Here is a 56862-nt window from a genome sequence, read left to right on the forward strand (position 1 = left end):
CCACTCAGGCGGCCTGAGAATGGTTGGTGAAAACGGCCCAGAGATTGAAGCAACAGGGCCAAGTCGGATATTTAATCAAGATCAACTTATCGATATGCGCCCAATGGCTCAGGAGATAGCAGCATTGCGCAGTGAAGTTGCAGCGCTGAGATACGGCAATAACGAAATAGCCCGAAACACCAAAACCACCGCAGACGTTTTGGAGCGTGTCACCCGTGACGGAAATTCATTAATAACGGAGTCAGCAGCATGATTGTAATCCCTCCTGTTGCTGTAACCAATGCACGACTAACAGGCTCAAACGTGACAGAGGATGATTATCCAGAGTGGGATATCGCAACCTCATACAGCGCTGATGAATATGTAATCGTTATATCTGGTGACGGCACTTTTTATAACAACATTTATCGCTCTGTTAATGATGGCAATACCGGCAATAAGCCGTGGGAGGACAACGTTGACTCTCCTGTGAACTGGAACTATATCGGCAAGATAAACCGCTGGAAAATGTTCGAGCTTATCCGAAACACGCAAACGATCAACGATTCATTAATTGATGTTCAAATCACCCCCATGACTCGTATCAGTTCGGTTGCGCTATTTAACCTGCAAGCAGAGCAGGTTAGGTGTTGGATGGAGGTTGATAGTGAAATAGTTTACGACAAAACAATAAACCTTCTCGTTAGAACTGTGGTCACCTGGAGTGATTATTTCTTTAAACCATTTGTATTTCAAAAGGCCTGCTTTTTTGAAGATTTACCCCCATTCAGCCAGGCCATTATTCACGTTGAAATAAGCCGTAACTCTGGCGATGTGAAGTGCGGCGGATTGGTTATTGGCAATCGAGTTTATTTGGGATCAACCGAAGCAAGGGCTGAATCTGATGCGTTGAACTTCTCAACCGTCGAGCGCAATGAGTTTGGTGACACTACTTTAGTGCCTCGCCGCACAATACCAAAAACATCACAGCGCGTTTTTACAGATAAAAACCTCATTAATAGACTCATTGATGTACGCAGTGATTTAAACGCCGTGCCTGCCGTATGGAGCGCTCTTGATGATCCGACAGACGGATATTTCAACGCTCTGTTTATCCTTGGCTTTTATCGCAAATTCAGAATATCTGCAGGCCATCCAGAGCACGCACTTATTGACTTAGAGTTAGAGGAAATATAAGCATGGAAATAACAGCCTTACCCACACCACCAAGCACAGCTAGCCCCGATAACTTTGATTCAAGAGCTGACGACTTTTTGGGTGCGCTCCCACAGTTTCAGCAAGAATTAAATACCTATGCTGCCGCATTAAATAGCCTTTCAACTAATAGTGTATCAACAACCTCGCTTGCAATATCTGTAGCTGAAAAAACATTAACGGTTGAAACCGGAAAATCCTATTTCACCGGCATGTCGGTAAAGATTGCCAGCACCACAAATGGCAGTCTCTGGATGATTGGCGATGTACTTTCATACAGTACATCAACGGGTGCTCTGGTAGTTAATGTTCAGGTAGTTCAGGGTAGTGGCACCTTCAGTAGCTGGTCCGTATCGCTGAGTTTTAACGGAATTGTCACCCCGGAGCAAGCGCCAGATTTAGCAACTTTAGAGCAGGTTAATCAGCAGGCTTTTTTGTTGAGGGCCATAGGCGAGCCTTTTGCTTTATGGACTCACTTAACTGGAGTGGACGAGCCATCAAACTCAGGAACTGCAAAATTTATAAAATTAACAGCTGGCGAGGATGGATCTGGCGAATATAACGAAGGATTGCTCACCAGCGAGAGCGTGTCAGGCACTGCTCCTGATGTGGTAGCTACGGCAGTAATAGATTATGTACCAAGCCCAATGAATGGGCAAACGGTCAAGCTACTTAATACGTCTCGTCAATTTATTCGGCCAGGATCATCCGGCACGGAGGAGGACGATCAGTTTGCCTCGCATACCCACCCTATCGGGGGGATTCTTGATTATGTTGGCGCTGGAAATGGTCGTGTAGTTGGTTCTACAGCAACCCTTAATTCTGGCGCAACTGGCGGTGATGAAACAAGGCCACGAAACATCGGTGCAACCTATTACATGAGGATCGCATAATGCCGTATATGAAAAACGACACTATAAGCCAGTCAGTGATTAGTGGTGGCATTGAAATAAGCGATGCACAGTATCAGTCGCTGCTTGCGGCTAAATTGGACGGTAAGCCCGTTACAGTGCGCGAAGGCGCTCCATTCATCTATAGCGGAGAAAAGCGAACAGTTTACCGACTGGTTGATAAAGCTGTCGAATCACAAGAAATATTGACCGAGGATGAGACGCCTTCTGGGTGGCAGGATGAAATTCCTACGCCCGATCCTGAGCCGATAACTCAAGTGAGTCGTGCGCAGGGAACGGCGCAGCTAAAAATATCAGGCTATTGGCCCACTGTGATTGCTCTTGTTGATGCTATTCCAGATCCCACAACAAAAATAATTGCTGAACAGGCTTTATATGCAGCAAATACATGGCAAAAAAACAGCCCGACAATGCAGCTACTTGCTGGTGAAGGCGGATTAAATCTGACTCAACAGCAGTTTGACGATTTATTTATAAACGCAAATCAGATACAGCTGTAACCGCCAACAAACCTCACCAAACAAACCCGCCTAGTGCGGGTTTTTTATTGCCCGGAGTTTTCATGCAGACACAAATAGGAGAAATCACATGGGCGTTTTAACCAGTACCGGGACTGTTTTTTCCGTAGCTGTTGGTGAGCCTTTAGTGCTTGATGGTGCTGGTTTTTTGGCGCTGGACTACACCGAGGTAGCAGAGGTAACCGACATCCCCGAATACGGGCCAAGCGCACAGGTAGTTGAGCACAATCCATTAAAGACGGGTGTAACCCAGAAGTACAAAGGATTTATCAATTATGGGCAAACAGCACTGCAGCTTGGGCGGGACATATTAGATGCCGGACAAGCCATTTTAGCTGCTGCTGTAGATGGTGCCACTAAGAATACAGAACATTCATTCCGGATTGATTATCAGGACGGCACAAGCGATTTCTTTACCGGAAAAGTCTTCAGCTCAACCACAAATCCATCATCTGCCAATTCAATCGTCGGTCGCACCGCAGTTGTAGAAATCAACTCGCCGATAGTGCGCGTCACCGGCAACGAAACGATTGAGGTCATTTGGTTATCAGTCACAGCTAACGGCGGGGAAGAATAATGGCTACAACATCAGAATTGGTATTTGAATATAACAAAGATCCCGGACCATTAACTGCTGATAATTTTGGCGTTCCTTTTGCCGTAAAAGGCACATTGACTGGAACCGGAACAACTCGCGTTTTACCAATATCTAGCGTTAGCCTGCCTGCAGGAAATAACGAAGCAACAATCACCATGACAAGTCCGAGTGGCTACAGCTTCTCGCCGCTTTCACGCACCACAATGGTTTTTGTCGAACCAACAGCCGTAGCCTTCCAATCCCTAACCGCAAACGGCACAAGTGGCTCAGTTTCAACCACGCAATTAACGGCAACGTTTGATATTGACCCAGGCTTGACCACTGGCAACTTTGTGGTAACAGGCGCAAGCAAGGGTGTTGTGTCGAAAGTTGGGGCTGTTTATACCGTCAATATTCACACCATTACGGTTGAAGACGGTCAGAGCGTTACGCTGGATATTATTGGTGTGCCTTCTGGCTTTACGATTACGCCTACTACTAGAACGGTCACAGTATATAAAGCGGCTGCACTAGAAGCGCCTACAGTTATTGCAACTCTTGATTTTCCACAGGCCACAATTGGTGTTCCTTTCAGTTTCAGCATTGCGTATGTGTTTGCAGGCGAGATAGATACGTTTGAGACTGCTACAGGAACGTTGCCCTCATGGGCAACGCTTAACGCATCAACAGGATCAATAACCGGCACACCTGACGCAGAAAGTACTGCTGCTGGATTATCATTTACCGCAACCAATGCAGCCGGAACGTCTTCAGCATCAAATACAGATGATTTAGTTACGGTTGAGAGCGTTGTTGGGCAGGGAACTGTAGAGCCTGATCTAGGTTTAAATTACGTTGGTTATAAACACATTGATATAACCGGTCTTGTTGTCAATGATTTTGAAATTGTTGAAACGCCAGATGCCGTTCCAAAGCAGTTGATATGCAAAATACGTCCTGGTGATATTTCTATATCAGGCGGCAGGACTTTAACTGCTAACGAAATTAATGAGTTTAACGATCTCGATATCAGGTTCATCATTACAGATGCGGAAGATAACCCTGTACCCGATTATTTTGGCTTGCTACATCCTATAACGGATGCGGCATTTGATCTGTTTTCAGATACTAAGGAGGGTAACTATCACGCGATTGTTCCCGCTATTGATAATTATAAAGTTACCTGTTTAGTAAAAGGTCAAAATGGTGAGGGATTTGTCCGGGTAAACAGTCTCAGTAAAACATTTAATGTTACTGAAAACGCTTTCCCGGTTAAGTATGCGGATTCCGTTAATGGAAATTCAGCCTATGATGGCTTAAGCGCCTTTGTTGTATCAGGAACCGCTGCTTATACAAATGCAACTAAACGTGTCACCGGTACAGGTTTATTCGCTGATTACGACCACACTGCTGCATCCGCAAACATTAACCCAGTTTACAACTACAACTATATGTATTTTACAGGGGCGAATGAGGGCGGCTTCCCTGCCGGTCGTTACGAAGTTGCAGCTAAAATAAGTGATGACGAGATTGAGTTGGCCGAAGCATTAGGAGCGGACTACACGGGCGTTACTTTCTCAACTGGACCGAAGGCAGCACCACCTACCGATAATACGTTAACCGGCAACTTCTGGTATGTGACTGGCGAATGGACCCGTGGAGAGCTTCAATCAACCAGAATGTCAACTTATATCGTTGGCTACAAAGGTGGGTTCAGATTAACAAATCCCGGAACAGATCAGATTGTTTTAGCGGCTGGTATTGGTAGCTCAATTAACGCGCCTGCTGACCATAGATTCTTTATGGCAAACGGGGTTGTCGATGGCGAGTTTAAAAACACGGTTGTTGGTAGGTCGTTAAGCTCTACTGGATCGGGTACGTTTAGAGACTGCTATCACAACGTAGAATTTAAAGGAGCCGTCTCTGGTACAACCTTCTCGGCAGTTTGCTCGGCAGATGGATTTATCCGCCATTGGACATTCTTGGGTTGTAAATTTGATGGGCTACTGAATAATCGGAATGACTTTACCAGTGCCGGAAACCCATCTGGAACAACTGTATTTTTGCCTATTGAAACCATTCCTCCCGAAACACCTCAGACAGGGTACATCTGGTACTTAAATGATGCCGGGAGGCTTCAACCGAGGATAGCTTATACATCTTGGGATGTGGATGGTTTTGTATTGGCGTCAGCAACGGTTTCTGATTGCGGTTCTGAAAACTATTGTATATCAAGCGGATCGGTAGAGCACAGTTACAACGTATACCTCTCCATGAAAAACGTGAACTGGAGTGTTGGAATAATCTTTTGTGAGTTTGAAACCGATTCAAAAGACGATGTTAAAGACCATGATGCATACATCAGTGGTGCAATTGATAATGCTCACGTTTGTTATAACACCTTCGGCAAGGGCATAGGATCGTCTTTTGCAGTTAATAGTAACTTGGCAAAGAATATTGAAGGATATACTTCGCACAACGTATCTGTTTGCGACAACTTTATGTCGCAATATAGACGTTTTGGTGTGGACTGCTCTATAACAAACAACACCAATCCGAGAGAATTTATTGACGGACTCCTTGTAAGGGGTAACTATTCTAACGTACTTCATTGCTTGGTTTATTACGGCGCTCCGGGAACTGTTAGGTTTGCCAAAAACGTTACAGAGGATGTGGCGAATTTAGGGAATGATAGCGGTTCATGGGCGGCGTTTGTTGGGGCGAATCCAGAAGACCAAGGCTATAAAGCGGTTATTGATGACAATAGCGTTATCGGGCATAGATTGGCAGATTATAGCCAAGCACAAGTGCAACGTGGACTAGAGATTGTTGACAACGTTAATAATATTGACTTTAACAGTGAGTGCTTAAAACTTAGCTCTGCTACATTTGATGGCGGCGTGATAACGGGTAACAATCTTTATAACCCTTCTCAAGTTAATAATTATGTAGCATTAGTTATTGATGCTGGTGTAACCACTGGCTATACCTTAGAAGCGTTTAACACGCTAGTTGATGGCGTGAATATATCAACTAATGCTGTAACACAATTCCTTTACAATGTGGATGATTACGAAGTGGGTGGAACAGTTCCATTTTTAAGACCTGCTGCTAATAATCCGAACAGTGTCACCAACTCAATATTTGAATCAACCCTTCCGTCTGGAGTAACTGGAAATATCGCGCTCATAGGGGGCAACCTTAACTCTGTTAATTTGGCGTTAATAATTGACGAGATAGGCGCTCAAACTGGAACTGTAACTATTGCTGCACTCATGAAAGGGACCGGAAGTACAACATCAAGAACATACCAACCTAAACCATGCCCCAGAATACAAGAGGATGGCGCTGAACCTGAGTGGGTTGCCGGTGGATTAGTAACAACGTTTGATAATGTTGAAATACAATATGTGGTAGATGATGTATTCACAAGGAGTGGGGTCGCGGGTGGCATCAGTACCACCAACTTTAATGCTAACTGGTATTGGGTGGAAACTACTGTAACAGGTGCAGGAATTATATCAACAAGATATTGGGCTTATGACGGGTCACGGCCAGAAACACCTGTGTACTCCGTGACACTTCCGAGTAATGAGTTAGCAAACGCTTTTGTTGGTTTTGGCATGGATAATACGCCAGGAGTCCATATAGCTGCCGTGGCCGTTGGCATAAATGGATCGCCAGCACCTTGGGATTCATATGGCTTATAGGTATAAAAGATATTAAATTAAACTTCAATCAAGCCGCCTTCGGGCGGCTTTTTTACGCCTGGAGTAAAGCATGAATAGAATGAAGGTTGGCGGATTAACGCTAGGCTCGTCTGTGCTTGTTGCCTTTCTCGCATTATGGGAGGGAGGTGGACAGGATGGGATGACGGTGTATGCCGATAAGTTAGCAGAAGGATTACCAACTGCTTGCTATGGCATAACAAAGCACGTAACCGATGAGCCCGTGATTGTGGGTGAATATTGGCCCAAAGAAAAGTGTGATCGCGTTATGAGTGTAGCGGTGACAAAGGTTCAGCTTAAATTGCTTTCTTGTCTGACGCATCAGCCGCCACAGCCTGTATTCGATGCCATATCAAGCCATGCGTGGAATTTTGGCTATCCAAAAACATGCTCAAGTAATTCTGTTAGTCATATAAATGATGGTGATTACGCGATCGGCTGCAATCTGTTGGCAACGACCTATGGTGGCAAACCAAACTGGTCTTACGTAACAACCGTTAATGGCAAGGTATTTGTTCAAGGATTGTATAACCGAAGACAAGCTGAGCGTGACAATCTTTGTTTGGCTGGACTTTATGAATAAATACCTTTTAATCGCCGTCTTACTTGTGTCTTTTAGTGCGGGGTTTGGAGTGCAGGGTTGGCGTATGGGTGAAAAGCTTGCAAAAGCTAATTTGGAAACGTCAAAAACACTTCAAAAAATATCTGTAACCGCAGCAACCAAACAACGGGAATTGCAAAATGAACTCGACAAAGAGCAGGCCAGGCTTTCAGTTGTTGAAACTGAACAATACGCTATCATGCGCAATGCAGAAGACAAAACTAGGCGGCTTGATGCTGCTGTTAATGCTCTCAATAAGCGCCTGCTCGTCAACGCCAGTTGTCCAGCCCATAGCGATAGACTGCCCAAAACCCGCACCGATTCCAGCATGGGTGAAAGAACCCGTCCCGAGCTTAATCCCTCTGCTCGACCAACTTATAACGCCCTCAGGGATGGAATAGTGAAATTAGAGGCTCAGGTAGCCTACTATCGAGAGGCATGCAGGCGTCCAGATTAAGATAATTTTCGCCTTAACCCCATAAAGCCAAATAATGCTGGAGCGAGCAAAAACAAAGTTGCAGGCAAAGGCACTTCACTAACCTCATAAAACCTTAGCTCAACAAAAGATTCTAGAGATAAAGCTTTTCCACCAATAGCGAAACTGGATGTGAAGGGTGTGTATACTTGGTTAAATAAATAATAGCTAAACAATCCGGAGCCAGTGCCGGGGAGTGCCAGAGACTTGCCATCGTAATATAAACTTGCATCAGTTATATTAAAGGTTGTCCACTCAATAACAATATTAACTGGTCGCTCAATTAAAATATTTGCGCCGTTTGTCATTTGCCGATCTACTAAATCCGTTCCAACTGAAAAATAATTTTCATTGTTGATTGGATTGTCCAAATCAACCGCATCAGGGAAGACGGCTGGATCTTTGTAGCCAATTACACATTCTGATGAGCAGCCATCATAGTGTCCACCAAAAGGGCTGGCTGCACCGCCAGTAAGTATTGTAAATAGCGCAGAATTAGCAGAGGCGGAAAAAAATAAAACAGAAAAAAACAGGATAGCTTTCACGGGACTCCCTCCATAGAAGTGTGAACGAGATCACAAAATATGATCTCTAGCTATCCATTGTCAAAATATTTAATCTTCCTCTACATCCTGCACGTCTTTCTTCATGATCCAAAACCAAGAAGCCCCAACCAAACCAAAAACTGCGGCTATTCCTAAAACAGCTAAAATCAAATCAAATGTATCCATCGTTTTCACCTTTAATAAATTAATTTAATTGGCGAAAGCGAAAAGCTGATTGAGTCCGAAACCAACACATAACCCATTGTTTTTATTATGCCGAAAATGCCATTTTTGACAGTAGCTAAAAACAGTGTAAAATGCCGCCCCTAGTAGGTTTGCGCGAGTTACCGTACCACCTTGACATGGTGGGGGTCGTTGGTTCGAATCCAATCGTGCCTACCAGATATATACATCAAGCACCTCTTGCAGGTGCTTTTTGGTTTTTAAGGCCTCTCGTATTGGCCACAACCAAGGATACAGTATGATTTCAATTACCCTTCCTGATGGCAGTCAACGCCAGTTCGATCACCCCGTTTCAATTCATGATGTTGCTGCCGATATTGGTGCTGGTTTAGCCCGTGCTGCTCTGGCCGGTAAAGTGAATGGCAAACTGGTCGATACCAATTACGTTATAGAGGATGATGCTGAACTTGCCATCATCACCGAACGTGATGAAGAAGGGCTCGATATCATCCGACATTCGACCTCACATCTGTTAGCTCAAGCCGTAAAACAACTTTATCCCGATGCACAGGTCACTATTGGCCCGGTTATCGAAGATGGCTTTTACTACGATTTTTCCTATCCAAAAGGTTTTACACCGGAAGATTTGCAGAAAATCGAAAAACGTATGGAAGAGCTGGTCAAGCAAGATCTGCAAGTGGTCCGTGAAGAAGTCACCCGTGATGCAGCAGTTCAGATCTTTCGTGAAATGGGTGAAGAATATAAAGCTCAAATCATCGAAGATATTCCTAAGGATGAAATCCTGTCAGTGTATCGACAGGGTGAATTCATGGATTTATGCCGTGGTCCGCACGTACCAAATACCGGAAAACTCAAAGCATTCAAACTGATGAAACTGGCCGGTGCTTACTGGCGTGGTAAATCTGAAAACGAAATGCTGCAACGGGTTTATGGTACAGCCTGGTCAGATAAAAAAGACCTGAAAGCCTATCTGCATCGTCTGGAAGAAGCCGAAAAGCGTGATCATCGTAAGTTGGCGAAAAGTCTGGATCTTTTCCATTTGCAGGATGAAGCGGCTGGCATGATCTTCTGGCATGACAATGGCTGGCGGATTTATCGCGAAGTGGAAAAATATATTCGCGATGTACTGGCTCAAAATGACTATCAGGAAGTGCGCACCCCTCAGGTTGTGGACCGCAGTCTGTGGGAAAAATCAGGACATTGGGACAAATTCGGTGACATGATTTTCAGTACCCATTCTGAAAATCGTGATTACGCGGTTAAACCAATGAATTGTCCTTGTCATATTCAGATATTTAATCAGGGGCTGAAAAGCTACCGTGATTTACCTTTGCGTATGGCGGAATTTGGTTCATGCCATCGTAATGAACCGTCCGGTACCTTGCATGGTTTGATGCGTCTGCGTGGCTTCACTCAGGATGATGCGCATATCTTCTGTACTGAAGATCAAATTCAGACTGAGGTTTCTACTTTTATAGATCTGTTGTTTAACGTTTATGCCGATTTTGGTTTTAACGACATTATTATTAAGTTATCGACTCGTCCGGAAAATCGTGTCGGTAGTGATGCCGTTTGGGATAAAGCGGAACATGCACTTGAACAGGCATTAAATGCCAAAGATCTGGACTGGGAACTGCAGCCGGGCGAGGGTGCGTTTTACGGACCGAAGATCGAATTCTCCTTAAAAGATTGTCTGGGGCGGGTCTGGCAATGCGGCACCATTCAGGTGGATTTCTCAATGCCAGGCCGATTGGATGCAACTTATGTGGCCGATGATGGTTCGAAACAGGTACCGGTGATGCTGCATCGTGCGATTCTTGGATCACTCGAGCGATTTATCGGTATACTCATTGAAGAATATGCTGGCGCGTTTCCGGCATGGCTTGCACCTCGTCAGGTTATGGTCATGGGAATTACCGATAAACAGTCAGATTATGTTCAACAAATTGCCCAACAATTGAAAAATCAGGGATTTAGAGCTGATGCGGACTTGAGAAATGAGAAGATTGGCTTTAAAATACGCGAGCACACATTGCGTCGCGTACCTTATCTAATCGTTGTTGGGGATCGCGAAGCACAAGAAAATGCCGTGGCAGTACGTACTCGCAAAGGCGAAGATTTAGGCGCTATGTCGCTAGAGAGCTTCGTTTCATTGCTTCAAGAAGACGTCGCTCGCCGCGGTCGAATTATTTTAGAGGATTAAAAACATCGCTACAGATCAAAAAAGGCTGAATTCTGAAATCACAGCCAGAGAAATTCGTGTAACCGATGCAAACGGTGAACAATTAGGTATTATTTCATTGGCGAAAGCCTTGGAATTAGCTGAAGAAGCCGAGTTGGATTTGGTGGAGATTGCCCCACAGGCAGAACCACCTGTCTGCCGTATTATGGATTACGGCAAGTATGTGTTTGAGGCTAATAAACAAAAGGCCATTGCTAAGAAAAAGCAAAAACAGATACAGGTAAAGGAAATAAAATTCCGACCAGGGACGGAAGAGGGTGACTATCAGGTAAAACTACGCAACCTGACACGTTTCCTCGAAGAAGGTAATAAAACCAAAGTCAGCCTCCGCTTTCGTGGACGTGAAATGGCCCATCAGGAATTAGGTCTGAAATTGCTCGAAAGAGTAGCCGATGATTTGAAAGACCTGTCGGTTATTGAGCAACATCCGAAGAAAGAAGGTCGGCAAATGATTATGGTTTTGGCGCCAAGTAATAAAAAATAACTATTAATTAAATTAACAATGCGGAGTTCCAAATGCCAAAATTGAAAAATCATAGCGGTGCAGCGAAGCGTTTCAAACGCACCGGTAGCGGAAAGTTCAAACGCGCTCAAGCGTTTACTAGCCATATCCTGACCAAGAAAAGCACTAAGCGGAAACGCCAACTGCGTTCCACGTTGACAATCTGTAAAGCAGATCATTTGTCAGTCCGCAAATTATTGCCTCTTCTATAATTAAGGAGTATTCCAATGGCTAGAGTAAAACGTGGCGTAACAGCCAGAGCCCGTCATAAAAAAGTTATCGCGCAGGCCAAAGGCTATTATGGTCGTCGCAAGAATGTCTATCGTGTAGCTGTCCAGGCAGTTACCAAAGCCGGTCAATATGCATACCGTGATCGTCGTCAGAAAAAACGTGTATTCCGTACATTGTGGATTGCGCGTATTAACGCTGCTGCCCGTGAATGTGGAATTTCGTACAGTCGTTTAATCGATGGTCTGAAAAAATCATCTATTGAAATCGATCGTAAAGTATTGGCAGATATTGCTTATCACGATTCTGCTGCATTTGCTGCTATTGCTGCAAAAGCAAAGGCGGCTTTGGCTAACTAATCAGTCGGTTCGCTTTAGCGCGGATCTTATTATTAGTTACACAGGAAAGGGCCGTTGATGACGGCCCTTTTTTATTTCTGATTGATCCTCAGGTGGAGGAAATATGGCTGAACTGTCATCGCAGTTACTGGCATTAAAAGATATTGTTGAGGCAGCGAAGTCCGCGATTCAAAACGCGACCGATGCCAAGACGCTGGATAATGTCCGGGTTGAATATCTGGGCAAAAAAGGCCTTATCACAGGGTATGTCAAAGAGTTGGGTAATCTCAGCGCGGAAGAACGACCGTTAATTGGTAAGGAAGTGAATCTGGCCAAACAGGAAGTTGCAGGTCTGACTGAAGCCAGGTCCAAGTTGCTTGCTGAGCAGGCCATGAATGCCGCTTTGGCTGCCGAAACGGTTGATGTAACTTTACCCGGTCGTAATGCTGAAGTTGGCGGTCTGCATCCGGTGACTCGCACCTTGCAACGCATTGAACAGTATTTCCGTCAAATCGGTTTTCAAATTGCCGAAGGTCCGGAAATTGAAGATGGTGATCATAACTTCACCGCATTGAATATTCCTGAAAGTCATCCAGCGCGTGCGATGCATGACACGTTTTATTTCAACGCCGAAATGCTGTTGCGCACCCATACTTCACCGGTACAGATCCGGGTCATGGAAAATGAACAGCCACCTTTACGGGTCATTGCACCGGGCCGGGTATATCGCTGTGATTCAGATTTAACCCATACGCCGATGTTCCATCAGGTAGAAGGTTTAATGGTGGATGAAAACATCAGCTTTACCGATTTGAAAGGTATTCTTGCCGATTTCCTACAGGCATTTTTTGAAAAACCACTCAATGTGCGGTTTCGACCTTCGTACTTTCCATTTACCGAGCCTTCTGCAGAAGCGGATATTGAATGTGTGATCTGTGGTGGTGAAGGTTGTCGTGTCTGTAGTCATACCGGCTGGCTGGAAGTGCTGGGTTGCGGCATGGTGCATCCTAAAGTATTCGAGCACGTCAATATTGATAGTGAAAAATATCTGGGTCTGGCATTTGGCATGGGCGTTGAGCGCCTGGCGATGTTGCGATATGGCGTGAATGATCTGCGATTATTTTTTGAGAACGATCTGCGCTTCCTGCGTCAGTTCAAATAGGATAGGAAGTTCGCCATGAAATTAAGCGAAAATTGGCTACGTGAATGGGTAAATCCTGATTTTGATGTGCAGGTTATTGCCGAGAAATTGACTCAGGCGGGTCTGGAAGTTGATTCGGTTTCGCCTGTTGCCGGGAATTTTTCAGGTGTATTAGTTGGACAGGTGAAATCAGTTGTTTCACACCCGAATGCTGACAAATTGCGTGTCTGTGAAGTGGATGTTGCTAGTGATGAGTTATTGCATATTGTGTGTGGTGCCAGCAACGTTCGGGAAGGTTTGAAAATTCCAGTTGCTATTGTTGGTGCAGTCTTGCCAGGTGATTTTAAAATTAAAAAAGCCAAACTGCGTGGTGAACCATCTTTTGGTATGTTGTGTTCTGCTAAAGAACTTGGTTTAACTGAATCCTCTGACGGCCTGATGGAATTACCGGCTGATGCACCTGTTGGTAGCGATATTCGCGATTATCTGGCATTAAATGATTTCACTATTGAAGTCGATTTAACACCAAACCGGAGTGATTGTCTGGGAGTTGCCGGTATTGCACGCGAATTGGGTGTGATTAGCCGTACCAATCTTACCCCCGTCATTATTAATGACATTGCGGCAACTGTTCAGACAACATTTCCAGTTTCAGTAGAAGCCATACAAGCCTGCCCAAATTATATTGGTCGGGTGATTGAAAATATTAATCCTGACGCCAAAACGCCGTTATGGATGCTGGAAAAACTGCGTCGCAGTGGATTACGGAGTCTGAGCGCCGTGGTGGACATCACTAATTATGTGATGTTGGAGCTGGGGCAGCCAATGCATGCATTTGATCTGCAGAAGTTACAGCAGAACATTATTGTAAGGTTTGCCAAGACAGACGAAAAACTGACTTTATTGGATGGTCAGCAAGTTGAGATTGCTGAACAGACATTAGTTATTGCCGATGCATCTGGTCCGCTGGCTCTTGCTGGTGTAATGGGTGGAGAAGCTTCCGCCGTTGATGATAAAACAACATCGCTGTTTCTCGAAGCGGCCTTTTTCACGCCTGATGCGATTGCAGGGCAGGCTAGAAGTTATGGATTGCATACTGATTCATCACATCGCTTTGAACGGGGTGTTGATCCTCAATTGGCACAACAGGCAATGCAACGGGCCACGCAGTTGATTCTGGAAATTGCCGGTGGTCAGCCAGGCCCGCTAACGATTATCAGTGAGGAAAGTGCGTTACCTGAAACGCCGCAAATTCTGCTACGTGCAAACCGTATTAAACGGGTGTTGGGAATTGAGCTGGAAGCTGCTGAAGTAGAAGAACAGCTGACTCGGTTGGGGCTGGAAGTTACAGCAGTCAGAGATGGCTGGCTGGTGATTGTGCCAAGTTTCCGTTTTGATATTAATATCGAAGTGGATTTGATTGAAGAATTAGGTCGTCTCTACGGCTATGATCGGTTGCCGCAAACCCGGCCTGAAATTAGTGTATTACCCGGTGCAATTTCAGAAAAACAGCTTGCCACAGAACGTCTGCAAAGTCTGTTGGTGGATCGAGGTTATTTTGAAGCAATCACCTACAGTTTTGTTGACCCAACATTGCAAAAACACTTTGCCGACGGTGATATCGAACCAATCAAATTAGCCAATCCGATTTCAGCGGATCTGTCTGTGATGCGTCATTCATTGTGGCCTGGTCTGGTGCAGGCGATGGTTTATAACCTGAATCGTCAGCATGACCGAATTAGGTTGTTTGAAGTTGGGCGTGTGTTCCGGGGTGAATTGGCTGATATCGATCAGTATCTTTGTATTGGCGGACTGGTCTATGGCGATATTCATCCCGAACAATGGTCAGAAAAAAACCGTAAAGTTGATTTTTATGATGTGAAAGCTGATGTCGAGGCGATATTGGCGCTGGGAAATGGCAAAGTCGAATTCCGCGCTGAACCACATCCTGCATTGCATCCTGGACAATCTGCACGTATCTATCAAAATGATAAACCAGTGGGATGGTTGGGAGCACTGCATCCCAAACTGAATAAGCCATTAGGCTTTACTGGTAAAGCGTATGTTTTCGAATTGGCATTAACGGTTTGTCTGCAATCTGCCATTCCAAAATTTACTACGCTATCGCGTTATCCTGCTATTCGCAGAGATCTCGCTTTAGTTGTCGACAATTCCATTGTAGCCGTTGAAATTGAGCATTGCCTGAAAGGTATCGAGTCTGATATTCTTAAGTCAATTCAATTGTTTGACGTTTATTCTGGAGATGGTGTCGAGCTTGGCAAGAAGAGCATTGCGGTCGCTTTCCATCTTCAACATGGTGAGCGAACCATGACCGACGATGAAGTCGATGCATTAATGCTGCAAATTACCAACAAGCTGCAAAGTGAGTTGGGTGCGGTTGTTAGAACCTAACGTCGGTTCAATAATAAGAATAGAGGTAAAGAATGGCACTCACAAAAGCCGATATGACTGAACAACTTTATGAAGAGTTGGGATTTAATAAACGTGAAGCAAAAGAACTGGTCGAAATGTTCTTTGAAGAAATCCGTGGTGCACTTGAGGAAGGTGATCAAGTGAAGCTCTCAGGATTTGGTAATTTTGAACTGCGCGACAAAAATGAACGGCCTGGCCGTAACCCTAAAACGGGTGAAGAAATTCCAATCACCGCCCGTCGTGTTGTTACCTTTCGTCCTGGCCAAAAACTGAAAGCAAGGGTGGACAGTTATGCTAGAGGCGAGTAACAACAACGAACTACCTGCAATTCCGGGTAAACGTTACTTTACCATTGGTGAAGTCAGTGAGTTATGTGGGGTGAAGCCACATGTACTACGTTATTGGGAACAGGAGTTTACTCAGCTCAAACCCGTTAAACGTCGTGGTAACCGCCGTTATTACCAACGCCATGATGTTGTGCTGATTCGTGAAATTCGTGGCTTGCTTTATGAACAGGGATTTACCATTGGTGGTGCCCGTCAGCAATTGGAAACCGAACACAAACCGGAAGCTGCACCCAGTAATGAGAATCGCAAACAACTGATTGATGAAATGCTGAAAGAGCTGGAACAAATTCGGACGATACTGGCTTAATACGTTATAATTTCACTGTTTTGTTGCTTGTCGGGGCATGGCGCAGCCTGGTAGCGCACTTGCATGGGGTGCAAGGGGTCGAAGGTTCAAATCCTTCTGTCCCGACCATACGCAACTTTAATATCATCACAACGCTCTTAATGGGCGTTGTTTTGTTTCTACTGCCTGAAAATCACAGGATCGTCTATGCAATTTAATACCCTGGGAAATAGTAATCTTAAAGTCAGCCAGATTTGTCTTGGCACAATGACTTATGGTGAACAGAATACTCAACAGGAAGCATTTGAACAGCTTGATTACGCGGTATCGGAGGGTATTAACTTCATTGATACAGCTGAGCTTTACGCAATTCCTCCCAAGGCTGAAACCTATGGTGCCACTGAAGCGATTATCGGTAATTGGTTAGCGAAACGCGGTCGACGTGATGATTTAGTGCTCGCTAGTAAAATCGCCGGGCCCGGCGCTGATTGGGTAGCGCATATACGTCAGGGTAAATCACGATTTGATGATAAAAATATCAGCGAAGCGTTAGATAATAGTTTGCAACGCCTGCAAACCGATTATCTGGATTTGTATCAATTACATTGGCCTGAACGACAAACCAATTATTTTGGGAAATTAGGGTATCAGCACGATGCCACTGAAGAAACCATGACGCCAGTCATTGAAACCCTGCAGGCACTGGAAAAACAGATAAAAGCCGGAAAAATTCGCTACATCGGTTTATCCAATGAAACTCCCTGGGGTTTGATGCAGTTTATTTCAGTGGCAAAAGCGATGAATCTGCCCGTGATTGCCTCAGTGCAGAATCCTTACAGTTTGTTAAACCGTACCTATGAGATTGGATGTGCCGAAATCAGCTATCGGGAGAATGTTCCATTATTGGCTTACTCACCCTTGGGCTTTGGTGTGCTAACCGGAAAATATTTACAGAACAATGCACCTGCCAATGCGCGAATGAGTTTATGGCCTCACTATGCCCGTTACAGCAACCCACAGGCTGTTCAAGCCACGCAGTCGTATGTTGATTTAGCACAGCGACATCAGTTGGATCCAGCGCAAATGGCATTGGCTTATGTGAATAGTCGACCATTTGTTGCGGCGACTATCATCGGCGCAACCACTATGGAACAACTAAAGACCAATATTGGCAGCGAGCAATTAATGCTTTCCGATGAAGTTGTTGCTTCGATTGAGGATATCCATAAAACCATATCTAACCCAGCCCCCTGAATCTAACTTTTCAGAAATGTGCGCTAGCGCAGGTTAAAGCTGACAACGCTATGGTAGTTTATATTCTTCTTAAATATTGCTGATATAAACTGCCGCTGATCTGTTTGGTCATTCTTATATCAGTGTTTCTTTGCTTAGAAATTCAGGTAGCTGGCAACATGGATAGTCCATCCTTTTATACCGTGCTTATTGTTGATGACGATCCGGTGACTCGCCTGCTGATGAAGCAATCACTTCAGGATCCGAACTTAACGGTTATTGAAGCCCAAAATGGTGAACAGGCAATCGATTTATTTGCCGAGCATTTACCTGATATAACCCTATTGGATGTCTCCATGCCTGGCATGGACGGATTTACCTGCTGTCGAAAGTTACGTTCACTTCCCAAAGGGCAACAGTCAGCGATTGTTATGGTGACCATTCATGACAAAGTTGATGACATTGAAAAAGCATTCGAAGCTGGTGCAACAGATTTTATAACCAAACCTTTCAAGTGGCCGTTATTTGCCCACCGAATCCGTTACATTCTCAAAGCCAACAATACCCTGCGCGAGCTCAGTCAGAGTCGCTCAAAACTGGCCAAGGCACAGGCAATTGCCCATCTGGTTTACTGGGAATGGAATTTTAAGCAGAATGAAATTGAATGCAGTGCTGATCTGCATCGGTTATTGGGTATCGAGGATACCTCCCAAGGAATTTCATTCAAGCAGATTCTTCGTCGTATCTTCCCCGAAGACAGACCTTTATTTAAGCAGGCTCTACGTCGGGCAATACAGAGTAAATATCCCTATGATATTGAATATCGTATTCAGTTAGATAATGGCGAATTATTTTATTTGCATGAACGCACGGAAATTATCGAGGATTATAGTGGGTGGAAGATTGTTGGCACTTTGCAGGACATCACCTCACTTAAACGTTCAGAGCAGGAAATTGCTTACTTTACCTATTACGATACGCTGACCGACTTACCAAATCGCCGCTTGTTTATTGAACAGTTGGAAACCGCAATTGCCCGGGCCCGGCATAAAAAACAATCGCTAACGTTGATGTTTATCGATCTGGATCACTTTAAACATATCAATGACACCTATGGTCATGCAGTTGGTGATGCATTGTTATGTGAAGCCGCAGCAAGAATTAAGGATTGTCTGCGGGATGCAGATTTGATTGCGGTAAGTAAGGATAAGGATGATCGCGTTGCCCGGTTCGCTGGCGATGAGTTTACGGTAATGCTGACCAATATTGATAATGTGGATGTACTGGCAAATATAGCGCAACGCATTGTTGCCAAGTTTGAAAAATCATTTGATATAAAAGGTTACAACGTTTTCAGTACGGTCAGTATTGGTATTGCACTTTTCCCTGAGGATGGCGATAACGTACAAAGTTTGATGCAACATGCTGATGTGGCAATGAATCACGCAAAGGAACTGGGACGTAATAATTACCAGTTCTTTTCAGCAGAAATGAATGATTATTTGTATGAGCGATTGCAAACCGAACAGGATCTCCGCCAGGCATTGGAACGCAATGAATTTCTGTTGTTTTATCAGCCACAAATTGATGTAAAAACACAGCAGATTATTGGTTTTGAAGCTTTGTTGAGGTGGTTGCATCCGATAAAGGGTCTGCTAGGTCCACTCACCTTTATTGATGTGGCCGAAAAGACCGGTTTGATCATTGCCATTGGCGAATGGGTTTTGCAACAGGCATGTTTACAAACTCGCAAATGGCAAAAACGTTTTGATATTCACTGGCGGGTTTCGGTGAACCTGTCTGCAATGCAGTTTAATCAGCAGTTATTGCTGGAGCAGGTTGGACTAAGTCTTAAGAACTCGGGGCTTCCAGCATCTTCTCTAGAATTGGAAATCACGGAAACGGCTATGCTCAAGGATGTAATGGAAACTATTCCATTACTCAGAGCATTAAAAGACATGGGAGTAGGGCTGGCAATTGATGATTTTGGAACCGGTTATTCTTCATTAAGTTATTTGAAAAATTTCCCGATTGATACGTTGAAAATTGATAAAAGTTTTGTTGATGAAATTGTTGAAAACCCTAAAGATGCTGCGATTGCACGGACCATTGTCCAACTTGCAGATAATCTGGGGTTGAGAACCATTGCCGAAGGCGTTGAAACCATTGAGCAGGTAAACATGCTGACGACAATGGGCTGTAAGGAATTACAAGGGTATTACTATAGTAAACCCCTGCCAGTGAGTGAAATTGAACGTCTGCTTGAGAGCGGAAATGGCCTGCAAGATTCCTAACGTTTTTTTGCAGACATTTTAACGACATCCTGTTCATCCTCGTACCGATCCAGCAAACCAATATCAAGAACAGGTGAGGCATCAATATGCTGGGCGTCCATCATTTGAGCAACCCGTTTTATAGCGGACATTATCATTGCCTGTTCCCATTCATCCAGTTTACTGAATTCACGAGTAAAACGATCCTGTAAAGGAATAGGCGCGCTTTTAAGTGTTTCTGTAGCGGTCTCAGTCAGGTATGCATGAACTTTACGTTTATCGGTCTGAGAGCGTTGTCGATAAACCAATCCACGTTTTTCCAGCCGGTCCAGAATAGTGGTCACTGTCGCTTGACTTAAACTCATCTCCTGAGCCAATTCACCTATGGTTACTTGCCCCTTATCCCGCAATGTTTGTAATAAAAGTATCTGGGGTGCGGTCAAGCCGGTGGTTTTAGCCAGGTATTTGGAATGTAGGTCGGTGGCGCGGATAACCCGACGCAATGCAATAAGCACTTCTTCAATATGATTCAACAGGTGTTCCCTTTGCTCTTTATCTAGACCAAGTGCGTCTATAGTTTCAGTATTAATTTGAATTGAATTCAACATATTTTCCCACGTTTCTTTAATGAATATTTCAACTTGGGGTAAACCGCTTTACGAGTCTTATCGGCTAAACAGCCAGACTTTTATACAAACCATTTTAAAGAGCTCGAATTAAATAATAGAGCGCAAAGTGGTCTGGACTTTTAATTTGTTTAGTGTACTATATATTTAGATTCTGTCATCTGCAAGTCATAAATGCATGATTATATTAATTAAACGTAATTATGATGGAATTTACAGATTTTTTTACATCACTAAGTACTTAGTGCCATAAACATTAGAGTTGATTACATATATGAGCCAAGTAAAGACTGCACCTTTACCAATTGAGTTAGTGCAACCAACGGCAGAACTTGGTGCAGCCGTGCATAAACTTATTTCTGAATGCCCACCGTTAGATACCAATTCGATGTATTGCAACTTATTGCAAAGCAGTCACTTTGCCGAGACAGCTGTAGCAGCTGTTCTTGATAATGAATTGGTAGGGTTTATTTCCGGATACCGCATACCACAACGCCCTGAAACATTATTTGTCTGGCAGGTTGCCGTTGGTGAAAAGGCCCGAGGTCAAGGACTTGCCGGAAGAATGCTTAAAGAAATTCTGTCGCGTGAACAAAACCGTGACATTAAGCGAATCGAAACGACGATAACCCCAGACAATAAAGCTTCCTGGGCGTTATTTGAAAGCCTTGCCCGTAAGCTTGATACCGAGATTAGCAGTAGCGTAATGTTTGATCGAAAACAACATTTTGCCGATCAGCATGATACTGAAATGTTAGTCAAAGTCGGTCCGTTTAAACCAATAGCTTAATTAATACTGAATTCAGGTCAGCGATGGCCACAATTTTCACAGGAGAGAAAAGCGAATGAAAATTTTTGAAGAGATCGAATCAGAAGTGCGTTCATATGCCCGCGCGTTCCCTCGTCTATTTGACAAAGCCCAAGGCGAGTTGATTTACGACGATGAGGGTAATGAATATATAGACTTTCTGGCTGGTGCCGGTTCGCTGAATTATGGTCACAATCATCCTTTATTCAAAGAGAAACTGATTGAATATATCCAACGTGATGGCATTACTCAGGGGCTGGACTTACATACTCGTGCCAAGGGTGAGTTCCTGGAAAGCTTTAACGAGAATATTCTGAAGCCACGTGACCTTGATTACATTGTCATGTTTACTGGTCCTACCGGAACCAATGCAGTCGAAGCGGCATTAAAAATTGCCCGTAAAAAAACCGGTCGTGAAAATATTATTTCGTTTACAAATGGCTGGCATGGACAGACCCTTGGTGCCTTATCGGTAACAGGTAATTCAACTCACCGTGGTGGAGCTGGTATTGCTTTACATGGTTCAACCCGAATTCCTTATGATGGTTACTTAGGTGATGATTTCGATACTACTAATCTGCTCGACAAGATGTTGTCGGATTCCAGTAGTGGTGTCGACAAGCCGGCCGCGGTGATTGTTGAAACTGTACAAGGCGAGGGCGGTATCAATGCTGCTTCAATGACCTGGTTACAAAGTCTTTCAGAAATCTGCAAACGCCATGATGTTTTATTGATTGTTGATGATATTCAGGCAGGTTGCGGCCGTACCGGTACTTTCTTCAGTTTTGAAGAAGCCGGCATTTACCCTGATATCGTCACCTTATCCAAATCACTCAGTGGGTATGGTCTGCCATTTGCTGTCGTGCTGATGAAGCCTGAAGTCGATCAGTGGTCACCGGGTGAGCATAACGGTACCTTCCGTGGCAACAATCATGCGTTTGTCACTGCTAAAGCCGCACTCGATTATTTCTGGAAAGACGATAAATTTGCCAAGGAAGTTCAGCGCAAAGGTCAATACATTGCTGATCGCGTTGACACAATTGTTGCGAAATACGGTGAAGGTAACTTTAACTCACATGGTCGTGGCATGTTCCGCGGTATTAATTGTGTCAATGGCGAACTGGCTGGACAAATTACCCGTAAATGTTTCCAGAAAGGTTTAATTATCGAAACCAGTGGTGCAGACGATCATGTTGTGAAATTCCTTTGCCCACTTACTATCAAAGATGAAAATCTGAAAAAAGGTATCGATATTCTGGAGCAGGCTATTAAAGAAGTTTGCGATAAAGCAGACAGCATTCCGGAAGAAAAGGATTTTTTTGAAGGTGATTATTCAGTAAGCGATGAAGCCAGTAAATCTGATGTGGTTGAGCCGGAAAGCAAAAAAGCGGCAAGTTAATAAACCTCTCAACCCACTATTAACAATCCGGTGAGCGGCTTTCCGTTCACCGGATATTGCAAAGCATTTACAGAGGACAAAATCATGATTGTCAGACAACTTCAAGAAGCTCAAAAAACCTCACGTCGTATCGTTTCACCGGACGGTAACTGGGAAAGCACCCGTATGTTATTGAAAGATGACAACATGGGGTATTCATTCCATATCACCACTATCTATGCCGGTGCTGATTTTCGCATGCATTACCAAAATCATCTGGAGTCTGTTTACTGCATTAGCGGTGAAGGTGAAGTGGAAACGCTAGATGATGGCAAGGTCTACAAAATTACCCCGGGTACTTTATACAACCTGGATAAACATGATCGTCATATCCTGCGTGCCTTTAAAGAGCTTCATCTGGCTTGTGTTTTCAATCCACCATTAAATGGCAAAGAAGTACACAACGCTGAAGGTGCTTATGAGTTAGACGCCGAAGCAGTAACTGAATAACAGGCAATGCAGCCTTTCCGGTTTAGCCCGGAGTACAACGAATTAACAGAGAGTAGATATGCAATTTCATACGGTAGAAAAAATAGGCGGCACTTCCATGAGCGACTATGTCGCAGTGCGCGACAATATTATTCTGAAACCGGTTCATAACGAGTCAATTTACAATCGTGTGTTTGTTGTTTCAGCTTATGGTGGTATTACCAACCTTTTGCTTGAGCATAAGAAAAATGGCACTTCTGGTGTTTACGCTGAATTTGCCAACAGTTTGAATGATGATAGCTGGATGGAAGCGATGGAAAAGCTCAAACAAGAGATTTTTTCCATCAACCAGCAATTGTTTAAAGATAAAAAAACACTAAACAAAGCTAATGAGTTTATTGGCGAACGTCTTGATGATGCAGAACGGGTATTGGCAGATCTGCAACGACTTTGCCAGCATGGTCACTTTGCCTTGGATATGCATCTGGCAACAGTACGTGAAATGCTGGCCAGTATTGGCGAGGCTCACAGTGCCTGGAATACGGCAACTTTACTTAAAAAAGACAAGATCAATGCCCGTTATGTTGATTTGACCGGTTGGCAGACCGACAAGCACATGAAACTTGATGAACGAATTGATAAAGCGTTTGCCAAAATTGATTTGAGTAAAGAGTTACCCATCGTGACCGGGTATGCCCATAGTGATGATGGTCTGATGTCGACCTTTGATCGCGGCTACAGCGAAATGACGTTTAGCCGTATTGCTGTATTAACCAATGCCAATGAAGCGATTATTCATAAAGAGTTTCATTTAAGCAGCGCTGATCCGCGTCTGGTAGGTGAAGACAATGCTGTGCCGATTGGCCGGACCAATTATGATGTGGCTGATCAATTAGCCAATCTGGGTATGGAAGCTATTCACCCTAAAGCGGCAAAAGGCTTACGGCAGAATAATATTCCATTAAGGGTGAGAAACACCTTTGAACCTGAACATGCCGGAACATTAATCACCGGTGACTATATCAGTAGCAAACCTTGTGTAGAAATTATCGCCGGCTGCAAACATGTTTATGCATTTGAGCTGTTTGATCAGGATATGGCGGGCAATATTGAAAATTATGATCGTGAAATCCTGGCCCAGATCCGCAAAAACAAGGCCCATATTATTTCCAAAGATATTAATGCCAACACCATTACGCATTATCTTACTGCCAGCCTGAAGAATATTCGGCGGATTAGGGAAGCTTTACAGGAACAATTTCCGGAAGCTGAAATTAATCAGCAGAAAGTGGCCATTGTGTCAGCGATTGGTAGTGATATGAAAATCCCCGGTATTCTGGCACGTACGGTCAGTGCTTTGGCTGAGAAAAATATCAGTGTATTGGCCATGCATCAGTCAATGCGTCAGGTAGATATGCAATTTATTATTGACGAAGATGACTATGCTGATGCCATCAAAAATCTACACAGTTATTTAGTAGAGGTTCATGATCACGGCAGAGCCATATGCCTCGCGTCTTAATAGCTTTATGTTTTTTATGCTTGCCACTATTGGCAATTGCAGAGCCAGAAACTCAGGTGGCCCCATTATCTGATGAGCAAATGCAACAATTTGAAGCTGAAGTTGACGTATTGGAAGAACCGCTCTATTCACCGTTCATAGAACGTTATGTTTTGGATGAATTGAAGCAATTGCGTACTGACATGGCATCACAACGCAATGAAATGATTCAGCAGATTGTAAACCGTGAAATTAACGCGGTGGATAAAGCGGTCACTTATTCAACCAACACGGTTACCTATTTTTTCTATCTGATTGCAGGTGCAACATCGATATTAGTTCTGGTGGGATGGACATCGATTCGGGAAATCAAAGAGCGGGTGCACTCGCTGGCAGATGAAGAGATCTCAAAACTAGTGATGGAATACGAGCAGCGGTTACACGCTATAGAATTGCAACTTAATCAGAAAACACAGCATATTGCAGAGAACCGCGAAGAGATTGAGCGAACTCAGGAACTGCAGTCATTATGGCTACGTGCTGCCCAGGAAAATACGGCATCACATAAAATCGGTATTTATGATCATATCCTGAAGATTAAACGCGATGATTGTGAGGCATTGACCTATAAGGCTGACGCGGTACTTGAATTAGGTGAGCCTCAATGGGCAGCCAATCTTTGCCATCAGGCTTTATTGATTGATCCACTAAACAGCCATGCGTTTTATCAGCTGGCATGTGCTTATACGACAATGGGGCAATTTGAAGAAGCGCTGTATTATCTTAAACAAGCTATTTCGCGCAGTGAAAGTTATCGAGAAGAAATTGCTCTGGAACCGGCATTACAGCCTTTGCAGGATCATCCGGGCTTACAAAAGCTGTTATATCCCAGTGAAGAAAAGAGTTAACATATTTGAACCCGCCAACAGGCGGGTTTAGTTTTTCAGGCCTGCCAATAAGTCTTCTTTGATTCCTTTGCTGAAAGGATCTTTGCCAAACCAGATATCAAAGTAAGCTTTACCAAGTTGAGCATCGTCGCTTTTGCTCAGTTGTTGACCATTTTTGAATAGCAACAAGCCTGATTCAGATGAATAGCGGATATCATAACGATCACCTTCTTCTGCTTTCTGATAGCCAGCATTGAAATCCAATAATGCCATTTCAATTGATTTGAACAAATCCTCATCCAGATTACGCCGTAGCAATTCCACTGAAGATTTTTGAAAATCCTCGGCATCAAAACTTCGCTTATAAATAAATGAAAGTTGAATTGACTGGCTGGTCAATGCACTATCATCACTGCATTGTTCACGATACAAAGCAACATCACCGAGATTGAACAACATCACTTTAATAGGCACGGCTGAACATTGTTGCAGGGTAGAATTATCCAGCTGTATTTCTGATTCAAAGCTGTTCGCACTGGCAAGGTGAAAAGGAAGCAATGAAAAAAACAGAATGCGGTTTATCATAATTTTTCCCGTATTTTCTTCAGGGAGTAACCAATAATCGGCAAGTGTTGATAAAACCCATCCACACCATCCCAGAAATCCTGATGTAAGATAATCTTGCCCTGTTCATTAAAGCGTAATTGGCTGATACCAATCGATTTGCTGTCGACTTGCTTTCCCATTACCTTAAATTGCATTTGCATTATCCAACGCACATAGATGTCGTTACCACTGCGAGCAACATCCTGAACCCGTACATCGAGACGATCAACCTGTTGCCCGGTCTGTTCCATGTATTCTATGAGTTCATTTCTGTCAGTAATGGTTCGAAAGGTGTCGTTAAAATAAAGTTGTTCAGCATAGGTTTGACGAATAATATCTGCCACTTCGCCATGTTGAGCCTGATTAAACACCTCAATAAAGCCATTTACAGCCTCATTGTTTTCAACTGGCTGCGAACCTTTTGATTCAAGAGCTTTCTGGTAGTCATTTACATAAGCACTTTGCATAGAATTTCCACTACAGGCTGCTGTTAAAACGAATATGGGGAAGAACCACGTCAATTTTAGCGTTGGGGGGATCTTTAACATGGTTCTTTTCCGATGAACTTTATTAGTCTGCTCATCAAAGCGTAATGATTGTGAAAATGAAGTGAAGGGGCTGCCAGGCTCTGAAAGAGCAACACGCCCTTAACTCTTCACATGCAATTCACACTTTGCTGACTAAGATTCACATCGTCTAGAAAAGAGATACTTCATGAAATCAATTCGACAATGGTTTGACAATGGTGAAGCCGGTTTATCTGTTGCCGAACTTGGTGACGGAGATACTGGTGTTGATTGGTTAAGGGTTATCCCTTTTCTATTTATGCATCTGGCTTGTGTGTCAGTTATTTTTGTGGGCATTTCTCCAATTGCAGTGATTGTTGCAGTCGCTTTATATTTAATCAGGATGTTTGCCATAACAGCATTTTATCATCGTTATTTTTCACACAAATCCTTTAAAACATCACGGACGGTGCAATTTATTTTTGCATTTATTGGTGCAACTGCAACACAACGCGGACCGTTATGGTGGGCAACACATCATCGTCAGCATCATCGTCATGCAGATCAGCCAGCGGATCCTCATTCTCCCAAACAGGGTTTTTTTTGGAGCCATATGGGCTGGTTTCTTTCAGGAAAACATTATCAAGCTGATTACAGCCTGGTTCCGGATTGGAAAAGGTTTGCTGAACTACGCTGGCTGGATCGATACGATTTGATCGCACCGGTTATACTGGCAGCAAGTTTATTTATTACAGGCGTATTGCTGGAAAAGCTTGCTCCAGGACTGGGTACCGATGGATGGCAAATGTTGGTGTGGGGATATTTTATTTCGACGGTAGTGTTATTACATGCAACTCTGTTGATAAACTCGATGGCGCATCGAATTGGTAAAAAACGCTATTCAACAGGCGATGAAAGCCGTAATAATTTTGTGCTGGCATTATTGACCCTGGGGGAGGGATGGCACAACAATCATCACCATTATCCTGCCTCTGCCAGACAAGGATTTTATTGGTGGGAAATCGATATAAGTTATTACCTGCTAAAACTCATGCAAAAAACTGGACTCATCTGGGATGTCCGCACAGTGCCGCTTCACAAACGCGAAAGCAAGAAAATCCTCTCTGAGGCCGCTGTATGAAAATTGCGGTTGTTGGTGGCGGAATCTCCGGTTTGACTTCAGCTTATTATCTGGCCAAAAAACATGAAGTTACTGTGTTTGAAGCCGGTAATTATCTAGGCGGCCATACCGATACGCATTCTATAGAGATTTCTGGCAAAGCTTTTCATGTTGATACGGGCTTTATTGTTTTTAATCAACAGAATTATCCAAATTTCAGCAAATTATTAACCCAATTAGGAGTGGAAAGTCAGCCCACTGAGATGAGCTTTAGTGTCAGTAATGCCACTTCAGGTCTGGAATATAACGCTACTGATTTAAATAAATTATTCTGTCAGCGTCGTAATCTGGTGAGTTTTCGTTTTTATAGAATGTTGTGGGATTTGGTACGGTTTTATCGTGAAGCCCCGTTATTATTAAATGAAGATGATGACGGTCTGACATTGGGCCAATATCTGGCAATCAATAATTACAGTGATATTTTTATCAATGACCATTTAATCCCTATGGCGTGTGCTTTGTGGTCAGGTCCCAGTCTTTCAGTGGTGGATTTCCCGGCGCAGTATTTTATTCGTTTTATGCATAATCATCACATGCTGTCGCTGACGGACAGACCTCAATGGCGTGTGGTTAAAGGTGGCTCAAAGACTTATGTTGATGCGCTGGTGCAGCAAACAAATGCAGAGTTTATGACAGGCTCACCCATTCAACGGATAGAGCGAAATATCCATGGTGTGAGCTTATCGGTACATGGAGAGAAGCGTCATTTTGATAAAGTAATCATCGCTGCACATGCGGACCAGGCATTACGTATGCTGGATCAGCCCAGTGAAACGGAAGTGGCCGTTCTCGGGGGAATAGGCTTTCAGGAAAACGAGATGCATCTGCACACAGATGCAGATATATTGCCGAAAAATACTCAGGCATGGGCCAGCTGGAATGTTCGCGTAAGCCCTGAATTGAGTCAGCAATGTACCGTGAGTTATCACATGAATACGCTGCAAAGTCTGAATGCTCCAGCAGAGCTGATCGTCTCGTTAAATTCCGGACATTTGATTGACCCGAAAAAAGTCCTGGTGCATCGACGTTATGCCCATCCAATTTATAATCTCTCCACGCTTAATGCTCAGCGTCGCTGGCAGGAAGTTGCTGATACCCAGCATACTTTTTACTGTGGTGCATATTGGGGGTGGGGATTTCATGAGGATGGGGTGAGCAGTGCCCTGCGGGTGATTGATGCTCTGGAAAATTCTCAGCAGGGAGTCGCCGATGTTGCCTGATGGAATTTATCGTGGTTGGGTGCATCATCAGCGTCATCTGCCAAAAATTCATGAGTTTCAGTATCCACTGGCGATGCTGATGCTGGATTTGGATGAGCTGCAATCACATTTTAAACGCTCGCGTTTCTGGTCATTGGAACGCTTCAATCTGATTAGTTTTTATCGTAAGGATTATCTGCAATCCGACGAGGCTGATTTGAAACAGGCGGTGGTGGCGTTGATACAGCAACGGAGTGGTGAGTCGTTCTCAGGTACGGTAAAAATCCTGACTCATCCGCGTTATCTCGGGTTTGTATTCAATCCGGTAACGTTCTATTTCTGTTTCGAACAGCAACAGCTCAAGTTTATTGTCTCCGAAATTAACAATACACCTTGGAATGAACGTTATGCCTATGTATTGAAAGTAAATCAGCAACAAAACCAGCCATGGCGTTTTGATTTTGACAAGCAGTTTCACATTTCACCGTTTATGCCGATGGATATTCAATATCACTGGCGTTTTCAGCTGGAACAAGATGCCATCAATATCAACATGGTGTTAATGCGCGAAGGAGAGCGCCAGTTTGATGCGACATTACAGGCTGATTTCCAGCCAATGACCGCAAGAAGCATGCGTTGGTTACCTATACGCTATCCACTACAGACGCTCAGAGTTGTTATGCGTATTTATTGGCAGGCGTTACGCTTATGGGGAAAGCATACCCCTTCGTTCAGTCATCCTGATCAACAAGCCGATACCGTGACCCAGCCTGTTATACCCAATGGAGAGGATAAATGAGTAAATCGGCCGTCATTGAAACACAAAGTGGCAAACCCAGCCGACTGTCAAAACTGTATGAAAAAGCTGTTATTGGTCAGCTAGGCAGGATCCAGAAAGGCTGTATTCATTTACATACAGCAGGTGAAGTTTATGAATTAGGCGATCCACAGGACGATCTATCGATTAGTCTGACCGTTTATGATCGGCGCTTTTTTGAAGCTGTCGTACAAGGCGGCAGCGTCGGCGCTGCTGAATCGTACATGCAGGGCGACTGGCATTGTAGTGATTTAACTGCATTGGTGAGAATTCTGGTGCGTAACCAGTCATTGACTGATGAACTCGAACAGGGCTTTGCCAGAATTACCGGTGCGTTATTAAAAGGCTTTCACTGGCTTAATCGCAATAGCCGAAAAGGTAGCCGCAAGAATATTGCTGCCCATTACGATTTGGGCAATGAGTTATTTGAGTTGTTTCTGGATAAAGACTGGATGATGTATTCATCCGGCCTGTATTACAGCGGTACTGAATCTCTTGAAACAGCTCAGCGGCAAAAGCTGGCGAGACTGTGTGACAAGCTGGATTTACAGCCGACAGATCATCTGCTGGAGATTGGTACGGGTTGGGGAGGTTGTGCGGTATTTGCAGCTCAGCATTATGGTTGCAGAGTCACAACAACGACTATTTCCCGGCAACAATATGATTATGCTGTTCAGCGTGTAGCAAAAGCGGGTCTCGCTGACAAGATAACAGTATTGCTTGAAGATTACCGTGATCTGCGAGGGCAATATAACAAGCTGATTTCGATTGAAATGGTTGAGGCGGTGGGGCATCACTATATCGATGACTATTTTCAGCGGTGTGCAGACTTATTAACCCCAGATGGCCTGGCCATCATTCAAGCGATTACGCTGGAAGATCACCGTTATGCCCAGGCAGTCAAATCAGTGGATTTTATCAAGCGGTATATTTTCCCGGGCAGCTTTATCCCCAGTGTCACTGTGCTGAGTAATGCTGCTGCCAAAGCCAAGCTAAAACTCACCAGCCTTGAAGACATTGGCCCAAGTTACGCGATTACTCTGGCCACCTGGCGTGAACGTTTTAACGCTTCTCTGGATAAAGTTCGCGCCATGGGGTATCCGGATTCATTTATTCGGATGTGGGAGTTTTATCTTTGCTACTGCGAAGGTGGTTTTGCCGAACGCAGTATCAGTGACGTGCACTTACTATTCAGTAAAGTCAAAAACCGGCGTGCCCAGTGGTGTCCAGAATATGCCTGATCGTCTGACGATAGTTAATTTTTTACTGTTTCAAATCGGTTGGTTTGTCTGTGTATTAAGCGGGGCCGCGGAGTTGAATTCACCGGCCGTTATTTTTACCGTCGCCCTTTTGATCTTTCATTTTCGTTTTTATCGCTGGAAACAGATTGATTACAAACTGGTGCTGGCGGCAATTTTAATCGGTGTCGTGCTGGATTCGAGCTGGTCAGCCTGGAATTTAATGGCTTATCAAGCTCAAACTATTGAACCGATTGCACCCTGGTGGATATGGTGTTTATGGATTAATTTTGCGTTAACGCTTAATCACTCGCTGTCATGGTTATTAAGACGACGTGTGATGGCGGGGATATTTTCTGCGGTTGCAAGTCCTGTTTCCTATTATGCAGGCAGTCATTTAGGTGCACTAGACTGGCTGCAACCAGAAATATTAATCGTAGTACTAGCCATTAGCTGGGGATTGGCAATTCCATTATTACTGACATTGGCCAATTATTGGCGCAATCAAGAATCAGGAAAACAACATGCTGTGGTTTAGTCTTTTCATTGTATCTTTAATAATGCTGGGCGGTTGGTTTTGGCAAATTCGCAGTAAAAATGCCGGAATTGTCGACGTATTGTGGGCTTTTTCATTAAGTTTTCTGGCTTTCTTTCATTTGCTGACCAGTGAAGGCTATTTGCCGCTGAGCATTATGGCATCGGGAATCATGCTGCTTTGGTATTTGCGTTTGGGAACACACCTCGCCCAAAGAGTATTAGGTGAAGATGAAGATGGACGTTATAAATATCTGAGACAGTACTGGGGCGGAAAAACGAATTTTTACCACTTTTTCTTTTTCCAGTTTCAGGCTTTATTGGCGTGGGGATTTGCCATTCCAGTCTGGTTTATCACTCAGGGACAGATTGAATCTTTAGGGCTCGCTCAATATGCCGGCCTTGCTGTCGCGATTATTGCTATTGCCGGGGTCACTATAGCGGATAAGCAATTAGCCAATTTCAAAGCTGATCCGAAAAATAAAGGTGAAGTCTGCGAAACAGGCTTGTGGAATTATTCCAGACATCCGAATTACTTTTTCGAATGGTTACACTGGTTTAGCTATCCCTTAATGGCGATTGGCATAGAACACGCAGCGTGGCTCTGGTTGGCACCATTAGTGATGTTGTTATTTCTGTATTTCATAACCGGCATACCCTACACCGAACAACACGCGATTCGCAGTCGTGGGGATAAATATCGTCGCTATCAACAAACAACCAGTGCATTTATTCCCTGGAGGAAAAAAATATGAGCCTGATCACTATCGCTGAAAAAGGCCTAGTGCCTGACATGTTAGTAAGAGTTGGTATTCGCAGGCTGCTTAAGCAACGCCTGCAAGATGAAAATGCCTATGATCCGGAAGCCGCCAGTGAAATCAAAAATCAATGCATGGAAATGCTACGAAACAGTCCGATTGCGATAGAAACCCAGGCGGCTAATGAACAACACTACGAAGTACCAGCTGAATTTTATCAGCTGTCTTTAGGCAAACATCTTAAATACAGCGGTTGCTGGTGGGATGATTACACCTTATCACTGGATCAGGCCGAAAAGGCTATGCTGGATATTTATCTCGAGCGGGGTGATTTCAAAAACGGGCAGGATATTCTTGAACTGGGCTGCGGTTGGGGGTCACTGACTTTATATATGGCTGAACGTTTTCCGTATTCACGAATCACTGCTGTATCAAATTCCAATTCGCAACGAGAATATATTGAAAAGCAAGCGTTTTCCCGCGGATTAACCAATATTCATATCATTACCTGCGATGTCAATAAACTGGAACTGAACACGCAATATGACCGGATTGTCTCGATAGAAATGTTCGAACATATGCGTAATTATCAGCAGCTGCTCAACAATGTAAGTTGCTGGCTAAAGTCTGACGGCAAGCTTTTTGTGCATATTTTCTGTCATCGTAATGTCGTTTATCCTTTCGAAACTGAAGGCGATGATAATTGGATGGGACGCTACTTTTTTACCGGTGGATTGATGCCTTCAGCAGACACGTTATTGCATTTTCAGGATGCTCTGCAGATTGAAAAGCAGTGGTTGGTCAATGGTCAGCATTATCAGAAAACAGCTGAAGCCTGGCTGGAAAATACGGATAAAAATGCCAGACAGATTAAAGCGTTGTTTGATGAAACCTACGGTAAAGGGGAGGGCGCTATCTGGCTACAGCGATGGCGGTTATTCTTTATGGCCTGTGCTGAATTATTTGGCTATCGCGATGGAACCGAGTGGTTGGTCACGCATTATTTATTCTCAAAGCGAGTAAACTGAGTCGATGGCTAAATCCAATACCAATCTTCATGCCAAGCTGGTTAAAGTCTTTTTAATACAAATTGCATTAATTAGTCTGGTGGCTATCGCCGGAATTTACGCTGCAAAAGCAACCCTTGAAGATGTATTGGTGCGTGCTGCTCTAGAGGGTGAAGCCCAACATTTCTGGGATATGCGTGCAGAAGATCCGCAGTTTCCATTACCCAACACCATGAACCTAAAAGCTTACATGGCCGAACGGGACAATTATTCTCAGTTACCACCAGCCTTACAGGAGCTGGGACCAGGCTTGAAACGTGCTGAGCTGGCAGGCCAGCAGCCCATTGTTTATGTCGAGGACAAAGGTGATCGTCGTCTGTATCTGATTTTTGATGAAGTGAAGGTTTCCCGACTGGCTTTAGTCTTTGGTCTATTACCTCTGGCGATGGTTCTAGTTGTGCTTTATCTGCTGGCCTGGATTGCCTATCGACAGTCACATAAGGCAGTTTCACCCATAATGAAACTGTCACGGGCAGTCAACGAAGTGGACTTTCGGGAGGGTAATTTTCCCCAGTTGGATCTGCATGATTTGAGAAGCATTCCAGATGACGAGGTTTCCAGTCTGGTCCGGGCGTTAGATGAATTTACTAACCGGCTGGAAAACTTTGTTGAACGTGAACGGAATTTTACCCGCGACGTCAGTCACGAATTACGTACCCCAATAGCTGTAATCCGTGGAGCATTGGAGGTGGTTGAACGCAAATATGGCGATCAAGCAGTGACAGAAATGAACCGTATGTATCGCACACTGATGGATATGGAATCGCTGATTGAAACGCTGTTGTTATTAGCCAGGGAGCAGGTTGAGGCGTTACCTTTACGTGAAATCACGGTGAATGATTTGATAGCTGCGGAACTGGATAACCTGCGAATGATTCATCACGATAAACCGATCACGGTGAATGTGGAAGAGTCGGGTATTTTAGTCGTACTGGCTGCTGAACGAGTGTTACCGATTCTTATTGGTAATCTATTGCGTAATGCCTTTAATTACACTCTGCGTGGCAATATTACTGTCTCTATCCGATCGGACGGGTTTTCAGTGGCCGATAGTGGAATTGGGATGGACCGGGATCAAATGCAGAAAGTCTTTAAACCGTTTTTCCGTGCAGATGAGAAGCAACAGACTACGGGGTATGGTATTGGTATGACTATTGTTAAACGGTTATGTAATCGCTATGAATGGAATCTGCGTTTATCCAGCAAAATGGGCGAGGGGACCGAGGTCAGTGTGCACTTTCCCAAAGCGCAGTTTCGCAGCCGTTAAGCTAAATAAGCTTTAAAGATCTTCTTCTCTGCAAAGCTTATAACCCACACCTGGTAAGGTATGCATTAACTGGTTTTGAAAAGGTTTATCCAGACTTTTCCGCAGGTTATACAAATGACTGCGTAACGTATCACTATCGGGTGCATCATCACCCCAGACTTCAGCTTCCAAACGTTCGCGACTGACAATTTTTGGCGATTCGCGCATCAGAATCCGCAAGATGTGTAACGTTATCGGAGACAGCTTGATAAGCTTATCACCTCGCATAACACGCATGGTATCGAGGTCATAGGTGAGATCGGCTACCGTTAACTTTCCACCTTCTAGCTCTCCCCGTTGACGTCTGATCATTGCAATCAGCCTGGCTTCGAGCTCACGCATTTCAAAAGGTTTAATCAAATAATCATCTGCACCCAAATCAAAACCGTTCACCTTGTCATTAATGGTGTCACGGGCGGTCAGCATAATGATCGGCGTATGTAGATGCATTTCCTGACGTAATCTGCGGCAGACTTCAAAGCCATCAATTCCGGGGAGCATGATATCCAGAACGATTGCGTCGTAATGGTGCTCTTCACATAACTGTAATGCGGTAATGCCATCTGTTGCAAAATCAACGGTAAAACCGCCAACTTCCAGATAATCACCTACATTAGCAGCCAAGTCCCGATGATCTTCAACTATTAATACTGTCGCTGATATTGCTTTCATACTGTTCTCTTAAGGCCTGTTATAGCTACGTTACGATGTTAACATCCGCATCGCAAGTAGCAATTTTGGGAATTTCTCCCAAAAAATAACAAAAGCCATTTGACTTAATAAATAACAATCATTATCATTAACAACACGGTTAACCAATAGGGTTTATTTCATGATAGTTTGTGTTTGCAACAACGTGAATGTCGATAAAGTTAAAGCATCTATTGATGCTGGCGCAGACTCGCTGGAAGCTATCCGTGAATGCACTGGTGCTGCCGCAAGCTGTGGTAAATGTCAGTTCAAGGTAAACCGTGTTTTGCAGCAACATGCCCCACAGCTTAGCGAACAGGATAACTTTCTGGTGGCCCAAACTGTGAACGGTACGCGTTAACTCTGCGCAGATAGTAGAACCACCTCAACTCCAATTCAATCCTGAATATTTCAAAGTCTTATTTCCATAGTTTATTTGTGGCTTTTTGCCAAACAAACAAGTCACTAATTTACTTAGCTTTAATTGCTAATTCTTATTTTTCCACCTCGTATGGAACAGAATGTAGATGATAATTGTTATCATTTGCCTTTAATATCAATAGCTTATCTTTGACATTTATTCTTTATGAACGATAATCGTCTTCATCAGATCCAGGAATAAGGGAGAATCCGATGAAAGGTGATAAAAAAGTTATTGAGCTGTTGAATAAAGTATTAGGTAATGAGCTGGTAGCCATTAACCAATATTTTCTACATGCCAAAATGTACAAGGACTGGGGTCTGAAAAACCTCTATGAGCATGAATATCATGAATCGATTGATGAAATGAAACATGCTGATGCCCTGACGGAACGCGTGCTGTTTTTGGAGGGGTTACCGAATCTGCAGGATTTGGGTGCGTTGCGTATCGGTGAAAATACTCGTGAAATGCTGGAAGCCGATCTTTCATTAGAACTTGATGCTATACCAGACCTGAAAGAAGGTATTCAATATTGCGAACAGATTGGTGACTACGTTACCCGTGATTTATTCAAGAATATTCTCGAATCTGAAGAAGAGCATGTTGACTGGCTGGAAACACAACTCAGCCTGATTGATAAAATGGGTATTGAAAACTTCCATCAGGCACAGATTGTTAAAGAAGCCGAATAATATTTCATTAACAGAAGCCCTTTCAGATTAATTGAAAGGGCTTTTTTTATTAGTTTATCGATGCGTTGGATCCGGTTTTGGTTAAGCCAATAATCATCTCATTGAAAAGCACTTGATCGCCTTGGCTTTCATAAATGGGTTCATCATCTACCCAAATAAGTTTTTCTCTCGTTAACATATCAAATGCTTCTGCCAGACATTTTCTATCGGCAACCGAATCGCCATCAAAATGGGCCACTTTGGAAATCAGGGCTTTTAAATCCATTTGAAAATTATCCGATAAAAGCAGAATATCAATTAGTTGTTGAGCATACTCCTCACTCATTTCATTTCCTCTCGTAAATTAAATTATCGTCATTTTTCCGCAACTGCTTCTGATCTACTGTCTGTTGATCTTTCATAGTCACAACAGAGGCGGCTATGAAAGATCAACAGACACTAAAGCTCATAGAGACGATCACAGGCCTGATAACCCTTACTAAGCAAAATCACATTCTTGTGGACACATTTATCGGCCCACTTTGAATCAGAACCATCTGTTTTAATGGATTTATAAAAAGGTGCGTTTTCGAGATCGGGATCATCAAAGGTATACACTTCGACATCTTCATTGGCCCATTTGCCAGACCAGGCGTTGGTTGCTCCTACTAATTGGAAATACTGTTGCTGATGTTTTTCAAAACCAGCAGCTTCCAACTCAGCAAATGTCAGGTTTACATCATTTTGACTGCATGCTGAACAGACTAAAAATACTGAAATTGTTAATTTCCTATGCATAAATACCTCTCCGGATCATTTCTGCAGACAGTTCAGATCCATTTGAGTAAACAGAAGTAAGTTTGGCAAAAAGGGCTTAGTAAACTAGGGTCTGTTGGTAATTCATAGCCGCCTCGCATCATTTCCGCCTTGTAGAACGAAAAAATAGCTTCCAGCAGTGGTGACTTTGAAAGATCAACAGATTCTGGCGATAGATATAGCGCTATATGTGTTTATGGTGCTTTTTTTTGACTATAACATCTGACAAGCATTATGAAAAATGCGTCTTCAGATTATGCTTAACGGATATTTACAGTGATATTTACTTCAGTAATGGAGATGAATAAAGCAAAATGATTAAACGTGAACTATGCATTTTGCTCCTAGCTTCACTATTTCATCGAAAGTTGCCAGTTTGGGATAAGTGTCCAAACGATGCTGACCTATAATAATCATGTAATTCACATTACTGACCGAATTAAGGACATTAAATGATTAATGCTTATGCTGCGCTGGAGCGGGGGGCCAAACTTACTCCATATCAATATGACCCCGGCCTGTTAGGAGAGCATGAGGTCGAGATTGAGGTGCGATATTGCGGTATTTGTCATAGCGATATCAGCATTATCGACAATGACTGGGGGATGTCTATTTACCCGGTCGTTGCTGGACATGAGGTAGTTGGAACAATAAGTCAGATTGGTGCCGCTGTCACCAACCTGGAAGTCGGGCAAACAGTCGGATTAGGCTGGTATGCTGATTATTGTGAAACCTGCGAACAGTGCCATAACGGCGATGAAAATATCTGTTCAGATCTTACCCCTACCATTGTCGGCCATCATGGTGGTTTTGCCGATAAGGTAAGGGCAAATGCCAATAGTGTTATTCCTTTACCTGAAGCGATTGATCTTAAATCCGTCGGGCCATTGCTTTGTGGCGGTTTGACGGTATTCAATCCGTTAGTGCAATTTGATATTAAGCCAACAGATAAGGTGGCAGTAATCGGTATTGGCGGGTTAGGACATATTGCTTTGCAATTTCTGCAAGCCTGGGGATGCGAAGTCACAGCATTTACCAGCGCAGCAAAATTACAGGAAGCTCTGGATATGGGGGCTCATTACAGCGTGGATTCGCGTGATGCCGTCGTCATGGCTGAGCTGCCCAGAAAATTCGATATGCTTCTCTCTACTGTTAACGTCAAACTGGACTGGAATCTGTACCTGAGTAAATTAAAACCAAAAGGGCGGCTGCATTTTGTCGGGGCAACCATGGAGCCATTGGATATTAAAGTATTCAACCTGACAGAAGCGCAAAGAAGTATTTCCGGATCAGATACCGGCAGTATGCAAACCTGCAACAAAATGCTGGAATTTGCTCAACGTCATCAGGTCAAGCCGGTTGTGGAAATGTATCCGTTTGATCAGATAAATGAGGCGATTGAAAAACTGCGTAAAGGAGATGTGCGTTATAGAATCGTTCTTGAGCGGTAAAGCAGGAAAACAGGCGGTGATTTACGTTTACTGTCGGTAAATAAAAAGCCCCAACAGTATAACTGATGGGGCTTAAATATTCTGGATAAACCTGTTGATTTATAAAAGGTTTAATGTTGGTACCGAGGGCGAGAATCGAACTCGCACTTCCGAAGAAACCGGATTTTGAATCCGGCGCGTCTACCAGTTCCGCCACCCCGGCAACAAGCCGAGCATTATAACGAGGGCTGTCCGATTATGAAAGCCCGTTTTAACGTTTTGATGATATTTTCATGTCTGGAAGCGATTTTACCTAACGAAAAGCGCAATAGCTCTGCTATGATCTCGCCATGCAACGTACCGACTTTCAATTTGAACTCCCACCCGAATTAATCGCCCAGTATCCGTCCAAACACCGAACTGCCAGCCGATTGCTGACACTTGATGGAAATAGTGGTGAGCTGGCAGATCGCCTGTTCAGCGACTTTCTGGATTTACTCAAACCCAATGATTTGCTGGTGTTCAACAACACCAAAGTCATTCCTGCTCGCCTGTTAGGCGAAAAAGAAACTGGCGGGAAAATTGAGGTTTTGGTAGAACGGGTCCTGGACGATAAACGCGTTCTGGCACACATTCGCAGTAGCAAGTCTCCGGGAGAGGGTCGAATTTTAATTTTGGAAACCGAGCTTCGTGTTGAGGTTCTGGGCCGTCAGGATGCGTTATTTGAACTTAAGTTTGATATTGCAGGCGACGTAATTGAGGCGCTCGAACAATACGGACGATTACCTTTACCCCCTTATATAGAGCGTGAAGTTGATAAAAATGATTTGGATCGATACCAAACCGTCTATGCCAAGCAAATTGGCGCGGTGGCAGCACCGACAGCCGGGCTGCACTTTGATAATGAGCTGATGCAACGAATCCGCGATAGCGGTATAGACATGACTGAAGTCACATTGCATGTCGGAGCAGGAACATTTCAGCCGGTGCGGGTTGAGGATATTCGTACGCATCAAATGCATTCCGAGCGTATTGAAGTTAGCGAAACCGTTTGTGAAAAGGTTCGTCAAACTCGCAAAAAAGGTGGACGAGTTATTGCAATAGGCACTACCAGCGTAAGAGCATTGGAAAGCGCCTCACGTAGTGGCGAAATTGAGTCCTATTCAGGTGAAACAGATATCTTTATCTATCCGGGCTACCAGTTTCGTTCAGTAGACGCGATGGTCACTAACTTTCATTTATCCGAATCGACTTTATTGATGTTGGTCTCGGCCTTTGCCGGACGCGACCATATAATGACGGCCTATCATCACGCCATTGAGCAACGTTATCGTTTTTTCAGTTACGGTGACGCCATGTTTATCACCAGGAAAACTGCATGACTCTTTTAGACAAAGTTCGCTTTGTGCTGGTTGGCACCACACATCCAGGTAATATCGGTGCTTCTGCCCGGGCAATGAAAACCATGGGCTTATCAAATCTTCATCTGGTATCGCCGAAAATCTATCCTAGTGCCGAGGCGACAGCACGGGCTTCTGGAGCAGATGATGTGTTGGCGAAAGCAGTGGTGCATGACACCCTGCAGTCGGCATTAACCGGTTGTCAGCATGTGTTTGGCATGAGTGCCCGGCTCAGACACCTTGCAGTGCCATTAATGAATCCGCGTGAAGCGGTTGCCTCGCTTGAAAAATATGATGATGATACCCATATTGCAATTGTATTCGGGCGGGAGCATTCCGGTTTATCAAATGACGAACTGGATCTATGTCATACCTTGATAAATATTCCGGCAAATCCAGAATATAGTTCGTTAAATCTGGCTGCTGCGGTTCAGGTTATGGCATATGAATTACGCATGAGTTTCAATCCGACCATTGAACGAGGTCGTGTGGGTGAAGAACGTGAGGCCATTCACGCCGAAGATCTGGTGCATTTATACGACCATTTCGAACGCAGTCTGACCACCATCGGCTTTTTAGATCCGAGCAATCCACGTAATTTAATGCGGCGGATTCGTCGTTTATTTAACCGTGCAGATCTTGACCGGAATGAAGTTCAGATTTTGCATGGCATTTTGCGTGCAGCAGAGACCAAAGCGAGGAGTACAAAATGAACGATCAATTACATGTGACCCGCTGGCAGCGTTTTAAAGAAGATATCTACTGCGTATTTGACAGAGATCCTGCGGCGCGCAATGTGTTTGAGATCGTCACCACCTACCCAGGTGTGCATGCATTAACACTGCATCGCTTCAGCCATTGGTTATGGAAAAAAGGCTGGATGTGGCTGGCTCGTTTTATGTCGACTATCGGTCGTTGGTTGACCGGAATTGAAATCCATCCGGGCGCCAAAATCGGTCGGCGCTTTTTTATTGACCATGGCATGGGCGTGGTGATTGGTGAAACAGCCGAAATTGGTGATGATTGCACGCTCTATCATGGTGTGACACTGGGGGGGACCTCCTGGAAAGGTGGCAAACGCCATCCGACGTTAACCAATAATGTTGTTGTGGGGGCTGGGGCAAAAGTTTTAGGGCCGATTACTGTTCATGAAGGAGCCCGTATTGGCTCCAATTCGGTAGTGGTTAAGGATGTTGCAGCGAATGAAACCGTTGTTGGTATCCCTGGACGAGTGGTCAGAAGCCAGAAGAACCCCGACAAAAAAGCCCAGGAAAAGCTGGCGCAATCCGTTGGTTTTGATGCTTATGGTACCTCAACACAAACACTGGATCCGGTGGCATCTGCCATTCATGGATTGATTGAACATATTCATTTAATGGAAAAGCGCATGGATTCCATGTGCCAGACAATTCATCGTTTAGGCGGCGAAATGCCAGATGTTTCGATGCCTGAACTGGAAGGATGCGAGTTGGATAAAGATCAGGATTCAGCTAAAGTTGACTAAAATAGTCGGGTATGGAAAACTATCAGAATAGTCTGTGATAGGAAACCAATATGCGCTTAACGACGAAGGGTCGCTATGCTGTGACAGCAATGCTCGATTTAAGTCTGAATTACGGTGTCGGCGCGATCACGCTTGCTGATATATCCGAGCGTCAGGGTATCTCGCTTTCCTATTTGGAACAGTTATTTGCCAGATTACGGAAACAGGGGTTAGTCAGCAGTTCACGTGGTCCTGGCGGTGGTTATCGTTTAAGTCGGGCAGCTACCGAAATTACTGTGTTGGATGTGATTTCAGCGGTTGATGAAAAAGTGGATAGCACGCAATGTCAGGGCAAACATAACTGCCATGCTGATGAGCAATGTGTCAGTCATGAGTTATGGCAAAGCCTGAGTGATCAGATTCGACTCTATCTGGCAGGTATCACCTTGCATCATGTGGTAAGTGACTACGAACGAAATCTTAACAACCGGGGTAACAGCGAAAAAGTCATCAAATTTGATGCACTTTAATTTTCGTTACTGAGTCTTATGTCCTTTGCTTATTTAGATCATAACGCCGGAACCGGATTGGCTGAAGGCGTTCTGGATATGATGTTGCCCTATCTTAAACAGCAACAGGGTAATCCTTCCAGCAGCCATCGTTTTGGTCGTTATACGCTTGCAGCAATTGATCATGCACGACAACAAGTCGCCAATTTGGTAAATGTAGAAACCGATCAAATTATATTTACCAGTGGTGGCACAGAATCGAATAATCAGGCCATTGGTGGCGTTGCTCAGAAGTACGATTCCGGACGCGTTTTAATTGGCAGTACTGAACATCCAGCCGTGCTTGAACCCGCCAAAAGATTACAACAGCAGGGTTTTGAAGTACTGTTCATTCCGGTGAATGCTGATGGTCTGATCAATGTTGAGATATTTGAAACCTTACTGACCGACGATACCCGTCTGGTCTCGGTGATGTGGGCAAATAATGAAACTGGCGTAATACAGAATATTGCTCAATTAACCGAACTGACCAGGCAACGGGATATCGTATTTCACAGTGATGCCGTGCAGGCAGCCGGTAAGCTGGAAATTGATTTTCAGGCGGCTGGGATTCAGATGATGAGTCTGTCTGCACATAAGTTCGGTGGTCCAAAAGGCGTTGGTGCGCTGATTGTTGATAAAAAACTGGACTGGCCTGCATATGTATTAGGTGGTGGTCAGGAACACGAAAAGCGCAGTGGTACCGAGAATGTTGCGGCAATAGTCGGGTTTGGGGCGGCAGCTGAGAAAGCCAAGCAACAATTAACGCATTATCAGCAACATTGTCGTGAATTAAGAGATTTGCTGGAAATTCGATTACGCGAAATACCCGGGGTGACGGTTTTTGCACAGTCAACAGAACGTCTGCCAAATACAGTGTTTTTTTCATTACAGGGTTTTGATTCCGACACCTTACTGATGTCACTGGATCGCAAGGGGTTTTCGGTTTCCAGTGGTTCAGCATGTGGCACGGGACGACAAATACCAAGCCATGTGCTTAAAGCCATGGGCGTAGATGATATGACGGCATTAGGTGCTGTCCGGGTGAGTGTTTCATTGGAAAATACTACAGAACAAATTGAACAACTGGCAGTCGTAATTGAAAAAGAAGCCAGTCGTTTTAACCATTTGATGAACAGGTAATGAAATGACAACAATTACATTGACACAATCAGCAGTAAAACGCGTTCGCGACATGGTTACCAAGCGTGACAGTGGCATTGGCTTACGAATCGGGGTAGTCAAAAGTGGCTGCTCAGGTTATAGCTATGCCCTTGATTACGCAGATAGCGTTGCGGCCAACGATATGATTATTGAGCAGGACGATGTCAAAGTCGTGGTAGATAAAGATAACCTGCCTCTGTTGGAAGGCATGATTTTGGATTTTGTTAAGGAAGGACTGAACCAGAGCTTCAAATTCATAAATCCGAATGTCACTTCTGAATGTGGCTGTGGTGAGAGCTTCAGCGTGACAAAATAAAACGATTAATTTTTTATAATGAATACTGCCCGTCAAGTACGGGCAGTTTTGTTTTATCCCACCATTAAGCGTGATTTAATTCCGACCATGACCGAACTAAGCAATCTGCAATTTGATGCGCAGCATTTGTGGCATCCCTATAGTAGCGTGGAAAATCCGCCGCTTTTACATGAAGTGATTTCGGCAAAAGGCGTGTATTTAACATTGGCTAATGGTCGCGAAATCATTGATGGTATGTCCTCCTGGTGGTCAGCTATTCATGGTTACGGGCATCCACGTCTTAATGCAGCAGCTAAAGATCAACTCGATAAAATGTCGCATGTAATGTTTGGCGGCTTGACTCATGATCCGGCGGTCAGTCTGGCACGACGTTTAATCGATATCACTGATGATGCCCTGCAATATGTCTTTCTGGCTGATTCCGGCTCGGTATCAGTTGAAGTCGCTATTAAAATGGCGATTCAATACTGGTTTGCACAGGGTAAAACAGAGAAGCAGAAACTGCTGTCACTAAGAAGCGGCTATCACGGCGATACCTTCGGCGCGATGGCGGTTTGTGATCCGGTTAATGGCATGCATTCCCAGTTTGCCAAGGTACTTCCACAACATCTGTTTGCTCCAGCCCCCACCTGTCGCGACGATGTTGAATGGCAGGACAGTGATATTGCTGAAATGCGGGCATTAATTGAAGCCAACCATGAACAGCTGGCGGCAGTGATTGTCGAGCCGTTGGTGCAAGGCGCTGGGGGCATGCGTTTTTATTGTCCGCAATATCTGCGTGAGCTTCGGACTTTGTGTGACAAGCATAGCGTGTTGCTGATTTTTGATGAAATAGCTACTGGTTTTGGTCGGACAGGCGATTTGTTCGCTTATGAAACAGCTGGTGTCGTGCCAGATATTCTATGCTTAGGTAAGGCGCTGACAGGGGGGTACATGACGTTGGCGGCCACACTATGTCAAACCAGAGTGGCACAAGGGATCTCAGCTGACGGACAGGGGGTGTTGATGCATGGCCCGACATTTATGGGTAACCCGTTGGCATGTCGCGTAGCCTGTGAAAGTATTGATGTATTACTTGAATCAAACTGGCAACAAAGCGTGCGGGCAATTGAAACACAGCTTACGGATGAGCTAAATGAACTATCTTCCCATTCACTGGTTAAAGATGTTCGGATCAAAGGCGCGATTGGGGTGGTGGAACTAAATCAGCCTTTGGATAAGTTTATGGACTGGTTGCCAGGGTTTATCGTGGAGCAGGGCGTATGGATAAGACCATTTCGCTCAATGATTTATGTCATGCCGCCTTACATCATTACCTCGGAGCAATTAACTACGTTGACTACTGCGATAAAATCTATCGTGAATAAGTTGGAGGAATCAGTAAAATCCTGAGTCCGATCAAGATTATGCCTGATAGTTTTCTTTATTTTGCGGCGTAATATCTTTCTCACGTTATCCAGAAAAGCGGATAGCGATACCCTTAAAATAGAATGGAGAAATGATCATGTGGACTAAACCAGAATATTCAGATATGCGTTTCGGTTTTGAAGTAACCATGTACATCTGCAACCGTTAATATCGGTTCAAACGTACTTTAAAAGCCTCTGAAGCTTAGCTTCAGGGGCTTTTTTCATTAAGACTGTATTGCAATCGCTTATTCCGATTATATTAATAGAATTAAGTTGTTTGACCGTTGCATCATCGAGCCATAGAATGACGATTGTCGCTTTTGACAATCAACAAGGAGTAGACCATGTCGACTTTGATTAATACAACCGTTAAACCATTTAAAACCACTGCATTTCACAAAGGCGAATTCATACCTGTTACTGATGCTGATCTGAAAGGTAAATGGTCAGTAGTATTCTTTTACCCAGCTGACTTCACCTTTGTTTGCCCGACTGAACTGGGTGATTTGGCTGACCATTACGCGAAACTGCAGGAAATGGGCGTTGAAGTTTACTCAGTATCTACTGATACCCATTTCACACACAAAGCATGGCACGATGCTTCTGAAACCATCAAGAAAATCAACTTCCCAATGCTTGGTGATGCAACCGGTGCTATCAGCCGTAATTTTGAAGTCATGATTGAAGAAGAAGGTCTGGCGCTGCGTGGCACATTTGTTATCGACCCAGAAGGTGTGATCAAAGTGTGCGAAGTTCACGATCTTGGCATTGGCCGTAGTGCAAAAGAACTTGTTCGTAAAATCCAGGCTGCTCAATATGTTGCCTCACATGATGGTGAAGTATGCCCAGCTTCATGGCAGCCAGGTGAAGAAACCTTGTCACCATCTCTGGATCTGGTTGGCAAAATCTAAAGAAAATCTGAAGCAAGTTTTCGTTTAATTTAACGACAACTTCTTACGAAATTCTTGATCCGTTGGATCAGTGTGTCCGGGCCGATCGGCCCGGACATCACCCAAATACTTTATAGAATTTTAGACAGGCAGGTGCCTTATGTTGGATGCTAATATTGCTGCGCAATTAAAAACTTATCTGCAGAATCTGCAACGTCCAGTTGAGATCATTGCCTCATTGGATGATGGCAAAAAATCTCTGGAAATGCGTGAGTTGCTGGTGGAAATTGCTGATATGTCAGACAAAGTCAGCTTTTCTGATGCCGATAACGATGCACGTAAACCTTCATTCCGTATTAAACAGCCTGAAGGGCAGGAGCAAATCCGTTTTGCCGGCATCCCGATGGGCCATGAGTTTACCTCACTGGTTTTGGCATTGCTGCACACCGGCGGGCATCCGATGAAGACCGAGCCTGAAGTGATTGAACAAATCAAACAGCTTGATGGCGAGTTTGTATTTGAAACCTATATTTCCTTGTCATGCCAGAACTGCCCTGAAGTGGTACAGGCGCTTAACCTGATGGCGGTGTTGAATCCAAATATTCATCACACCATGATTGATGGTGCACTGTATCCGGAAGAAGTCGAAGCACGTCAGATTATGGCAGTGCCGACTGTTTACCTGAATGGTGAGGTATTCGGTCAGGGCCGTATGAGCCTGGCAGAAATTATCGGCAAACTGGATACGGGTGCCATTAAACGTGAAGCAGAAAAAATCAGTCAGCGGGACCCCTATGATGTATTGATTATTGGTGGCGGACCGGCTGGTGCTTCTGCATCAATTTATGCATCACGTAAAGGAATTCGTACCGGTATCGTGGCTGAACGTTTTGGTGGGCAGGTAATGGATACCCTGGCGATTGAAAACTTTATTTCAGTCAAAGAGACCGAAGGGCCAAAACTGGTCGCTGCACTTGAAGAACACGTGAAGGAATATGAAGTAGACGTGATGAAGTTACAGCGCGCCAACAAATTAAGTCAGAAAGGCAAAATGCTTGAAGTGGAACTGGAAAGCGGTGCCACTCTGACAAGTAAGTCAATCATCATTGCGACTGGTGCCCGCTGGCGTGAGCTGGGCGTGCAGGGTGAAGCAGAATACCGTGGTCATGGCGTTGCCTATTGCCCTCACTGTGATGGTCCGTTATTTAAAGGTAAACATGTTGCGGTAATCGGCGGCGGCAACTCCGGTGTCGAAGCTGCAATTGACCTGGCCGGTATTGTTGGACATGTAACCCTGCTGGAATATGCCGATCAGCTGAAAGCCGATGCGGTATTGCAGAAAAAACTGCACAGTCTGAATAATGTAACGGTAATTATTGGTGCGCAAACCACCGAAATTACTGGCGATGGCAAGAAAGTGAACGGTCTGAATTATAAAGATCGTGCAACTGAGGAATCACATCATGTCGAGCTGGCTGGGGTGTTTGTGCAGATTGGGTTGTTGCCCAACACCGACTGGTTAAAAGACACGCTCACATTGAGTAAATACGGTGAGATTGAAATTGACTCTCACGGTGCCACCTCAATGCCGGGTGTTTTTGCTGCCGGTGATGTGACGACCATTCCATACAAGCAGATCATTATGGCAATGGGCGAAGGCGCCAGAGCAGCTCTGGGTGCTTTTGATTATCTGATTCGTAATGAGTTTGATGATAAGGATAAAGCCGCCTAATCCACGAAAGCTGAATTCATTCCGCCTCGTCAATCAAATCGCGCAAGTTTAAAAGCTTCATGCGAATGGCGAGGCGGGTGAGTTCAATATCCGAATTCACATCCAGTTTTCGTTTAATAATGTAATGTGAATTCGATACAGTTTTCGGACTAATATTCAGAATGTCTGCAATTTGTTGGTTATTATTGGCCTCAAGTAACAGTCGTAAAATCTCAAATTCTCTGACCGTTAAATCATCCAGCCTCGCTTTATCCTGTCCCAGTTTTTCTACGGCCAATGCCTGTGCCACATCGGGACTGAGACTGAGTTTGTTTTCATAGACCTGATAAATTCCATGTATCAACAAAGTCGGATCGCTGCTTTTGGTGACATACCCCAGTGCACCAGCTCGAATCGCCTGTAATGCAAAGCTGGGATTCTGATGCATACTGAACACCAGAATACGTGCCTGACCATCATATTGTCTGATGCGTGAAATGGCTTCCAGACCACTTTGTCCCGGCATGGAAATATCCATAATGACCACATCAGGTTCGAAGGTTTTATAATTCTGATAGGCCTCAGCAGCATCACGGGCATCCGCTATTACAGTTAAATTGGGTTGTTTTTGTAACAGCGAGCGGTAACCTTCACGCACAATGGCATGGTCATCAACTAACAGGATTTGAATCGATTTTTCAGACATGCGGGTGCTCCGTTGTCGGTGCAGGTTTTGGATTAACCGGTAAATTGATTAGCAGTTTCAATCCGCCTTTGCTCTGGATATCCATGGTAATTTTACCGCCCAAAGCATTCACGCGTTCCGATATTCCCAATAAACCTACACCCATATGCTGATTGAAGCTGTCACGTTTGGCTTTACCATTATCCTCAACCTGCAGCGTTAACTGATTTTGATGAACATATTTCAATTTGATGTTTGCTTCACTGGCATCAGCATGCTTGGCAATATTGGTTAATGATTCCTGCACAATCCGATAGAGATTGACCGGTAATGGTTCTGGTAATGAATCAACCCCATCATCTATCTGAAGCTTAAATCGGGTTTCTCCACCAGAGCGCTGATTCCAGCTTTTTATCAGTTTTTCCAGACTTCTTGTCAGTCCCAGTTCATCGACATCAGCTGGACGCAAACGGGTTAATAATCCACGCAAAGCGGACATCATATGAGCCGTTATATGACTGATACCTTCGGTTTCACTGATAATTGAAGGACAGTCCTTACGTGCAGTCTGACTGATAGAAGTAGTTAAAGCATTAATACCGGCGAGACACTGACCAAACTCATCGTGTAGTTCTCGACTGATATAACGATGTTCTTCCTCCTGAGCATTGATCAATTTCAGTGCGAGTTGACGGTTCTCATTCATAATCTCTTGCTGAGTGGAGGCCAGCGCATTGATCGCTTCGCTGGTGCGGCGCCATTCGCCTATTTCAAAACTGGGGATACGAGTCTGCAAGTCCCCCTGGCGCATTTTTTCCAGACCACGAACGATAAGCTGTGCCGGGTGCAGCATCCGATGAATGGTCATAAACACCAATAACGATACGGCCAGAATACTTACCGATAAAATACCGAACACCGCACGCAGATTACTCCAGGCACGGGCAATCTCAGTTTCCATATTCAGCGAAACAATAATGTTGCCATAGGTGATGGCATTAAATGAAAACCGCCGACTGGCTTCATAGTTTGGTTGGAAAAGTTGTTGATAAAGCTCACCAAACCACTGTGGCCATCGGGTTTCATCATGCACAACTTCATTACACAAACTGCGGCGACGACTTTCCGTACGTGATAAAAACTGTACACACGAGCCAGGCACGCCATTCAGTTGCTGCAAAATATTGGAATCCGGGAAAGCTATCGAGTAATCATAACGGGAGAACATTTTCAGTAACTGCTGAGTAAGTTGTTTTTCAATACGCAAAGCAGTCAGATCGGCCTCCAGTTTGGCTTGCTGATCGGTCTGATAAAGCACATAACCCGCACTAACGACCAGACAGACAAAGCCTATCAGCATGATTCTAAAGAAAAGCTGTAGTCTGAGATTCATCATGTATCCATCTAAACAATCGCTATAGTCTAGGCGCAGATATAGGCTCTGCAAAGCTGAACCACAGTTAACGGGATATTTGCCCGATGTCCATGGGCAAATATCTGATGTGTGATACTGGCTTTCACTGTTTAATAAACAACATTCTGCAAGTAAAGCTGATACAACATTTTAAGTGCTTATGGAGTATTTATTTTAAATCTATTATTAGTTAGCTGGTTTCACATTTTGATATTCAGTGATAAATTCCTGTGATAACAAAACCTAGGGCTTGTTTATCTTTCATCTCCGCCTCTGTTGTGAGCTGAAAAAGCGTCAATCAAGGCACGAGGAGCGCCTTTTAGTTATTCTAAATAAGCAACGAGCAACGCAGAGTGGCGCTTTTTCAGTCACAACCCGCAGGGCTGGGGCTATTTTTCCGCCCTACGGCGTTGGAAATGACTTATGTAGAACAACTACATCGCATCATTTCCGCCTTGTAGGACGAAAAAATAGCCGCCAGCAGTGGTGGATATGAAAGATAAACAAGCCCTAGTCAAACGATAAAAATCAAAACTAAAACAGCAAATCACTGGGATTTTCCAGCATTTGCTGTCAGTCTAGGGTTTTGCTCGCTTTGCAAAGATGCGTTAGATAAACAGCCTTCATTTGAAAAATGATTTTTGAATAAGGCTCAAAATAAAAAATTACCTATTTAAAGGGGAGAGAGAATGTCGGATAAGCAGCAATTAGCTACTGCTCGTGAACATGCATTGGCACTGGAAAAGGTTGTCAATAATGTGGTGATTGGTCAGCAACAGGCGATTCGTTTGATCTTGATCGCACTGCATGCTCGCGGCCACGTATTGCTTGAAGGCGGGGTCGGGGTGGGGAAAACTACCTTGTTACGGGCTTTCTCAAAAGCATTAGGTGGTGCATTTGGCCGTATCGAAGGTAGTGTGGACTTAATGCCTAACGATCTGCTTTACAGTGCCTGGGTTAATGCTGATGGTAAACCGGTCATCGAACCTGGTCCGTTGATTGCCAAAGGCGAAGAAACCGCGGTGTTTTTCTTTAATGAAATTAACCGTGCCCGCCCCCAGGTTCAATCACTGCTGCTCAGAGCGATGGCCGAGCGAAGTGCTGAAGCGTTTGGTAAAGAGTATCGTTTTCCGCATATGATCGTATTTGCTGATCGTAATGCCGTGGAAAAAGAGGAAACCTTTGAACTTAGTGCGGCAGCGCGAGATCGTTTCCTGTTCGAGATTAATATCAGTCGACCACTTGAAGATGAACAGCGTCGTAAATTGATTTTTGATCCGGCATTTCATGATGTAGATGAATTGCTGAGTTCAATAGGTGACCCACTGCTGAACTATCGTGATTTGAATGCTCTGGATCGGGATATTCAGAATAGCGTCTATGTTTCTCCGGAAATTGAAAACTATGTCGTACGTCTGTGGGATGCCAGCTGGGAACCTCATAAACTCGGTATTACCTTACCCGATGTCTACGTAGAGGATCTGGTGGTTGCCGGCGCCAGTGTTCGTGGTATGTCGGCGATGGTTCGTGCGGCCAAGGTTTGTGCCTGGCTGGAAGGGCGTGACCATGTCATGCCTGACGATATTCATTATGTGTTACTGCCATCATTGACCCATCGTGTATTCCTGTCGCCGGTCTATGAAGGCCGTCGTGAGCAGTTGATGCCGCAGTTTGTACAGGCGTTACGCGACCATATCGCTACGCCGTAAGCAGGCCTCATCATGAAGCCTATTCAACCTCAGGAATTTAGCTACCGCTTTCCAGATAAGGTTTTCGGACATGTGCCAGGTGCACACAACGGAACTGCAATGGGAAGTGGTGATCGTTTTGCCGGTTTTGCCGACTTGTTTGATTACCCCGACCCACGGCGTCTGGATGTGCGTGCCAGTTTACGCACTAATATTGCCGATTCCGCTTTAGGTAATCAGGAACGCTGGCTGGTTCGCCGTTATCAGCAACGCTCTTCTATTACCTTATGGCTACTTGCCGACCTAAGCCGATCGATGTCGGTTTCAAGTGTCAGTAATGAACGGGTGGCTCGTCTGGCCCATATGATTGCTCACAGCTCTATTGGCTTTGGCGATCGGTTTGCCATGGCTGGATTTGACGCCATGTGGCGTAAAGATGTTTCAGTGATGCCAACCAGACAGCGCAGTATGCCTGCTTTGGCCGCTGAAAAAATCATTCATGCAGCGCCACCTTCAGAGCCTGGCGCGGCAGGATTATTTGATGCTGCAGATTTGATTACCAGCCCTAAAGCCATGGTGTTTATTGCATCAGACTTTTGCTGTGATATTGACCTGGTGGATCGCACTTTACGCAAGTTGGCACATTACACGGTGATACCTATCGTCTGGCAACATGATGAAGTGGATCATCTGCCTTCACATGCCGGTTGGACTGAAACCAGGGATTCTGAGACCGGAAAACGTCATAGCGTATGGATTCGGCCGGGTATCAAAAAACGTTGGCAGCAGCAATTGGATGAACATTTTGAGAAATTGACGGCCTGTTTTATGCGCTATCGCGTTAAGCCGCTTTTTGTCTCTGGAGAGGTCACCCCACAACAATTGACCCAGTATTTCTCCGCCATGAAAAAATCATAGGAATGCACATAATGCGCCGTTGGATCCTCATTATCAGTTTTATTTTCAGTAGTCAGCTCATGGCTCAGGATGTGATCATTAACATTGATCGCAGTTGGGGCCTTTTGATTGGTGATATTGTAACGACCAGCATTGTTCTGCCGGTAAGTGTCAGCGATATTGATGCAGACAGTTTGCCGCAATTGAACAAACGACATGGGCCTTGGCTTAATCTGCAGCAGATATCAAGTAATAATAATGTGCTTGAGCTGCAGTATCAGTTGGTTAATGTACCTGCTGAAACACGCACATTACAGACTCCCACCTATACCCTCAGAACCAATGCGGGTGAATTGCTGGATATTCCGTCAGCTGAATTTTCTGCCGGATCTTTTTTGAATGCCACTGAAGAAAATGCGATGGAAATTCCGTTACGTGGTGATCAGCGTTTACTTCCTGCAGACTTTGCTTCGCTGCAAAAACAACTAACATATGCCATTGCCGTCGCTTTGATTACGGCACTTATATGGCTGGTCTGGCATATTGGCTTACGCCCGGGCAAACGTCTGCCGTTTGCTAGAGCGGTATTTTCAATGAACAAATTACGCTGGTTTGGACATAAAGACGTGGATGCTGCCACACGCGTTATGCATCATGCATTTAATGACAGTGCCGGCACGGTGGTGATTTACAGTCAGATTCAGCAATTGTGGGATGCCTGTCCGTGGTTAGCTGATTTACAGCCAGAGATCACAAGGTTTTATCAGCAATCAGCATCACACTATTTCAGCCGGGAACCTCAGCAGAATGCGGATTTTGACAGTTTGATTAAACTGGCTCGTGCCTGCCGGGCGAGGGAGAAAATGGCATGATGCTGTTTGGGCTCGAATGGGCTTTCCCCCTTGTATTTTTGTTATTACCGATGGTGTTATTACCATGGTTTAATAACAATCTGGATAAAACGGTGGCCTGGACAGCGCTAGTACCACACGATCCGTTATCCCGAACCATTAGCCTGACGTTGAAAGTGTTGTCTTCCGTGGTTATTGCTGCTTTATTGCTCGCTGTTGCCAGCCCGGCTATACCGGAACGAACCGTGGAGAGGTTTGGTGAGGGAGCTGAGATTGTATTACTGCTGGATCGTAGTCGTAGTATGGACGATGCGTTTGCTGTGACCACTCAGGCTGCTAATTATTCTGTTGCAGGCGACAATTCCAAACGTCGGGTTGCACGAACCTATCTGACTGAGTTTGTAAAAAAACGTCCCGATGATCGGTTTGGTTTTGTTTTCTTCAGTACGAATTCGATCAATCTGTTACCACTGACCTATAGTAAAGAAGCTATTCTCAATACGATTGAAGCAAATTCTTTAGGTAAGGGCTTATCCGATACCAACCTGGCTGATGCGTTAATGAATTCGGCTTTAATGTTTGAGGATCAGCCCTATCGTGGTTCGCGAATTGTTTTACTGGTCTCTGATGGTGGTCAGTTAATGACCGATGAAGCCATGGAATTAATCACCAAACGTTACAAGGAGATGAATCTTAGTATTTACTGGATTTATCTCAAAGCCAGACAAGGCATGACGCTGGAACCGTCGGAAAATGACAATATTCTCTATACCGATCTGCCCGAGCGTAAAGTTCATGAGTTCTTTAAAAGTATTGGCATTCCTTATCGGGCATTTGAAGCTGGATCATTGGAAGAGTTTGCTGCGGCGATGGATGAAATTGACGAACAGCAATATCAGACCTTGATTGTCGAAGAGCTGGTGCCGCACGAACCCAAGGCAGACTGGTTTTTATGGTTAGCGTTGCTTGCCATGCTGCCGTTGGCAAGTTCACATCTATATAGTTACTGGGGAGTTCGAAAAGCACATGAGTAACACATTAAAATTATTACGCTGGGTGTTGCTGTCGATTTTTGTTATCAGCATTGGTTTGATGTTGTTATCAAGTTGGCAGTTATGGCAGCAAAAAAGAGTTGAAGCTTTTGTCATTGCTCCCGAACAATATGAAACGATTCCGGAGCATCCTCGGGCACATTTTGCACAAGGCAGCTATCTGGTTGAACAAAACGAGAACGATGCAGCTTTAGAGCAATACACCTTGGTTCTTGGCAGCCAGCAAACAGAGTTGTTACCTGCTGCCTATTTCAATCGTGGCAACATCAATTTACGTGAAGCGATAGCAATGGATGGCAATGATCCGCAAATGATTCCACTGGTTGAATTAGCTAAACAGGATTATCGCAGTGCTCTGAAACAACAGCCGGATTTCTGGGATGCCCGCTTTAATCTTGAGGTAGCACTGCGTTTAGTGCCAGAAGATCCTGAAGTAGATGGTAATTTTAAAAAGCAGGAGATCTACAGCGAGCGCAGTATTGAAACCAAGGCATTCAAGGTTGATTTACCATGAGGCTGAGTTATCCTAAACGTATATTTTTAACAGCTCTGGTCATGCTGATCAGTCTGTTAATGATTATGGCGGCTCTATGGTTACCTCCGGTGGATCGCGAAATAGAGGTGATGGACAGTCTATTTGTCATTGATATAACCGACAGTATGAACGTGGAAGATGTTAGCTTTGGCAGTGAAACCATTACTCGACTGGACTGGGCCAAGGAATATACCCGTCAGTCAATTTTGAGTATGCCATGTGGTTCTCATGCCGGCCTGGCAATTTTCAGTGAAGCTCGCAGCCTGATTCTGATGACGCCCGTTGAAGTCTGTGCCAATTATCATGATCTGATGCAGATGCTGTCTCAATTTCATCCAACGATGGCGTGGGCTCGTTCCAGTGAAGTATCCAAAGCGCTCTATACAGCGATTCGTCAGGCTAAAGAAATTACCCCACAGCCAACGGTTGTATTTTTAACTGATGGTCATGAAGCGCCACCGGTTCATGAAACACTTTTTCCCAAATTCACTGACACACCAGGCGAAGTACCTGGAGTGATCGTCGGTATTGGGGGGAGTGATCTGGTGCCTATTCCAAAAACCAATGAGTTTGGTGAAATAGAGGGATATTGGGAGATCAACGAGGTTATGCATAAAGATGTGTACGCATCAAGTCGAGGAGATGCGGCCGAGCTCAATAATAACCGTCCGCGGACAGAACATTTATCTTCGCAGAAGAAGTCTCATATGGAAACGGTCTCAAGACGGGTTGGCTTTGAGTTTATTTCTTCACCAACATCCCCACAGAAATTGATCAAAGAAATGCAGAAAATTTCTGACACCCGGCAGCAACCGGTCAAATATGATTTGTTTGTCTGGTTGGCATCAATCGCCTTAATTTTACTGCTTCTGGTATTTTTACCTTACAGTCTGTTCACCAAACAGCATGAGTAAGCTGGAGTTTACCTTTTTTATCAGGCGAAATGGAATTTCAATATTGAAACTTCTCTAACCTGTTTGATTGTCTGTAAAGCATGAGTTGGTCACATCCATATCTGCTTTATTTATTGCCACTGGCGCTGCTGCCGTGGGTAAGTCGTAATACTGAAAAGCAAATTGTCTGGGAATCATTATTACCTCACGATACTGTTTCCACAGTCATGGGTTATACACTGCGTGTAATGGCATCGATTGTGATTGCTGCATTAATCATGGCGGTTGCAGAACCACATATCCCTGAACATACGGTGCAGCGCAGTGGACAGGGAGCAGAAGTCATTATTTTGCTGGATCGCAGTCGCAGTATGGATCAGCCTTTTGCTCGCCGTCACACCTATCGTCTCTCCACTAAAATGAATTTCAAGGAAAGCAAGCGTAGTGTTGCCCGTTATTATTTGACCGAGTTTGTTTCCAGTCGTCCTGATGACCGTTTTGGCTATGTGTTTTTCAGTGAACAGGCAAGCGGAATTTTGCCATTAACCTACAGTAAGGAAACCACACTGGCCACCATTGAAGCAGGAGGGTTGGGCCGCGGATTGACCAAAACCGATATCTCTGTGGCATTAAAAAAAGCAGGTGAAATGTTTGATGGAGAAGTCTATCGGGGAGCGCGAATTGTGTTGTTGATTTCCGATGGAGGACAAATTTTATCCGCTGAGCAGGAACAACGGATTAGCCAGATATTACAGGACAATAATCTCAGTTTGTATTGGATCTATCTGCGTTCCGTCAGTGGCATGACGCTTGACGAAATGCCCGGTGAAAGCGTGCTCTGGCAGGGAGCGCCGGAAAGACATTTACATACTTTTTTCAAAAGCCTGTCGGTTCCTTATCAGGCTTTTGAGGCTGGTTCGCTCGATGAATTTGCAGCAGCCATGAAGAATATTGATCAACAGCATTATCAGACGTTACTAGTCGAACGCAAAATGCCGCGTGAATCACTGGCAGACTATTTCCTATGGGTAGCAATGGTTGGTTTGTTGCTGCTGACCGCATCACAGATATACACTTGGTTTGGTGTATCGCGGGCGTATCGTTCGACACGTCATTGACCAATAGCAGGTTGAATTTAAATCTAACCATGACAAATCATTTTCTCGACATTTCTCTGTCTCAGCAGCGTTGCCAGCTAATACGGGATGACGAGGTGCTGTTT

At 44.4% G+C, this 56862-nt stretch carries 61 protein-coding genes and 3 tRNA genes (2 of these 64 running past the window's edge); 54 read left to right on the top strand and 10 right to left on the bottom strand.

Annotated features, from left to right (window positions below):
• From B3S93_RS12140 to B3S93_RS12175, 8 genes are all read left to right on the top strand, one after another.
• A protein-coding gene (locus B3S93_RS12140) for a phage tail tape measure protein (RefSeq protein WP_292403185.1) crosses the window boundary here: on the top strand, positions 1-253 show its final stretch. Its footprint begins 3692 nt before the window's first position; the window shows 253 of its 3945 coding nt (coding positions 3693-3945); the start codon falls outside the window, past its left edge; its stop codon occupies positions 251-253.
• Positions 250-1176 carry a hypothetical protein gene (locus B3S93_RS12145; protein ID WP_292403188.1) on the top strand — a complete coding sequence of 309 codons (927 nt, stop codon included), beginning with the start codon at positions 250-252 and terminating at the stop codon, positions 1174-1176. Before B3S93_RS12140 ends, B3S93_RS12145 begins: the two co-directional genes overlap by 4 nt.
• 2 nt (positions 1177-1178) lie before the next feature.
• Positions 1179-2087, top strand: a complete 909-nt coding sequence (locus tag B3S93_RS12150) for a hypothetical protein (protein WP_292403191.1) — start codon at positions 1179-1181, stop codon at positions 2085-2087.
• Positions 2087-2605, top strand: coding sequence for a hypothetical protein (locus B3S93_RS12155; protein ID WP_292403194.1), 519 nt, complete (start codon positions 2087-2089; stop codon positions 2603-2605). The genes B3S93_RS12150 and B3S93_RS12155 overlap by 1 nt, the downstream gene beginning before the upstream one ends.
• An 88-nt stretch (positions 2606-2693) precedes the next feature.
• A complete protein-coding gene (locus tag B3S93_RS12160) occupies positions 2694-3200 on the top strand; it encodes a hypothetical protein (RefSeq protein WP_292403199.1) in 507 nt (168 codons plus the stop codon).
• Positions 3200-6910 (top strand): Ig domain-containing protein, encoded by a 3711-nt coding sequence (locus B3S93_RS12165; RefSeq protein ID WP_292403202.1) that lies wholly within the window; start codon positions 3200-3202, stop codon positions 6908-6910. Before B3S93_RS12160 ends, B3S93_RS12165 begins: the two co-directional genes overlap by 1 nt.
• A 70-nt stretch (positions 6911-6980) precedes the next feature.
• The gene (locus B3S93_RS12170) at positions 6981-7511 is read left to right on the top strand and encodes a lysozyme (RefSeq protein WP_292403204.1); all 531 of its coding nucleotides are present in this window, start codon (positions 6981-6983) and stop codon (positions 7509-7511) included.
• Positions 7504-7986, top strand: a complete 483-nt coding sequence (locus B3S93_RS12175; protein ID WP_292403206.1) for a lysis system i-spanin subunit Rz — start codon at positions 7504-7506, stop codon at positions 7984-7986. The genes B3S93_RS12170 and B3S93_RS12175 overlap by 8 nt, the downstream gene beginning before the upstream one ends.
• Here B3S93_RS12175 and B3S93_RS12180 read toward each other — a convergent pair.
• Complete coding sequence (locus B3S93_RS12180; RefSeq protein ID WP_292403210.1) at positions 7983-8549, bottom strand: hypothetical protein; 567 nt, start codon at positions 8547-8549, stop codon at positions 7983-7985. The genes B3S93_RS12175 and B3S93_RS12180 overlap by 4 nt on opposite strands.
• Positions 8550-8880: 331 nt before the next feature.
• Between B3S93_RS12180 and B3S93_RS12185 the strand changes: the two genes are divergently transcribed.
• The 12 genes from B3S93_RS12185 to B3S93_RS12240 all read left to right on the top strand — a co-directional run bounded on the left by B3S93_RS12185 (position 8881) and on the right by B3S93_RS12240 (position 19797).
• Positions 8881-8951, top strand: a tRNA-Val gene (locus B3S93_RS12185).
• A gap of 79 nt (positions 8952-9030) precedes the next feature.
• Complete coding sequence (gene thrS, locus B3S93_RS12190) at positions 9031-10956, top strand: threonine--tRNA ligase (RefSeq protein WP_292403213.1); 1926 nt, start codon at positions 9031-9033, stop codon at positions 10954-10956.
• The gene (infC, locus tag B3S93_RS12195) at positions 10952-11479 is read left to right on the top strand and encodes a translation initiation factor IF-3 (RefSeq protein ID WP_300497415.1); all 528 of its coding nucleotides are present in this window, start codon (positions 10952-10954) and stop codon (positions 11477-11479) included. The genes thrS and infC overlap by 5 nt, the downstream gene beginning before the upstream one ends.
• 32 nt (positions 11480-11511) lie before the next feature.
• Positions 11512-11709 (top strand): 50S ribosomal protein L35, encoded by a 198-nt coding sequence (gene rpmI, locus B3S93_RS12200; protein ID WP_014706666.1) that lies wholly within the window; start codon positions 11512-11514, stop codon positions 11707-11709.
• 15 nt (positions 11710-11724) lie between these two features.
• A complete protein-coding gene (gene rplT / locus B3S93_RS12205) occupies positions 11725-12084 on the top strand; it encodes a 50S ribosomal protein L20 (protein WP_014706667.1) in 360 nt (119 codons plus the stop codon).
• Between the two features lie 103 nt (positions 12085-12187).
• Positions 12188-13225 (top strand): phenylalanine--tRNA ligase subunit alpha, encoded by a 1038-nt coding sequence (pheS, locus tag B3S93_RS12210; RefSeq protein ID WP_292403216.1) that lies wholly within the window; start codon positions 12188-12190, stop codon positions 13223-13225.
• 15 nt (positions 13226-13240) lie between these two features.
• The gene (pheT, locus tag B3S93_RS12215; protein ID WP_292403219.1) at positions 13241-15616 is read left to right on the top strand and encodes a phenylalanine--tRNA ligase subunit beta; all 2376 of its coding nucleotides are present in this window, start codon (positions 13241-13243) and stop codon (positions 15614-15616) included.
• Positions 15617-15648: 32 nt separating this feature from the next.
• Complete coding sequence (gene ihfA, locus B3S93_RS12220) at positions 15649-15945, top strand: integration host factor subunit alpha (protein WP_014706670.1); 297 nt, start codon at positions 15649-15651, stop codon at positions 15943-15945.
• Positions 15929-16291: a MerR family transcriptional regulator gene (locus B3S93_RS12225; protein WP_014706671.1), complete on the top strand. Its 363-nt coding sequence runs from the start codon at positions 15929-15931 to the stop codon at positions 16289-16291. The genes ihfA and B3S93_RS12225 overlap by 17 nt, the downstream gene beginning before the upstream one ends.
• A 31-nt stretch (positions 16292-16322) precedes the next feature.
• A tRNA-Pro gene (locus tag B3S93_RS12230) sits at positions 16323-16399 on the top strand.
• A gap of 78 nt (positions 16400-16477) precedes the next feature.
• Positions 16478-17524, top strand: coding sequence for an NADP(H)-dependent aldo-keto reductase (locus B3S93_RS12235; RefSeq protein ID WP_292403221.1), 1047 nt, complete (start codon positions 16478-16480; stop codon positions 17522-17524).
• A 158-nt stretch (positions 17525-17682) separates the two neighbouring features.
• Positions 17683-19797, top strand: coding sequence for a two-component system response regulator (locus tag B3S93_RS12240; protein ID WP_292403225.1), 2115 nt, complete (start codon positions 17683-17685; stop codon positions 19795-19797).
• Here the strand turns inward: B3S93_RS12240 and B3S93_RS12245 are convergent.
• A complete protein-coding gene (locus B3S93_RS12245) occupies positions 19794-20384 on the bottom strand; it encodes a MarR family winged helix-turn-helix transcriptional regulator (protein WP_292356002.1) in 591 nt (196 codons plus the stop codon). The genes B3S93_RS12240 and B3S93_RS12245 overlap by 4 nt on opposite strands.
• 292 nt (positions 20385-20676) lie before the next feature.
• Between B3S93_RS12245 and ectA the strand changes: the two genes are divergently transcribed.
• The 5 genes from ectA (at position 20677) to B3S93_RS12270 (ending at position 25486) form a co-directional block, all read left to right on the top strand.
• On the top strand, positions 20677-21192 hold the full coding sequence (gene ectA / locus B3S93_RS12250) for a diaminobutyrate acetyltransferase (RefSeq protein WP_292356000.1): 516 nt from the start codon (positions 20677-20679) through the stop codon (positions 21190-21192).
• A gap of 55 nt (positions 21193-21247) precedes the next feature.
• On the top strand, positions 21248-22609 hold the full coding sequence (gene ectB, locus B3S93_RS12255; RefSeq protein WP_292355998.1) for a diaminobutyrate--2-oxoglutarate transaminase: 1362 nt from the start codon (positions 21248-21250) through the stop codon (positions 22607-22609).
• Positions 22610-22693: 84 nt separating this feature from the next.
• Positions 22694-23098 carry an ectoine synthase gene (locus B3S93_RS12260; RefSeq protein WP_292355996.1) on the top strand — a complete coding sequence of 135 codons (405 nt, stop codon included), beginning with the start codon at positions 22694-22696 and terminating at the stop codon, positions 23096-23098.
• A gap of 58 nt (positions 23099-23156) precedes the next feature.
• The gene (locus B3S93_RS12265) at positions 23157-24599 is read left to right on the top strand and encodes an aspartate kinase (protein WP_292355994.1); all 1443 of its coding nucleotides are present in this window, start codon (positions 23157-23159) and stop codon (positions 24597-24599) included.
• A complete protein-coding gene (locus B3S93_RS12270) occupies positions 24584-25486 on the top strand; it encodes a TPR end-of-group domain-containing protein (RefSeq protein ID WP_292403226.1) in 903 nt (300 codons plus the stop codon). Before B3S93_RS12265 ends, B3S93_RS12270 begins: the two co-directional genes overlap by 16 nt.
• A 27-nt stretch (positions 25487-25513) precedes the next feature.
• On the opposite strand, the gene B3S93_RS12275 is transcribed toward B3S93_RS12270, so the two are convergent.
• Positions 25514-26050 carry a chalcone isomerase family protein gene (locus tag B3S93_RS12275; protein ID WP_292403230.1) on the bottom strand — a complete coding sequence of 179 codons (537 nt, stop codon included), beginning with the start codon at positions 26048-26050 and terminating at the stop codon, positions 25514-25516.
• Positions 26047-26538, bottom strand: a complete 492-nt coding sequence (locus B3S93_RS12280; RefSeq protein WP_292403233.1) for a nuclear transport factor 2 family protein — start codon at positions 26536-26538, stop codon at positions 26047-26049. The genes B3S93_RS12275 and B3S93_RS12280 overlap by 4 nt, the downstream gene beginning before the upstream one ends.
• A 247-nt stretch (positions 26539-26785) precedes the next feature.
• Between B3S93_RS12280 and B3S93_RS12285 the strand changes: the two genes are divergently transcribed.
• Genes B3S93_RS12285 through B3S93_RS12320 form a run of 8 tightly spaced genes read left to right on the top strand, consistent with a single transcriptional unit; the run spans position 26786 to position 34637 of the window.
• A complete protein-coding gene (locus B3S93_RS12285; RefSeq protein ID WP_292403236.1) occupies positions 26786-27718 on the top strand; it encodes an acyl-CoA desaturase in 933 nt (310 codons plus the stop codon).
• Positions 27715-28977, top strand: a complete 1263-nt coding sequence (locus B3S93_RS12290) for an NAD(P)/FAD-dependent oxidoreductase (protein WP_292403239.1) — start codon at positions 27715-27717, stop codon at positions 28975-28977. Before B3S93_RS12285 ends, B3S93_RS12290 begins: the two co-directional genes overlap by 4 nt.
• Positions 28967-29755, top strand: coding sequence for a DUF1365 domain-containing protein (locus tag B3S93_RS12295; protein WP_292748925.1), 789 nt, complete (start codon positions 28967-28969; stop codon positions 29753-29755). Before B3S93_RS12290 ends, B3S93_RS12295 begins: the two co-directional genes overlap by 11 nt.
• The gene (locus B3S93_RS12300; protein ID WP_292403245.1) at positions 29752-31014 is read left to right on the top strand and encodes an SAM-dependent methyltransferase; all 1263 of its coding nucleotides are present in this window, start codon (positions 29752-29754) and stop codon (positions 31012-31014) included. Before B3S93_RS12295 ends, B3S93_RS12300 begins: the two co-directional genes overlap by 4 nt.
• Positions 31007-31549 carry a DUF2878 domain-containing protein gene (locus tag B3S93_RS12305; RefSeq protein ID WP_292403248.1) on the top strand — a complete coding sequence of 181 codons (543 nt, stop codon included), beginning with the start codon at positions 31007-31009 and terminating at the stop codon, positions 31547-31549. The genes B3S93_RS12300 and B3S93_RS12305 overlap by 8 nt, the downstream gene beginning before the upstream one ends.
• Positions 31536-32300 (top strand): DUF1295 domain-containing protein, encoded by a 765-nt coding sequence (locus tag B3S93_RS12310; RefSeq protein ID WP_292403250.1) that lies wholly within the window; start codon positions 31536-31538, stop codon positions 32298-32300. The genes B3S93_RS12305 and B3S93_RS12310 overlap by 14 nt, the downstream gene beginning before the upstream one ends.
• Entirely contained in the window at positions 32297-33331 is a 1035-nt protein-coding gene (locus B3S93_RS12315; RefSeq protein WP_292403252.1) for an SAM-dependent methyltransferase, read from the top strand. Before B3S93_RS12310 ends, B3S93_RS12315 begins: the two co-directional genes overlap by 4 nt.
• Positions 33332-33335: 4 nt before the next feature.
• Positions 33336-34637 (top strand): sensor histidine kinase, encoded by a 1302-nt coding sequence (locus B3S93_RS12320; RefSeq protein ID WP_292355974.1) that lies wholly within the window; start codon positions 33336-33338, stop codon positions 34635-34637.
• A 12-nt stretch (positions 34638-34649) separates the two neighbouring features.
• Here B3S93_RS12320 and B3S93_RS12325 read toward each other — a convergent pair whose 3' ends face one another.
• On the bottom strand, positions 34650-35348 hold the full coding sequence (locus B3S93_RS12325; protein WP_292355973.1) for a response regulator transcription factor: 699 nt from the start codon (positions 35346-35348) through the stop codon (positions 34650-34652).
• 160 nt (positions 35349-35508) lie between these two features.
• Here B3S93_RS12325 and B3S93_RS12330 point away from each other — a divergent pair, with 160 nt between their 5' ends.
• Together B3S93_RS12330 and bfr are read left to right on the top strand one after the other, a co-directional pair.
• Entirely contained in the window at positions 35509-35727 is a 219-nt protein-coding gene (locus B3S93_RS12330) for a (2Fe-2S)-binding protein (protein ID WP_292403255.1), read from the top strand.
• Between the two features lie 272 nt (positions 35728-35999).
• Positions 36000-36479: a bacterioferritin gene (gene bfr / locus B3S93_RS12335; protein WP_292355969.1), complete on the top strand. Its 480-nt coding sequence runs from the start codon at positions 36000-36002 to the stop codon at positions 36477-36479.
• A gap of 49 nt (positions 36480-36528) precedes the next feature.
• Here the strand turns inward: bfr and B3S93_RS12340 are convergent, their stop codons facing one another.
• Both B3S93_RS12340 and B3S93_RS12345 read right to left on the bottom strand, forming a co-directional pair.
• Complete coding sequence (locus B3S93_RS12340) at positions 36529-36804, bottom strand: hypothetical protein (protein ID WP_292355967.1); 276 nt, start codon at positions 36802-36804, stop codon at positions 36529-36531.
• 113 nt (positions 36805-36917) lie between these two features.
• Positions 36918-37256, bottom strand: a complete 339-nt coding sequence (locus B3S93_RS12345; RefSeq protein ID WP_292355965.1) for a hypothetical protein — start codon at positions 37254-37256, stop codon at positions 36918-36920.
• Between the two features lie 470 nt (positions 37257-37726).
• Between B3S93_RS12345 and ahr the strand changes: the two genes are divergently transcribed.
• Entirely contained in the window at positions 37727-38725 is a 999-nt protein-coding gene (gene ahr, locus B3S93_RS12350; protein WP_292403258.1) for an NADPH-dependent aldehyde reductase Ahr, read from the top strand.
• Between the two features lie 117 nt (positions 38726-38842).
• Here the strand turns inward: ahr and B3S93_RS12355 are convergent.
• Positions 38843-38927, bottom strand: a tRNA-Leu gene (locus B3S93_RS12355).
• A 127-nt stretch (positions 38928-39054) separates the two neighbouring features.
• On the opposite strand from B3S93_RS12355, the gene queA reads away from it, so the two are divergent.
• From queA to ahpF, 10 genes are all read left to right on the top strand, one after another.
• Positions 39055-40086, top strand: coding sequence for a tRNA preQ1(34) S-adenosylmethionine ribosyltransferase-isomerase QueA (gene queA / locus B3S93_RS12360; RefSeq protein WP_292355962.1), 1032 nt, complete (start codon positions 39055-39057; stop codon positions 40084-40086).
• The gene (locus B3S93_RS12365) at positions 40083-40817 is read left to right on the top strand and encodes an RNA methyltransferase (RefSeq protein ID WP_292355960.1); all 735 of its coding nucleotides are present in this window, start codon (positions 40083-40085) and stop codon (positions 40815-40817) included. Before queA ends, B3S93_RS12365 begins: the two co-directional genes overlap by 4 nt.
• A complete protein-coding gene (gene cysE, locus B3S93_RS12370) occupies positions 40814-41608 on the top strand; it encodes a serine O-acetyltransferase (RefSeq protein ID WP_292355958.1) in 795 nt (264 codons plus the stop codon). Before B3S93_RS12365 ends, cysE begins: the two co-directional genes overlap by 4 nt.
• Before the next feature lie 50 nt (positions 41609-41658).
• Positions 41659-42117: an Rrf2 family transcriptional regulator gene (locus B3S93_RS12375; RefSeq protein ID WP_292355956.1), complete on the top strand. Its 459-nt coding sequence runs from the start codon at positions 41659-41661 to the stop codon at positions 42115-42117.
• Between the two features lie 18 nt (positions 42118-42135).
• Entirely contained in the window at positions 42136-43278 is a 1143-nt protein-coding gene (locus B3S93_RS12380) for a cysteine desulfurase family protein (RefSeq protein ID WP_292355954.1), read from the top strand.
• A 4-nt stretch (positions 43279-43282) separates the two neighbouring features.
• Positions 43283-43615: a HesB/IscA family protein gene (locus tag B3S93_RS12385; RefSeq protein ID WP_292355953.1), complete on the top strand. Its 333-nt coding sequence runs from the start codon at positions 43283-43285 to the stop codon at positions 43613-43615.
• Positions 43616-43702: 87 nt separating this feature from the next.
• Complete coding sequence (gene bioA, locus B3S93_RS12390; RefSeq protein WP_292403512.1) at positions 43703-45007, top strand: adenosylmethionine--8-amino-7-oxononanoate transaminase; 1305 nt, start codon at positions 43703-43705, stop codon at positions 45005-45007.
• A 112-nt stretch (positions 45008-45119) separates the two neighbouring features.
• Positions 45120-45191 carry a pyrroloquinoline quinone precursor peptide PqqA gene (pqqA, locus tag B3S93_RS12395; protein WP_081443609.1) on the top strand — a complete coding sequence of 24 codons (72 nt, stop codon included), beginning with the start codon at positions 45120-45122 and terminating at the stop codon, positions 45189-45191.
• A 177-nt stretch (positions 45192-45368) separates the two neighbouring features.
• On the top strand, positions 45369-45935 hold the full coding sequence (ahpC, locus tag B3S93_RS12400) for an alkyl hydroperoxide reductase subunit C (RefSeq protein WP_104934625.1): 567 nt from the start codon (positions 45369-45371) through the stop codon (positions 45933-45935).
• Positions 45936-46074: 139 nt separating this feature from the next.
• Entirely contained in the window at positions 46075-47646 is a 1572-nt protein-coding gene (gene ahpF, locus B3S93_RS12405; protein WP_292355950.1) for an alkyl hydroperoxide reductase subunit F, read from the top strand.
• A 16-nt stretch (positions 47647-47662) separates the two neighbouring features.
• Here ahpF and B3S93_RS12410 read toward each other — a convergent pair whose 3' ends face one another.
• Positions 47663-48331, bottom strand: coding sequence for a response regulator (locus B3S93_RS12410; RefSeq protein ID WP_292355948.1), 669 nt, complete (start codon positions 48329-48331; stop codon positions 47663-47665).
• Positions 48324-49706: a histidine kinase gene (locus tag B3S93_RS12415; protein WP_292403262.1), complete on the bottom strand. Its 1383-nt coding sequence runs from the start codon at positions 49704-49706 to the stop codon at positions 48324-48326. The genes B3S93_RS12410 and B3S93_RS12415 overlap by 8 nt, the downstream gene beginning before the upstream one ends.
• Positions 49707-50413: 707 nt before the next feature.
• Here B3S93_RS12415 and B3S93_RS12420 point away from each other — a divergent pair.
• The 8 genes from B3S93_RS12420 to B3S93_RS12455 form a co-directional block, all read left to right on the top strand.
• On the top strand, positions 50414-51433 hold the full coding sequence (locus B3S93_RS12420; protein ID WP_292403265.1) for an AAA family ATPase: 1020 nt from the start codon (positions 50414-50416) through the stop codon (positions 51431-51433).
• A gap of 12 nt (positions 51434-51445) precedes the next feature.
• Complete coding sequence (locus B3S93_RS12425) at positions 51446-52330, top strand: MxaS protein (protein ID WP_292355942.1); 885 nt, start codon at positions 51446-51448, stop codon at positions 52328-52330.
• 11 nt (positions 52331-52341) lie between these two features.
• Complete coding sequence (locus tag B3S93_RS12430; protein WP_292355940.1) at positions 52342-53181, top strand: hypothetical protein; 840 nt, start codon at positions 52342-52344, stop codon at positions 53179-53181.
• Positions 53178-54194 (top strand): VWA domain-containing protein, encoded by a 1017-nt coding sequence (locus B3S93_RS12435; protein WP_292355938.1) that lies wholly within the window; start codon positions 53178-53180, stop codon positions 54192-54194. Before B3S93_RS12430 ends, B3S93_RS12435 begins: the two co-directional genes overlap by 4 nt.
• The gene (locus B3S93_RS12440; protein ID WP_292403267.1) at positions 54187-54726 is read left to right on the top strand and encodes an MxaK protein; all 540 of its coding nucleotides are present in this window, start codon (positions 54187-54189) and stop codon (positions 54724-54726) included. The genes B3S93_RS12435 and B3S93_RS12440 overlap by 8 nt, the downstream gene beginning before the upstream one ends.
• Positions 54723-55661 (top strand): VWA domain-containing protein, encoded by a 939-nt coding sequence (locus B3S93_RS12445; RefSeq protein ID WP_292403270.1) that lies wholly within the window; start codon positions 54723-54725, stop codon positions 55659-55661. The genes B3S93_RS12440 and B3S93_RS12445 overlap by 4 nt, the downstream gene beginning before the upstream one ends.
• Before the next feature lie 80 nt (positions 55662-55741).
• Positions 55742-56758 carry a vWA domain-containing protein gene (locus B3S93_RS12450; protein ID WP_292403274.1) on the top strand — a complete coding sequence of 339 codons (1017 nt, stop codon included), beginning with the start codon at positions 55742-55744 and terminating at the stop codon, positions 56756-56758.
• A 29-nt stretch (positions 56759-56787) separates the two neighbouring features.
• Positions 56788-56862 carry the 5' portion of a L,D-transpeptidase gene (locus B3S93_RS12455; protein WP_292403277.1) on the top strand. Its footprint extends 411 nt past the window's final position, so the window shows 75 of its 486 coding nt (coding positions 1-75); the start codon lies at positions 56788-56790; its stop codon lies off the right edge, out of view.

It is taken from the genome of Methylophaga sp. UBA3613 (assembly GCF_002375415.1).
In the GTDB taxonomy this organism is placed as follows: Bacteria; Pseudomonadota; Gammaproteobacteria; order Nitrosococcales; family Methylophagaceae; genus Methylophaga.

What these genes read in the sequence shown, in the direction of transcription:
- B3S93_RS12145 (WP_292403188.1), top strand. Translation starts at nt 250, where the DNA reads ATGATTGTAATCCCTCCTGTTGCTGTAACCAATGCACGACTAACAGGC.
- B3S93_RS12150 (WP_292403191.1), top strand. Translation starts at nt 1,179, where the DNA reads ATGGAAATAACAGCCTTACCCACACCACCAAGCACAGCTAGCCCCGAT.
- B3S93_RS12155 (WP_292403194.1), top strand. Translation starts at nt 2,087, where the DNA reads ATGCCGTATATGAAAAACGACACTATAAGCCAGTCAGTGATTAGTGGT.
- B3S93_RS12160 (WP_292403199.1), top strand. Translation starts at nt 2,694, where the DNA reads ATGGGCGTTTTAACCAGTACCGGGACTGTTTTTTCCGTAGCTGTTGGT.
- B3S93_RS12165 (WP_292403202.1), top strand. Translation starts at nt 3,200, where the DNA reads ATGGCTACAACATCAGAATTGGTATTTGAATATAACAAAGATCCCGGA.
- B3S93_RS12170 (WP_292403204.1), top strand. Translation starts at nt 6,981, where the DNA reads ATGAATAGAATGAAGGTTGGCGGATTAACGCTAGGCTCGTCTGTGCTT.
- B3S93_RS12175 (WP_292403206.1), top strand. Translation starts at nt 7,504, where the DNA reads ATGAATAAATACCTTTTAATCGCCGTCTTACTTGTGTCTTTTAGTGCG.
- thrS (WP_292403213.1), top strand. Translation starts at nt 9,031, where the DNA reads ATGATTTCAATTACCCTTCCTGATGGCAGTCAACGCCAGTTCGATCAC.
- rpmI (WP_014706666.1), top strand. Translation starts at nt 11,512, where the DNA reads ATGCCAAAATTGAAAAATCATAGCGGTGCAGCGAAGCGTTTCAAACGC.
- rplT (WP_014706667.1), top strand. Translation starts at nt 11,725, where the DNA reads ATGGCTAGAGTAAAACGTGGCGTAACAGCCAGAGCCCGTCATAAAAAA.
- pheS (WP_292403216.1), top strand. Translation starts at nt 12,188, where the DNA reads ATGGCTGAACTGTCATCGCAGTTACTGGCATTAAAAGATATTGTTGAG.
- pheT (WP_292403219.1), top strand. Translation starts at nt 13,241, where the DNA reads ATGAAATTAAGCGAAAATTGGCTACGTGAATGGGTAAATCCTGATTTT.
- ihfA (WP_014706670.1), top strand. Translation starts at nt 15,649, where the DNA reads ATGGCACTCACAAAAGCCGATATGACTGAACAACTTTATGAAGAGTTG.
- B3S93_RS12225 (WP_014706671.1), top strand. Translation starts at nt 15,929, where the DNA reads ATGCTAGAGGCGAGTAACAACAACGAACTACCTGCAATTCCGGGTAAA.
- B3S93_RS12235 (WP_292403221.1), top strand. Translation starts at nt 16,478, where the DNA reads ATGCAATTTAATACCCTGGGAAATAGTAATCTTAAAGTCAGCCAGATT.
- B3S93_RS12240 (WP_292403225.1), top strand. Translation starts at nt 17,683, where the DNA reads ATGGATAGTCCATCCTTTTATACCGTGCTTATTGTTGATGACGATCCG.
- B3S93_RS12245 (WP_292356002.1), bottom strand. Translation starts at nt 20,384, where the DNA reads ATGTTGAATTCAATTCAAATTAATACTGAAACTATAGACGCACTTGGT.
- ectA (WP_292356000.1), top strand. Translation starts at nt 20,677, where the DNA reads ATGAGCCAAGTAAAGACTGCACCTTTACCAATTGAGTTAGTGCAACCA.
- ectB (WP_292355998.1), top strand. Translation starts at nt 21,248, where the DNA reads ATGAAAATTTTTGAAGAGATCGAATCAGAAGTGCGTTCATATGCCCGC.
- B3S93_RS12260 (WP_292355996.1), top strand. Translation starts at nt 22,694, where the DNA reads ATGATTGTCAGACAACTTCAAGAAGCTCAAAAAACCTCACGTCGTATC.
- B3S93_RS12265 (WP_292355994.1), top strand. Translation starts at nt 23,157, where the DNA reads ATGCAATTTCATACGGTAGAAAAAATAGGCGGCACTTCCATGAGCGAC.
- B3S93_RS12270 (WP_292403226.1), top strand. Translation starts at nt 24,584, where the DNA reads ATGCCTCGCGTCTTAATAGCTTTATGTTTTTTATGCTTGCCACTATTG.
- B3S93_RS12275 (WP_292403230.1), bottom strand. Translation starts at nt 26,050, where the DNA reads ATGATAAACCGCATTCTGTTTTTTTCATTGCTTCCTTTTCACCTTGCC.
- B3S93_RS12280 (WP_292403233.1), bottom strand. Translation starts at nt 26,538, where the DNA reads ATGCAAAGTGCTTATGTAAATGACTACCAGAAAGCTCTTGAATCAAAA.
- B3S93_RS12285 (WP_292403236.1), top strand. Translation starts at nt 26,786, where the DNA reads ATGAAATCAATTCGACAATGGTTTGACAATGGTGAAGCCGGTTTATCT.
- B3S93_RS12290 (WP_292403239.1), top strand. Translation starts at nt 27,715, where the DNA reads ATGAAAATTGCGGTTGTTGGTGGCGGAATCTCCGGTTTGACTTCAGCT.
- B3S93_RS12295 (WP_292748925.1), top strand. Translation starts at nt 28,967, where the DNA reads ATGTTGCCTGATGGAATTTATCGTGGTTGGGTGCATCATCAGCGTCAT.
- B3S93_RS12300 (WP_292403245.1), top strand. Translation starts at nt 29,752, where the DNA reads ATGAGTAAATCGGCCGTCATTGAAACACAAAGTGGCAAACCCAGCCGA.
- B3S93_RS12305 (WP_292403248.1), top strand. Translation starts at nt 31,007, where the DNA reads ATGCCTGATCGTCTGACGATAGTTAATTTTTTACTGTTTCAAATCGGT.
- B3S93_RS12310 (WP_292403250.1), top strand. Translation starts at nt 31,536, where the DNA reads ATGCTGTGGTTTAGTCTTTTCATTGTATCTTTAATAATGCTGGGCGGT.
- B3S93_RS12315 (WP_292403252.1), top strand. Translation starts at nt 32,297, where the DNA reads ATGAGCCTGATCACTATCGCTGAAAAAGGCCTAGTGCCTGACATGTTA.
- B3S93_RS12320 (WP_292355974.1), top strand. Translation starts at nt 33,336, where the DNA reads ATGGCTAAATCCAATACCAATCTTCATGCCAAGCTGGTTAAAGTCTTT.
- B3S93_RS12325 (WP_292355973.1), bottom strand. Translation starts at nt 35,348, where the DNA reads ATGAAAGCAATATCAGCGACAGTATTAATAGTTGAAGATCATCGGGAC.
- B3S93_RS12330 (WP_292403255.1), top strand. Translation starts at nt 35,509, where the DNA reads ATGATAGTTTGTGTTTGCAACAACGTGAATGTCGATAAAGTTAAAGCA.
- bfr (WP_292355969.1), top strand. Translation starts at nt 36,000, where the DNA reads ATGAAAGGTGATAAAAAAGTTATTGAGCTGTTGAATAAAGTATTAGGT.
- B3S93_RS12340 (WP_292355967.1), bottom strand. Translation starts at nt 36,804, where the DNA reads ATGAGTGAGGAGTATGCTCAACAACTAATTGATATTCTGCTTTTATCG.
- B3S93_RS12345 (WP_292355965.1), bottom strand. Translation starts at nt 37,256, where the DNA reads ATGCATAGGAAATTAACAATTTCAGTATTTTTAGTCTGTTCAGCATGC.
- ahr (WP_292403258.1), top strand. Translation starts at nt 37,727, where the DNA reads ATGATTAATGCTTATGCTGCGCTGGAGCGGGGGGCCAAACTTACTCCA.
- queA (WP_292355962.1), top strand. Translation starts at nt 39,055, where the DNA reads ATGCAACGTACCGACTTTCAATTTGAACTCCCACCCGAATTAATCGCC.
- B3S93_RS12365 (WP_292355960.1), top strand. Translation starts at nt 40,083, where the DNA reads ATGACTCTTTTAGACAAAGTTCGCTTTGTGCTGGTTGGCACCACACAT.
- cysE (WP_292355958.1), top strand. Translation starts at nt 40,814, where the DNA reads ATGAACGATCAATTACATGTGACCCGCTGGCAGCGTTTTAAAGAAGAT.
- B3S93_RS12375 (WP_292355956.1), top strand. Translation starts at nt 41,659, where the DNA reads ATGCGCTTAACGACGAAGGGTCGCTATGCTGTGACAGCAATGCTCGAT.
- B3S93_RS12380 (WP_292355954.1), top strand. Translation starts at nt 42,136, where the DNA reads ATGTCCTTTGCTTATTTAGATCATAACGCCGGAACCGGATTGGCTGAA.
- B3S93_RS12385 (WP_292355953.1), top strand. Translation starts at nt 43,283, where the DNA reads ATGACAACAATTACATTGACACAATCAGCAGTAAAACGCGTTCGCGAC.
- bioA (WP_292403512.1), top strand. Translation starts at nt 43,703, where the DNA reads ATGACCGAACTAAGCAATCTGCAATTTGATGCGCAGCATTTGTGGCAT.
- ahpC (WP_104934625.1), top strand. Translation starts at nt 45,369, where the DNA reads ATGTCGACTTTGATTAATACAACCGTTAAACCATTTAAAACCACTGCA.
- ahpF (WP_292355950.1), top strand. Translation starts at nt 46,075, where the DNA reads ATGTTGGATGCTAATATTGCTGCGCAATTAAAAACTTATCTGCAGAAT.
- B3S93_RS12410 (WP_292355948.1), bottom strand. Translation starts at nt 48,331, where the DNA reads ATGTCTGAAAAATCGATTCAAATCCTGTTAGTTGATGACCATGCCATT.
- B3S93_RS12415 (WP_292403262.1), bottom strand. Translation starts at nt 49,706, where the DNA reads ATGATGAATCTCAGACTACAGCTTTTCTTTAGAATCATGCTGATAGGC.
- B3S93_RS12420 (WP_292403265.1), top strand. Translation starts at nt 50,414, where the DNA reads ATGTCGGATAAGCAGCAATTAGCTACTGCTCGTGAACATGCATTGGCA.
- B3S93_RS12425 (WP_292355942.1), top strand. Translation starts at nt 51,446, where the DNA reads ATGAAGCCTATTCAACCTCAGGAATTTAGCTACCGCTTTCCAGATAAG.
- B3S93_RS12430 (WP_292355940.1), top strand. Translation starts at nt 52,342, where the DNA reads ATGCGCCGTTGGATCCTCATTATCAGTTTTATTTTCAGTAGTCAGCTC.
- B3S93_RS12435 (WP_292355938.1), top strand. Translation starts at nt 53,178, where the DNA reads ATGATGCTGTTTGGGCTCGAATGGGCTTTCCCCCTTGTATTTTTGTTA.
- B3S93_RS12440 (WP_292403267.1), top strand. Translation starts at nt 54,187, where the DNA reads ATGAGTAACACATTAAAATTATTACGCTGGGTGTTGCTGTCGATTTTT.
- B3S93_RS12445 (WP_292403270.1), top strand. Translation starts at nt 54,723, where the DNA reads ATGAGGCTGAGTTATCCTAAACGTATATTTTTAACAGCTCTGGTCATG.
- B3S93_RS12450 (WP_292403274.1), top strand. Translation starts at nt 55,742, where the DNA reads ATGAGTTGGTCACATCCATATCTGCTTTATTTATTGCCACTGGCGCTG.